The 57671-nt window shown below is 41.9% G+C and carries 45 protein-coding genes, 1 tRNA gene and 1 pseudogene (2 of these 47 only partly in view); 29 read left to right on the top strand and 18 right to left on the bottom strand.

Going from position 1 to position 57671, the window contains the following annotated elements; all coding sequences use genetic code 11:
- A protein-coding gene (locus tag AAA943_RS09510; protein WP_338223994.1) for a Smr/MutS family protein crosses the window boundary here: on the top strand, positions 1–559 show its 3' portion. It extends 392 nt beyond the left edge of the window; only the last 559 of its 951 coding nucleotides appear in the window; its start codon lies off the left edge, out of view; its stop codon occupies positions 557–559.
- 3 nt (positions 560–562) lie between these two features.
- Complete coding sequence (locus AAA943_RS09505; protein WP_338223993.1) at positions 563–1396, top strand: hypothetical protein; 834 nt, start codon at positions 563–565, stop codon at positions 1394–1396.
- Here the strand turns inward: AAA943_RS09505 and AAA943_RS09500 are convergent, their stop codons facing one another.
- Positions 1397–2563 (bottom strand): cystathionine gamma-synthase, encoded by a 1167-nt coding sequence (locus AAA943_RS09500; RefSeq protein ID WP_338224072.1) that lies wholly within the window; start codon positions 2561–2563, stop codon positions 1397–1399. It abuts the gene before it with no gap.
- 110 nt (positions 2564–2673) lie between these two features.
- On the opposite strand from AAA943_RS09500, the gene AAA943_RS09495 reads away from it, so the two are divergent.
- Positions 2674–3369, top strand: coding sequence for a TVP38/TMEM64 family protein (locus AAA943_RS09495; RefSeq protein ID WP_338223992.1), 696 nt, complete (start codon positions 2674–2676; stop codon positions 3367–3369).
- Here the strand turns inward: AAA943_RS09495 and porU2 are convergent.
- Together porU2 and AAA943_RS09485 are read right to left on the bottom strand one after the other, a co-directional pair.
- Entirely contained in the window at positions 3366–8390 is a 5025-nt protein-coding gene (gene porU2, locus AAA943_RS09490) for a putative type IX secretion system sortase PorU2 (RefSeq protein ID WP_338223991.1), read from the bottom strand. The two genes, AAA943_RS09495 and porU2, sit on opposite strands and share 4 nt — an antisense overlap.
- Positions 8387–9478 carry a putative type IX sorting system protein PorV2 gene (locus AAA943_RS09485; protein WP_338223990.1) on the bottom strand — a complete coding sequence of 364 codons (1092 nt, stop codon included), beginning with the start codon at positions 9476–9478 and terminating at the stop codon, positions 8387–8389. The genes porU2 and AAA943_RS09485 overlap by 4 nt, the downstream gene beginning before the upstream one ends.
- A 390-nt stretch (positions 9479–9868) precedes the next feature.
- Here AAA943_RS09485 and AAA943_RS09480 point away from each other — a divergent pair, with 390 nt between their 5' ends.
- The 4 genes from AAA943_RS09480 (at position 9869) to AAA943_RS09465 (ending at position 14163) form a co-directional block, all read left to right on the top strand.
- Positions 9869–10198 carry a PadR family transcriptional regulator gene (locus tag AAA943_RS09480; RefSeq protein ID WP_338223989.1) on the top strand — a complete coding sequence of 110 codons (330 nt, stop codon included), beginning with the start codon at positions 9869–9871 and terminating at the stop codon, positions 10196–10198.
- Positions 10199–10228: 30 nt separating this feature from the next.
- Complete coding sequence (locus AAA943_RS09475; protein WP_338223988.1) at positions 10229–12184, top strand: PspC domain-containing protein; 1956 nt, start codon at positions 10229–10231, stop codon at positions 12182–12184.
- 81 nt (positions 12185–12265) lie between these two features.
- The gene (locus AAA943_RS09470; protein WP_338223987.1) at positions 12266–13663 is read left to right on the top strand and encodes an MBL fold metallo-hydrolase RNA specificity domain-containing protein; all 1398 of its coding nucleotides are present in this window, start codon (positions 12266–12268) and stop codon (positions 13661–13663) included.
- 68 nt (positions 13664–13731) lie between these two features.
- The gene (locus tag AAA943_RS09465; RefSeq protein WP_338223986.1) at positions 13732–14163 is read left to right on the top strand and encodes a carboxypeptidase regulatory-like domain-containing protein; all 432 of its coding nucleotides are present in this window, start codon (positions 13732–13734) and stop codon (positions 14161–14163) included.
- 56 nt (positions 14164–14219) lie between these two features.
- Here the strand turns inward: AAA943_RS09465 and AAA943_RS09460 are convergent, their stop codons facing one another.
- The 4 genes from AAA943_RS09460 to AAA943_RS09445 form a co-directional block, all read right to left on the bottom strand.
- Positions 14220–16754, bottom strand: a complete 2535-nt coding sequence (locus tag AAA943_RS09460) for an ATP-dependent Clp protease ATP-binding subunit (RefSeq protein WP_338223985.1) — start codon at positions 16752–16754, stop codon at positions 14220–14222.
- An 81-nt stretch (positions 16755–16835) separates the two neighbouring features.
- Positions 16836–17459: a WbqC family protein gene (locus AAA943_RS09455; RefSeq protein ID WP_338223984.1), complete on the bottom strand. Its 624-nt coding sequence runs from the start codon at positions 17457–17459 to the stop codon at positions 16836–16838.
- A gap of 196 nt (positions 17460–17655) precedes the next feature.
- The gene (locus AAA943_RS09450; protein WP_338223983.1) at positions 17656–18282 is read right to left on the bottom strand and encodes an L-threonylcarbamoyladenylate synthase; all 627 of its coding nucleotides are present in this window, start codon (positions 18280–18282) and stop codon (positions 17656–17658) included.
- 6 nt (positions 18283–18288) lie between these two features.
- Positions 18289–18747, bottom strand: coding sequence for a (deoxy)nucleoside triphosphate pyrophosphohydrolase (locus AAA943_RS09445; RefSeq protein WP_338223982.1), 459 nt, complete (start codon positions 18745–18747; stop codon positions 18289–18291).
- Positions 18748–18881: 134 nt separating this feature from the next.
- Here AAA943_RS09445 and mltG point away from each other — a divergent pair, with 134 nt between their 5' ends.
- The 5 genes from mltG (at position 18882) to AAA943_RS09420 (ending at position 23489) form a co-directional block, all read left to right on the top strand.
- A complete protein-coding gene (gene mltG / locus AAA943_RS09440) occupies positions 18882–19925 on the top strand; it encodes an endolytic transglycosylase MltG (RefSeq protein ID WP_338223981.1) in 1044 nt (347 codons plus the stop codon).
- A 1-nt stretch (position 19926) separates the two neighbouring features.
- The gene (locus tag AAA943_RS09435; protein WP_338223980.1) at positions 19927–20331 is read left to right on the top strand and encodes an acyl-CoA thioesterase; all 405 of its coding nucleotides are present in this window, start codon (positions 19927–19929) and stop codon (positions 20329–20331) included.
- 5 nt (positions 20332–20336) lie between these two features.
- Positions 20337–21299, top strand: a complete 963-nt coding sequence (locus tag AAA943_RS09430) for a YihY/virulence factor BrkB family protein (protein WP_338223979.1) — start codon at positions 20337–20339, stop codon at positions 21297–21299.
- Between the two features lie 103 nt (positions 21300–21402).
- A complete protein-coding gene (locus AAA943_RS09425) occupies positions 21403–23232 on the top strand; it encodes a DUF885 domain-containing protein (protein WP_338223978.1) in 1830 nt (609 codons plus the stop codon).
- A 172-nt stretch (positions 23233–23404) separates the two neighbouring features.
- Positions 23405–23489: transfer RNA gene (locus tag AAA943_RS09420), tRNA-Ser, on the top strand.
- A gap of 752 nt (positions 23490–24241) precedes the next feature.
- Here the strand turns inward: AAA943_RS09420 and AAA943_RS09415 are convergent.
- The 3 genes from AAA943_RS09415 to AAA943_RS09405 all read right to left on the bottom strand — a co-directional run bounded on the left by AAA943_RS09415 (position 24242) and on the right by AAA943_RS09405 (position 25748).
- Positions 24242–24520: a Txe/YoeB family addiction module toxin gene (locus tag AAA943_RS09415; protein WP_338223977.1), complete on the bottom strand. Its 279-nt coding sequence runs from the start codon at positions 24518–24520 to the stop codon at positions 24242–24244.
- A complete protein-coding gene (locus tag AAA943_RS09410) occupies positions 24517–24768 on the bottom strand; it encodes a type II toxin-antitoxin system Phd/YefM family antitoxin (RefSeq protein ID WP_338223976.1) in 252 nt (83 codons plus the stop codon). The genes AAA943_RS09415 and AAA943_RS09410 overlap by 4 nt, the downstream gene beginning before the upstream one ends.
- A gap of 149 nt (positions 24769–24917) precedes the next feature.
- The gene (locus AAA943_RS09405; RefSeq protein WP_338223975.1) at positions 24918–25748 is read right to left on the bottom strand and encodes an alpha/beta hydrolase; all 831 of its coding nucleotides are present in this window, start codon (positions 25746–25748) and stop codon (positions 24918–24920) included.
- Between the two features lie 1184 nt (positions 25749–26932).
- Between AAA943_RS09405 and AAA943_RS09400 the strand changes: the two genes are divergently transcribed.
- Positions 26933–28228 (top strand): erythromycin esterase family protein, encoded by a 1296-nt coding sequence (locus AAA943_RS09400; RefSeq protein ID WP_338223974.1) that lies wholly within the window; start codon positions 26933–26935, stop codon positions 28226–28228.
- 42 nt (positions 28229–28270) lie between these two features.
- Here AAA943_RS09400 and AAA943_RS09395 read toward each other — a convergent pair.
- Together AAA943_RS09395 and AAA943_RS09390 are read right to left on the bottom strand one after the other, a co-directional pair.
- Positions 28271–28501 (bottom strand): annotated as a pseudogene (locus AAA943_RS09395) (zincin-like metallopeptidase domain-containing protein); the annotation flags it as partial.
- Positions 28502–28553: 52 nt separating this feature from the next.
- A complete protein-coding gene (locus AAA943_RS09390; RefSeq protein ID WP_338223973.1) occupies positions 28554–28949 on the bottom strand; it encodes a zincin-like metallopeptidase domain-containing protein in 396 nt (131 codons plus the stop codon).
- A gap of 178 nt (positions 28950–29127) precedes the next feature.
- On the opposite strand from AAA943_RS09390, the gene AAA943_RS09385 reads away from it, so the two are divergent.
- Entirely contained in the window at positions 29128–30240 is a 1113-nt protein-coding gene (locus AAA943_RS09385; protein ID WP_338223972.1) for a hypothetical protein, read from the top strand.
- A 303-nt stretch (positions 30241–30543) separates the two neighbouring features.
- Here AAA943_RS09385 and AAA943_RS09380 read toward each other — a convergent pair whose 3' ends face one another.
- Positions 30544–31224 carry a zincin-like metallopeptidase domain-containing protein gene (locus AAA943_RS09380; RefSeq protein ID WP_338223971.1) on the bottom strand — a complete coding sequence of 227 codons (681 nt, stop codon included), beginning with the start codon at positions 31222–31224 and terminating at the stop codon, positions 30544–30546.
- A 179-nt stretch (positions 31225–31403) separates the two neighbouring features.
- Here AAA943_RS09380 and AAA943_RS09375 point away from each other — a divergent pair, with 179 nt between their 5' ends.
- Positions 31404–32516 carry a hypothetical protein gene (locus AAA943_RS09375; protein WP_338223970.1) on the top strand — a complete coding sequence of 371 codons (1113 nt, stop codon included), beginning with the start codon at positions 31404–31406 and terminating at the stop codon, positions 32514–32516.
- A gap of 303 nt (positions 32517–32819) precedes the next feature.
- Here AAA943_RS09375 and AAA943_RS09370 read toward each other — a convergent pair whose 3' ends face one another.
- Entirely contained in the window at positions 32820–33725 is a 906-nt protein-coding gene (locus AAA943_RS09370) for an ArdC family protein (RefSeq protein ID WP_338223969.1), read from the bottom strand.
- 370 nt (positions 33726–34095) lie between these two features.
- Between AAA943_RS09370 and AAA943_RS09365 the strand changes: the two genes are divergently transcribed.
- From AAA943_RS09365 to AAA943_RS09300, 14 genes are all read left to right on the top strand, one after another.
- Positions 34096–34218 carry a hypothetical protein gene (locus tag AAA943_RS09365; protein ID WP_338223968.1) on the top strand — a complete coding sequence of 41 codons (123 nt, stop codon included), beginning with the start codon at positions 34096–34098 and terminating at the stop codon, positions 34216–34218.
- A gap of 278 nt (positions 34219–34496) precedes the next feature.
- A complete protein-coding gene (locus AAA943_RS09360; RefSeq protein WP_338223967.1) occupies positions 34497–35078 on the top strand; it encodes a DUF6642 family protein in 582 nt (193 codons plus the stop codon).
- Entirely contained in the window at positions 35079–37463 is a 2385-nt protein-coding gene (locus AAA943_RS09355; RefSeq protein ID WP_338223966.1) for a type I restriction-modification system subunit M, read from the top strand. It begins immediately after the preceding gene.
- A complete protein-coding gene (locus tag AAA943_RS09350) occupies positions 37463–38749 on the top strand; it encodes a restriction endonuclease subunit S (protein ID WP_338223965.1) in 1287 nt (428 codons plus the stop codon). The genes AAA943_RS09355 and AAA943_RS09350 overlap by 1 nt, the downstream gene beginning before the upstream one ends.
- On the top strand, positions 38746–40521 hold the full coding sequence (locus AAA943_RS09345) for a DUF262 domain-containing protein (protein WP_338223964.1): 1776 nt from the start codon (positions 38746–38748) through the stop codon (positions 40519–40521). Before AAA943_RS09350 ends, AAA943_RS09345 begins: the two co-directional genes overlap by 4 nt.
- Positions 40518–42689 (top strand): DUF262 domain-containing protein, encoded by a 2172-nt coding sequence (locus AAA943_RS09340; RefSeq protein WP_338223963.1) that lies wholly within the window; start codon positions 40518–40520, stop codon positions 42687–42689. Before AAA943_RS09345 ends, AAA943_RS09340 begins: the two co-directional genes overlap by 4 nt.
- A gap of 197 nt (positions 42690–42886) precedes the next feature.
- A complete protein-coding gene (locus AAA943_RS09335; protein ID WP_338223962.1) occupies positions 42887–44425 on the top strand; it encodes a Fic family protein in 1539 nt (512 codons plus the stop codon).
- Positions 44406–44612 (top strand): hypothetical protein, encoded by a 207-nt coding sequence (locus AAA943_RS09330; RefSeq protein WP_338223961.1) that lies wholly within the window; start codon positions 44406–44408, stop codon positions 44610–44612. The genes AAA943_RS09335 and AAA943_RS09330 overlap by 20 nt, the downstream gene beginning before the upstream one ends.
- 36 nt (positions 44613–44648) lie before the next feature.
- Complete coding sequence (locus AAA943_RS09325; protein WP_338223960.1) at positions 44649–47069, top strand: UvrD-helicase domain-containing protein; 2421 nt, start codon at positions 44649–44651, stop codon at positions 47067–47069.
- Between the two features lie 18 nt (positions 47070–47087).
- Positions 47088–50186 (top strand): type I restriction endonuclease subunit R, encoded by a 3099-nt coding sequence (locus tag AAA943_RS09320; RefSeq protein WP_338223959.1) that lies wholly within the window; start codon positions 47088–47090, stop codon positions 50184–50186.
- Between the two features lie 541 nt (positions 50187–50727).
- A complete protein-coding gene (locus tag AAA943_RS09315) occupies positions 50728–50940 on the top strand; it encodes a helix-turn-helix domain-containing protein (RefSeq protein WP_338223958.1) in 213 nt (70 codons plus the stop codon).
- Entirely contained in the window at positions 50937–51257 is a 321-nt protein-coding gene (locus AAA943_RS09310; RefSeq protein ID WP_338223957.1) for a HipA N-terminal domain-containing protein, read from the top strand. The genes AAA943_RS09315 and AAA943_RS09310 overlap by 4 nt, the downstream gene beginning before the upstream one ends.
- A gap of 3 nt (positions 51258–51260) precedes the next feature.
- Complete coding sequence (locus tag AAA943_RS09305; protein WP_338223956.1) at positions 51261–52286, top strand: type II toxin-antitoxin system HipA family toxin; 1026 nt, start codon at positions 51261–51263, stop codon at positions 52284–52286.
- A gap of 241 nt (positions 52287–52527) precedes the next feature.
- The gene (locus AAA943_RS09300) at positions 52528–53616 is read left to right on the top strand and encodes a Fic family protein (RefSeq protein WP_338223955.1); all 1089 of its coding nucleotides are present in this window, start codon (positions 52528–52530) and stop codon (positions 53614–53616) included.
- Positions 53617–53994: 378 nt separating this feature from the next.
- Here the strand turns inward: AAA943_RS09300 and AAA943_RS09295 are convergent, their stop codons facing one another.
- The 4 genes from AAA943_RS09295 to AAA943_RS09280 form a co-directional block, all read right to left on the bottom strand.
- Positions 53995–54246, bottom strand: coding sequence for a hypothetical protein (locus AAA943_RS09295; RefSeq protein ID WP_338223954.1), 252 nt, complete (start codon positions 54244–54246; stop codon positions 53995–53997).
- 71 nt (positions 54247–54317) lie between these two features.
- Positions 54318–54491: a hypothetical protein gene (locus AAA943_RS09290; protein ID WP_338223953.1), complete on the bottom strand. Its 174-nt coding sequence runs from the start codon at positions 54489–54491 to the stop codon at positions 54318–54320.
- Positions 54492–54863: 372 nt separating this feature from the next.
- Positions 54864–56660, bottom strand: a complete 1797-nt coding sequence (locus AAA943_RS09285; protein WP_338223952.1) for a Kelch repeat-containing protein — start codon at positions 56658–56660, stop codon at positions 54864–54866.
- A 4-nt stretch (positions 56661–56664) separates the two neighbouring features.
- On the bottom strand, positions 56665–57671 hold the 3' portion of the coding sequence (locus tag AAA943_RS09280) for an outer membrane beta-barrel protein (protein WP_338223951.1). The gene runs 28 nt beyond the window's last position; 1007 of the gene's 1035 nt are visible here — the last part of the coding sequence; its start codon lies beyond the right edge, outside the window — the gene reads right to left on this strand; its stop codon occupies positions 56665–56667.

Here is a 57671-nt window from a genome sequence, read left to right as displayed (position 1 = left end):
CGATGACCGACTGCTAAAGGAAATGGATGAATGGCCTGCGTTTCTTTTGCGATTTATCCCGATCCAAAATAAGCTGGAAAAAGCCATTCCTGCTTTTGAGCGACAGCTCAAAATGAAACCTACCCAGTTTTTTAAGCACCTGAGCAAAGCTCCTCTTCTGGACAAAAATGTCTACCTCTTCGCTCTCGAGCAGACCACCAAAGAATTGGATATCCGAAGTCTAAATTCGGAACTCAGTCAAATTAACCCAAGTCCAGCCCCTGCTCCAGTTCAAAAACCATCCCGCTCCATAGATCTCCACATCGAAGTGCTTCACTCCCAGCCCGAAAAGTTGAGTAATTCAGAGAAGATGCGGATTCAGCTGGAAGTTTTTGAAGAAAAACTCAATCAGGCCATCGCTTCCGGAATGGATGAAATCACCTTCATTCATGGTTTGGGAAATGGGATCTTGAGAAAAGAAATTCACAAGCGACTGAGTCAATTAGGAAATATTAAGTACTTTCAGGACACCCAGAAAGATCAGTGGGGCTATGGCGCCACTCTGGTGAGAATTTCCTAAAACATGTCCGTCAAAACATCGCCGGTATTCCTATACTTTGAGCAACAGCATGCTGAGGCAAAAGCTCTTTTCCTTGCCTTGGGTAAGCAAATCAAGACCAAAAAAGCGGTAGAGCTTCTTTCCAAACTGGAGTTTTTGGAGCTTTATTCGGACTTGATGGCGAAAATCCACTTTGAAAACGAGGACTTGGGAGTCAGTCTTTTTTCTCCCTTCAAGCGGCTGAAAAAATCCCTGCGGAAGATTCATCATCTCAAACTGGTGGAGAGAAACATTCAAAGCCGGGTAGCCCAGCAAAATCAGAGTATGGAAAGTTTTTCCGCTTACCTTTTGACAGAAAAACGAAACGTCCAGAAAGAAGCCTTCGATTTGGCAATAGGAAGCACGCTTAAGGTCTGGGACGATTTCTTAGTCAAAACCCACCAAAGCAGCAGGGGTATCAAACCACTGATGATCTCTACCGCAATCCATCAGCTCGCCAATGAGGAACTTGGCTACCTCCAAGAAGATATAGAAGTCCCTCTGAAGACGCAAACTTTTCCAGAGCTTTTCGAAAGCCTAAGGAAAATCATCATGCTGGAAAATCTTCTGATTCATCTGGGCTTCAATCCCATCTTTGTCTCTCAGATTCATGGGGAGATCCAAGGATTGAAAGAAAGTCTAAAACCTTGGTATGCCAATCACCTGAATCTGCAGGCGCTGTCCCATTTTTTGGCAGAAAAAGAAAACCCTTCCAAAAAATACCTGGAATGGGCCAAGGAACTCAAGGCAGAGAAGAAAAGCCTGTCTTCCCAAATAGAAAAACAGGCTGTTCGCTTGATGGAAAAGTTGGCCGTCTGATTAGATTTTTGCCAAAGCCTGAGCCAAATCGCTCATCAAATCCTCGGCATCCTCAACCCCCACACTGAGCCGGATCAAGGAATCGACTAAGCCCACTTTTTCGCGTTCAGCTTTGGGAATAGAAGCGTGAGTCATACTCGCCGGGTGACCGCAGAGAGATTCTACCCCACCCAAGGATTCTGCCAGAGAGAAAAGGTGCAGGTTTTCCATGACTGTTTTGGCATCTTCAAGTCGGTTGCCTGCCAAGGTGAATGAAATCATCCCTCCAAAGGAACGCATTTGCTTTTTCGCCACCTCGTAGTTGGGGTGATCTTCGAAACCCGGCCAATATACTTTCTCTACTTTAGGATGATTTTTCAGAAAAGCCGCTATGGTTTTCCCGTTTTGGGAATGTCTTTCCATCCGTAAGTGAAGCGTTTTGATCCCTCTGAGTACTAAAAAGCAATCTTGAGGTCCCGGAGTGGCTCCACAGGCATTCTGCAAAAAAACCAATCGGGAAGCCAGTTCATCGTCCTTGACCACCAAGGCGCCCATAACCACATCGGAGTGTCCTCCCAGGTACTTAGTCACTGAGTGCATGACGATATCAGCCCCCAAATCCAGAGGATTTTGAATGAAAGGAGAAGCGAAGGTATTGTCTACGGCCAAAAGCAAACCATGCTTTTTGGAAAAAGCCGCCATAGCCTCCAGGTCAATGATATTCATCATGGGATTGGTAGGAGTCTCCACCCATACCATTTTGGTTTTCTCGTTGACGTAGGCAGAAAGCTGCTCAGGATCTGCCATCGATACGAAGTGAAACTTGATCCCATACTTCTCAAAAACCTTGGTAAACAATCGGTAAGTACCCCCATACAGGTCATTGGTGGAAATGATTTCATCTCCGGGACTGAAAAGTTTGATGACCGAATCGATCGCTCCAAGACCCGAAGAAAAGCAAATCCCATGCTTGCCGTTTTCCAAGGCTGCCAAGCTGTCTTGGAGGGCAGTGCGGGTAGGATTGTGAGTACGGCTATATTCGTAACCCAAATGATCTCCCGGTGACTTCTGCACATAAGTGGATGTTTGGTAGATCGGGGTCATGATCGCCCCGGTAGAAGGGTCCGGACTTACTCCGGCATGTATGGCTTTGGTACCAAATTTCATTGTGGATATTTTTGAGTTTATATTCTTAAGTGGAGGATAGGTGATCGCGAGTGATTTCCGGAGAAAAACAGACTTTAAATGCTAAACTTGCCGATAAATACAACCAATACCCCCTGCATAAGGCCTCAAAGATGACAAAAAAGGCGAGCATTTTCAAAGTTTTGGAAAGGTACTTCAAGACCCATCCACTCGCTGTGATCGGGTGGGTCTGGGTGAGTATAGTACCGGCTATAGGCTCGTTGATTCTCCTTTCCCGGTATTTTCTCCTGGAGGAAATCGAGCTCACCTCCCCCGGGATTCAACTTTTGGTATTTGCAGGTATTTCCCTAGTCCTTGGCCTAGCTTTACTTCCTACCACATTGACTGCCATTGCTGTGGGATTCTTTTGGGGATGGATTGGATTTCCTGCTTTGGTAGGAGGATATATTTTAGCCAACCTGATCGGCTATGGATTAGGTAAGCTCTTGAATGAGGATTTTATGGAAATTCTTTACTCTCAACAGCCAAAATTGGAAAGAGAAATCGAAAATAGACTTAACCATCCTTCCAGTCTTATCTTTTTCATCCGCTTGAGTCCAGTTGTCCCTTTTGCAATTTCCAATTTTGTATTTGCTTCACTGAAAATCCCCTTGAGAAAGGTGATTTTATTTGGGATACCGGGCATGCTTCCCCGGACTTTCATTGCATTTGCTACAGGCTTGATCGCCAACTCCTTTTTGGGTGCTCGAGAGTCCATGAATCATCCCCTGCAAATCGTTATCGTATTGGCTTTGGTGATCATAAGCATATGGGGAATTTATCGTACCTGGACCAAGGCAAAAGCCTAGCGGAGCAGGTATATTTTTCCATACCCCTTGGTGAATCCCCGGTCTCCTGCGGTGGGTCTGTGTTCGACAAACTGGCCGTTTTTCCTTACCAAAACCCGATAGATATATACTCCGTTGGCCAGCTGATCTCCAAACTCATCCCTTCCATCCCAGGCATATTCGGTAATATTATTTCCAATGCGTATTGGACCCAATTCGTCTTGCAGGATTTCCCTGACCACCCTGCCGGTGACGGTCATGATCTGAATCTTGATCTCGTCAGGCACCTCCGCCCCGGTCACGGTGAAGACAAACCTTACAGAAGTACTGAAGGGGTTTGGATAGGGATAGAAATTGGTGATCGTAGATTCATTGACTACCTCAAAAGTAATCTCATAGGGCTGTTCAGAATCTTCATTGGTCACACGAAGGGTATAAACTCCATCTTCCAAAGGTCCTGGCAGTAGGGAAACTCTGAAATCTTCATTCTCTGATGCTGGAGACCAAGTCAGGTTGGGATTGGAGAAATTGATTCGCTGAAACTGACACCCCTCGCAATTCTGCCTTAGGAAAATCTCCAAACCAACCGTATCTGTTTTATAGATCAGGGTTTGGTCATTTTTCAGCAAAGCAGTGATCAGCACATTAGGAGAGACCAAATCTCCATCCATGATATAGATTCCGTCAAAATTCACATCCAGAAGGGAGGTAGAATTGTCTGCTTCTACCATGAAGGTCTTTTTCAAATCGATGAGGTTGTTCCGGAATGTCTGCTCTTGAAGAATCCTAGGATTGGCAAATACCTCAAGGGAGGTTTCCCCTGCTCGACCCAAACTGTTGAATTTTATTGCAAACTCCAATGATTCTCCGGCCTTCAAGGCTGGAAATTTTTTAGAGAAGTTCTCCACACGTTTGGTGGTAGTATTGGTCAAGGTCCAATCTACCCGAATGGAATCCAGGAAATCATACACCGAGGCATTTTTGAAAATAAACTCCACCTGAGCCTGCTGACCTTCACGAAGCAAAATGGGCTCACCGGGGTTTTTCTGTATCAAAACCCCTTCAGGCACCCCATCAAAATTGACTTGCCAGCGATCCAGTTGGGCAGGAGCGGTAGAGTTGGGATCGTCCATCCGATACTTGAGCCGCAGGTATGGGTAAACTTGAGGATTGATAAAAGAAAGGTCAACTTGCGGATCACGAATGGAACCAAGGATCACTTCCTCAGTGCCGTCCTCTTTGACTCCCAATACATCGAAAAAGGTGTTTTCCTCATTGATCCAAGTTCTTGCATTGACATTTTGGAAAAACCGCTCCCAATTGGACGAAGGTCCGATTCTAGGGGTGAATACCACGCCTTGGGTGATATATCCTTCCAGTCCGGTCTCGAAGCTTAGGGTTTGCTGATTGGCAGGGACTTCAAAAGCCGCATTCCCTACTATCTCAATCGCCTCACCTGGTCGCATGCCTTTTTTCCCATAAAGGATATAGGGATCGCCATTTTTTAGGGCCCTTAAGGTAGCCTCACTGGCTCCAAACTGCCGCAGACTTTGGAAAGCCCGATCCGGCCAGTCTCCGAAATTGACATTTCCCACCGAGAAGATGATCACATAATCCTGATCCTTGACCGCTCTTACGTATTCTTGCAGGATGGAATTGCCAGGATCGGTAATCCAGCTGTTTCGAATGCTCTGAATCATCTGAGGTACTCTACCACAGGCACGAGCATCCAGGATGTCAAATCCGGGAATAGGAATCGCCAGATAAGGAAGCAGGGATTTGTTATCAAATGACACCAAGCCCAAAGAGCCATTGGGGCAAAGCCGGCTGTTGGCATTGTTGGCATTGTCGATGATTTGAGGGATTTGATTTAGGTAAAATTGGGTATTTCTAAAGCTGAGCGAATCTACTCCGGCTCCGACTGTAAATACCTCAATCTCTGCTGTCTGCTTGATATATTCCCAAGTTCTTGTGGCTTCCGGCAAGGCCAGATTATCCAGTTGATTGATTCTCAACTGATCTTCATTCCTTTGGGTCCAGCCATTTGGAGCGTTTGGAATAAAGGAGAAGCTGGTCATCGTCCATTCGTCTGTCTCTCCTGGGGTAGGTTCCTGATACCTCGATCTCCAGAAGTAGGTGGTGGAATCGGTGCCGGCATTCAAGCGCACGGGCCATTCTGCCAAGCCTGAAGTCGTCACCCTCAATTCCTGCCTGAAAGGAGAATCGAACCGTGACGTGGTATCCATTTGGAGAATAAGCGTGCGGTTTTGGGTTAGCTTACCGGGGGCCTGTGCTGTCAGAGCGATTTCATTTTCGGATACTATTCCGAAGTCGGTAGGGAAAAGATGAAGTGTACCACTCAGTGGAATAAATGAAGTGAAGGATATGGAGTTGTTTAAAAAGGTCATTTCATCCACCTCCTGATCAGTATTCACCGAGATGGAAAACTCATTTTCTCCAGCGGCTTCCAGGTCAAAATTTGGAATGGAAAAAACCAGGGTATCAATTCGCATCACTGATGAAATCCTGACGGGATCAAATTCAAATACCGTCCCGTCAGGAAGCTTCCTGCTGACTTTGTACTGAATCGAGTCCGGGTGGGTGATCCCGATGTTTCTGAGGACAAAGCTCAGCTTCAGACTATCGGAAATGGCAGACAGAGGACTGTCATCGAAAGTACCCACCTCTACTTCCTGCGCACTAAGAGAATAATCCGGTTTATTGGCTGGAAAAAGCTTGGCTCCGGGATCACCTAGGATGACCATTTGCTCCATGTGGGAATAGCTCAGAGGATTGGTTCCGTATCGTTGAACGTAGCGCGTTTCGGCAGCTTGCTTGACCTCACCGACGGTACGCCAGATTTTGGAGCTATCCGCAAAAGCAAAAGCGTAGAACTCTTCAGAATATCTTCTCAAAAAAACGTCGATACCGATGGACGAATTGGCCATCACATGGGAGGCTCCTTTTTCGGGGGTGATTACCCAATCTTCACCTTGCGTGTATACGGTACTAAATGCAGATCCGTAATCACACCCGTTGAAGAGCATTAGTGGGTATTTCCCCCTATTGGCATAACCCAAAGTAGGATCCGAGACGAAGCCGATTTCAATATCTATCACTGTGGGGGCTCCATGCCCGAAAAAGGTCAGCATGCTTTTCCCTGAATTCAAATCTCCGGAAATGTCTATCACCTCTACTACTGAGTTGGAGCGCTTGCGGTAGGTTTTCACCTGACCTCCTAGAAATGGCCCCTCAGCGATCGTTTTAAACCCGTTGAGAAAACTAAAATATCGCTCCAGTTCAAACTCTGAAAGGCCTCCGCTGAGATGGACCAATTCTTTTTGCCAAGGCTCGGTCGCTCCCAAAAGATCCTTTTCTATGGCCTTATTTAGGTAGTCCTCCAGCTGCTGGGAGCTTTTTGCAGGAATTCTTCCTATCGCCAAAGCCGGGGTGAGGGGGTTTTGGGGATCCAATTCCAACCCATAAACATTGTCGGAAAAAGGAAAACCTCCTACCGGCACCAAATCCTGAAACGGAAAGGCTTGAGGAGCTTTTCTATAAAATACATTCTGCCCGTTGAGCCTGGCTTGAGAAAAAGTCGCCAAAGCTCTTCCTGCCAATAGCAGGTGGGTAGGTCGATGCACCGGGTAGTAGGACCTCAAAAACTCGTAGAGGGCAACCGCAGATTGCTCCCCGTAGGCAAACTGATCGTACAAGTCTTCCATCCTTACTATCAGTGTATCAAACCCTCCTCCCTGTGCCGAAGCCCGGTGCACTGCGTAGGATTTTAGAGGATTGGCGTATTGCGCGCTGGGCTTTTCCAGTTCCCGATGTCCTACTAAGATATAGTTTGCCTTTTGGCCCAAATAATTTCTGAACCTGACCGGCTTGATTTTCATTACCTGAAATACCTTGGACTCCTGCTGCAGGTAGATCTTGCTTGTTTTTGTGGGCACTCCAGCTTGCAATCTTTGGGAGGAAGGTGAGGATACCGACAGGATTTTCTCCGGAGAAAAGAAATCTGAGGCCTCTACGGCCACATAGGGTTCCTGAAGGGCATTGAGGTTCAGTTGGGAATTTCCTTCAGGAAAAAAAAGGACTTCCGAAGGGAAATTTCCTTGGGGGACCGTTCTCGTGTAGGTAATCTTGGCGTAGGCTATGGAGATGTTGTCAGCAGGCTCTGTACCGGAGGCGGTGACTCGGATGACCAAGGATCCATTGGAATTGAAGTCGGATCGGCTCAGACCCAGAGTAAGCTGGGGATAATTGAAGCCCTGAAATCCGGTAGAAGTCAGCGTTCGCTGAGATGCCGAAGTAGGGCCGGCAGAGATCACGGCGATATGGTTATTTTCTGACCTGCCCACCAGACCTATTTCCAGCTGGGCATTGATTACCCCTGGCAGGGCACCCAAGTCCGAAAACACCAGCTCCCGTGTACTCCCCTTGGTGATAATCCCACTCATCCATCCTTCCCCCAAATCAAAACTGGAGAGCCGAAAGCCGAATTGGTAGGCACGTCCCAAGGAGTAATTGTCTGAGAAAACCTGAAGCCTCTCGGTCTGAAAGGCTGAGGCCAGTGGCCCGTTTTGAGTCGGTGCAACCCTGAGGGACATTCTTTTGCCGGGAGTACCGGGAGTGACTGTCAGAAAAAACGCCGTTGAATCGGTGTAAGTATTGTAATATGGGTTAGGCAGCGTCTCAAATCGGGTATATAACCTTTTGTCCAGCTCGGCATCATTTCTTCTGCCTACAAACTCGATGTAGTCCCCATTTCCCATATTCCCGTCTTCCTCCCCACGGATATGGATACCCACTTCTTTTCCCCGATGGTACATCCGGATAAATCTGGGATCGGTAGTAGCGAGGTTAATTCCTGCAGCGGACAGGACTTCCGGATTGATTCTATAGATTCCATCCTCTGCCACAGCTATTTTGAAATAGGTTTGGGAATAGGAATACCAAGGGGATTCTTGGGCTTTGGAACTGAAGAAAAGCCCCAGGCACAGACACAAAAGGAATAGAGGTCTTCGTAGATGATTCATTCCCAAGCTTTAAATTTTTTTGACCCCGGCTGTAGTTTTTCCAGACTGACCCTTACACTGAATATGTGGGAATAGGGGCTCTCGGATACATCTCCCAAGTCGGAGAGGGCATAGTCAATCTGGAACAGCTCACTGATCAACACTCCTACCCCTACACTCGGAAGAAAGTTGAGAGATTCATTTCCCTGAAAGTCTTTGATGTATTGGAAATTACTCATTCCTCCCCGAAGAAATGCAGTCTTTTTAAATCCCAACTCCAAGCCAAATCTAGGATCTATGCTCATCACTTCACTGGAAATCAGGGTGTTTCTAGGTCCGTCATAGGTGGTTTCCAAATCCAAGGCTGTCAAAAGCTGAAAGGATTGACTCAATTTCCAATCGTAGGCTATGCTCGCAATGGCTTTGGGAAGGGTTATCTCCACCGTATTGACAGGAATTTCATTGTTGGTTTGGGAATAAATGTCCCTGACTTGATCTGCGTCGTGTGACCAGGCATTGTATGTGGTGGTAATATCCCGGATCATCAGGCCCAAGGTGAGTCTTTTGTGGATATACAAAGCTCCCAGATCGAGTCCAAAACCCCAAGCTTGGGCAAACTTCCCTACATTTCGATGAATCACTTTGGCATTGGCGCCTACCTTCCACTTATCGGAAAAGTCACGGGCAAAACTCAAAAGCAGGGCATAATCCGCTGCATTGAAAAACTGAATGTTGTCGTAATTTAAGGCGCCGTTGGCATCATAGAGAAATCGGGTATCCGGAATGTCATCCACACCGAACCGGATGAGGGACACCCCAATCTGGTTTTGGTCACCAAGCGGAGTACTGAATCCCAGGTAATCGTATTGAGCGATTCCTGCAAAATATTCGGCATGCATCAGAGAAACCTCGTATTGGTGCCTTAGTCCGGTAAGGGCTGCCGGATTCCAATAGGACGCGGTCACATCCCTGACAGCACCTACCTGAGCTCCCCCCATTCCCAAGGCTCGGGCACCTACACCGATACTCAAAAATTCATTGGAATATTTAGGAGTGAGACTCTGTCCATGAGCCTCCCTACCCAGAAGGATGGGGAAAAAGACAAGCAAAAAGAAGAGGGGCCTAGTCCGGTGTATTTTCACAACTACAAAATAACTCAAATTCTAACCCCACAAGCATCGAAGGAGATTCATTTGTATTAAATGATAAGGATTGTCCATTTACGCACACTTAAATGTAGCAATCTTGAACAACAACCCAAGAAATTTTTCCTGTGAGCCAAGCCGAAGATTTTTTGGAAAATATTTATTCCTATTGACAAAAACGGCCTCATGAAGATCCTTTTCGACTTTTTACGCCATCAAAAAAACAAAAAGATACCCTGGACCGCAAGGAATTAGGCAATACAAGGTAGCTCGGAAAAGATTGGTATCATTTTTCAACAGGAATGAGGAAATGAAAAAAATCATTCGAAAAAAATACCAACTAACCGCTCACTCATGAATGTCGCCAACACACAGATCCAGATGCGCAAAGGACTCCTCGAGTATTGCGTCCTGCATATCATCTCCCGGGGGGAAGTCTATACCACAGACTTGATCGAAGAGCTGACTCAAGCTCAGATGATCGTGGTGGAAGGCACACTCTATCCCCTGCTTAACCGACTCAAAACCGCCGAACTGGTCAACTACCGGTGGGTGGAATCAGAATCAGGACCGCCCAGAAAATACTATTCCATCACAGAGGAAGGAAGAAAATTTCTGGAAACGCTCTCCGAAACCTGGAAATCCTTGGTCAATTCCACTCTGGAAATCACCTCAAAAAATTGATCAGCGACTAATCACCACAACTTGAATCCCATGAAAAAGACGATAAGCATCAACATCAGCGGCATCCTTTTCCACATCGAAGAAGATGGGTATGATACCCTCAGAAAATACTTGGACGCCATCAACAGCCACTTCTCAGGCTATAAAGACAGCAAGGAGATCATTTCGGACATCGAAAACCGAATCGCCGAAATCTTCCTTTCCAACCTGAAAAACAACAAACAAGTCATCACCGCTGAAAATGTGGACAAACTCATTGAGAAAATGGGTACCATCGCCGATTTCTCCTCCATCGAGGAAGAGATGGCAGAAGACTTGGACGGAGAAAAAAACACTCAGGAGGATTTCTACAAATATGTGACTCCTCCCGGAACTACAGGAGGGGGCTACAAAAAACTCAAAAGGCTGGAAACCAAAAAAATCCTGGGTGGGGTCTGCGCCGGGATTGCCAACTATTTTACCGTGGATCCGCTTTGGATTCGGTTGATTGCCATTCTTTTGCTTTTCAGCGGCAATGTCAATTTCAACTTCGGGCTGTTTGACATCCTTCCTTTTGACAACTTCCGATTCAATCTGGGCCTGGGCTTTTTTGCCATAGTTGCCTACATCGTGCTTTGGATCATTCTTCCTGTTTCTTATGAAATAGTGGAAGATAAAAATATCAAAAAGCTATTTAGAAACCCCGACGATAAAGTTTTGGGAGGGGTGTCCAGTGGCTTGGCTGCCTACTTTGGGGTGGATGTCCTGTACATGAGACTGGCTTTCGTTCTCTTGGCATTTGCCGGTGGATCGGGAATCCTGATTTACCTGATTCTATGGATCATTACTCCGGTGGCGAGCTCCATCACTGAGCGAATAAAAATGAAAGGAGGAGAAATCACCCTGGATAGCATCGATTCTACCCTTAAGGAAACGATCAATCCTATACCTCCACAACCTGAATCCACAGGAAGAAAAATCCTGATGGCTCCATTCCGGGTACTGGGTAAGGTGATCGACGCGGTAGGCTCCGCTTTGGGACCTTTGGGGAGATTTATTGCTCAGGTAATCCGGGTTGTATTCGGTCTGATCATTTTCTTCCTCGGGCTTGCCTTGACTATCGCTCCTTTGATCGCCTTGTTTGCCTACTTTGGCGTAAGCGATGCAGACTATCGGGTTTGGCTGGAAAACTTCCCCGTAGAGCTGTTCACCAATTTAGTCCCTGTTTGGCTGGTCGTGGCCACTTTGGGACTGGTATTTATTCCGGGAATCATTATTCTTCTTTTGGGCTTGAGTGTGCTGGCGCAAAAAAATCTGATCGGGGGACGTTTTGGTTTGGTGGCCTTGGGATTGTGGCTCCTTTGTATAGGTATAGCCGCTTTCCAGATTCCTAAGATCGTGGTTCAATTCAAGGAGGAAAATACCCATGAGGTTAATTCTTCCCTTCCTGTAAGCAAAGGAACTTTGATACTTCGGGCTTTGGATGTGGATGATGAGGATATCTTCAATAAGGCCAATCTGAAAATTGTAGGAAGCCCCGACTCGTCGATAGTGCTTGTCCAGAAAAATTTCTCTAGGGGAAAAACCAAGGCAGAAGCTCTGGAAAACGCAAAAAAACTGGTCTACACCTATGCTGTTCAAGACTCTGTGGTCACTTTTGACGAAGGCTATGACTTGAGTCAACTGGAAACCTTCCGAGATCAGCGATTGAATCTGACCCTTAAAATCCCATACGATCGCCCCTTTATCATGGAAAGATCCATTTTGGAAATTCTAAGAAGCACCCTTTATGTAAATGGATACCGATCCTCGGATGTTCGACCTGAAGCCGTTTGGGTCTTCAATGAAGCCGGCCTGATCTGTTTGACTTGTCCCAAAAACGGGAACACCACCTCAGAGTGGGACGATTGGGAGGAGGAAAAAGCTAAGACTGATTCCCTGACCAAGGCCAATTTGGACAGTGTCAGCCGAGCAAAATTCAAGGATGCATATTTCATGATAGACTAACGCGTGGTGAATTCTTTCACTCAAAAAAGGCACTTGGAAGTGCCTTTTTTTGTACCTTCTGGAGTACAAATAGAAATTCTGATGGATGTAAAAGTCAAGTTTTTGGGAGGTTCTGGTTCTGTCACCGGATCTAAATATCTGATTGATTTGGGAGATTTTCAGTTTTTGGTGGATTGCGGGCTTTTTCAGGGGCCCAAAGACCTCAGAGAAAGGAACTGGGATAAATTCCCCATGCCGGTAGAAGACTTGGAAGCCATTGTACTCACTCACGGTCATCTGGATCATGTAGGTTATCTTCCCAAAATTGTCAAACAGGGATTTAAAGGCCCTATCTACTGTACAGAGGCTACAGCCGAGCTTGCAAAAATTCTTCTTCTGGACTCAGGAAAGTTGCAGGAAGAAGAAGCAGAGTATGCCAAAAAGAAAGGGTATTCCCGGCACGAAGATCCACAGCCACTATACACAGTAGAAGATGCAGAAGCAGTTTTCCCCCTACTCGTTCCACAGTCTTTCGAAAAGACATTTTCCATTGCCAAGAATGTGCAAGTCACTTTTTTCCACGCTGGACATATCCTGGGAGCTGCGATTGCCAAGGTGGTCATTCAGGGTGACACCCAAAGTAAAAAACTGGTTTTCTCAGGAGATTTAGGAAGATATCACGACCCGGTGCTCTATCCGCCCACTTCTATTCCCAAAGCAGATGTACTTTGGATCGAATCTACCTACGGAGATCGCAAAGCTCCTCAAGTCAAGCCTGAAGCCGAACTGGCATCAGCCATCAATGATACCTTTGACCGGGGTGGACTGGTCATCATTCCTTCCTTCGCTATAGGCAGAACGCAACTGGTTCTGTATCACCTTTACCAATTAATGGAGAAGAAAAAAATTCCAAAAGCCCCCATTTTTCTGGATAGCCCCATGGCAATAGATGCTACTAAATTATACTTAGATTACCACAACGACCACAGACTCACTGCCATGCTGGAGGAAAACGAGCATCCTTTCAAGCATCCTCAGCTCCATTATTTCCAAAAACAGCAACAATCCGTGACACTCAATGAGTACCGGGGTAATGCAATCATCATTTCGGCCAGTGGCATGGCTACAGGAGGACGGGTACTTCATCACCTTTTTCACCATCTCCCTTCCGAAAAAAACGGAGTAATTCTCGTAGGCTATCAAGCCGAAGGCACAAGGGGAAGGCGCCTGCTAGAGGGAGAACCGACAATAAAAATTTATGGTCAGGAGGTTCGGGTAAATGCCAAAATCTTCCAAATCGAAGGGCTATCTGCTCATGCAGACCAAGATGAACTGATGGAGTGGGCCGAAGGATTCTGTGACGTGCCCAAACTGACCTTTATTGTCCACGGGGAAAAAGATAGCGCAGAAGTACTTTCTCAAAAGCTAACCGAAGAATTAGGCTGGCATACAATCATCCCTCAATACCTTGAGTCCATAGTCCTCTTTGAGGGTATATGATTAAAATCCCGTCCAATCCAATTATGAATAGCTGCAGCCACACTTTCAAACTTCTCTTAATTTTGGTCATGCCCCTATTTTCGACCCTCCACTCCTGCAAGCCATACCAACCCGAAGGACAAGGAATTACCGGTACAATCACTTGGGTAGAAGGCAATCTGATGCCTCGAATTTCGGATACTGGGGAAGAGGCACCACCAAAACCTGAAGGAGTAAAACGTAAACTGGAGATATATCCCCTAGTGAGTATCAATGACATGAAAATGGAAGATGGGCTTTTTGTCTCTTTATCAGCTAAACCCGTAGCGGAAGTTGAGACAGATTCTAAAGGGAAATATAGCCTGCACCTTTCCCCGGGAAGATATTCTGTTTTCACTGTAGAGGAGGGAGGCCTGTTTGCCAATGTTTTTGATGTAGAGGGTCACGCCATGCCGGTCACCGTAAAGGAAGGGGAATGGACTTTAGTGGATATTGAAGTCAATTATAAAGCGGTGTATTAAAATAAAAAAGCCCTGAAAACTGAGTTTTCAGGGCTGACGGTGGGGGTAAAAGCAGGTTAATCTGCTTTTTCTTTCTTTGTAACAGATATGGTCAACTCGGTACCTTCACCGGAATAGTCCGCGGTAATCACGTCCCCTTCAGAAAGGTCTCCTTTGAGGATTTCCTCTGCGATAGCATCTTCAAGATACTTTTGAATGGCTCGGTTGAGCGGGCGAGCACCATATTGCTGATCGTAACCTTTTTCCGCAAGGAAATCCTTGGCTTTGGTTGTCAACTCGATTTGATAACCCAACTCGGTGATTCTGTGGAATAATTTACCCAAGCTGATATCGATAATTTTAAAGATATCTTCTTTGCTGAGCGAATTGAAAACAACCACATCATCGAGTCGATTCAGAAATTCGGGACTGAAGGCTTTTTTCAAAGCCGACTGAATGGTGGATTTCATGATTTCGTCCATATTCTCCTGCTTGGCACGATTGGCAAAACCAATCCCCGCACCAAAGTCTTTCAGATCTCTTACCCCGATATTGGAAGTCATAATGATGATCGTATTTCTGAAATCCACTCTTCTTCCCAATCCGTCGGTCAAGATTCCATCATCCAATACTTGGAGAAGAATGTTGAATACGTCCGGGTGAGCTTTTTCAATCTCATCCAAAAGCACCACAGAATAAGGCTTTCTTCGGACCTTTTCCGTCAATTGTCCCCCTTCCTCGTAACCCACATAGCCCGGAGGCGCTCCAACCAGTCTGGAAACGGAAAATTTCTCCATGTATTCAGACATATCGATTCGGATTAGGGAGTCTTCCTTGTCAAACAAGTAAGTGGCTAAGGTTTTGGCCAATTCCGTCTTCCCTACCCCGGTTGGGCCTAGGAAGATAAAGGAGCCAATTGGCTTTTTGGGATCTTTCAGACCTACCCGAGTTCGTTGAATTGCCTTGGTAAGTTTTTTGATAGCCTCGTCTTGTCCAATCACTTTACCTTTCAACTCCTCGCCCATATTTAGGAGTTTGTTTCCTTCATTTTGGGCGATTCGCTTGGCAGGGATTCCGGTCATCATAGCAATCACTTCTGCTACATTGTCTTCCTCTACAGTAAAGCGCTTGGACTTGCTTTCATCCTCCCACTTGGCTTTGGCGATTTCCAGTTGTTCGAGAAGCTTTTTCTCCTTGTCTCGGAGCTGAGCGGCTTCTTCGTATTTCTGGGATTTGACTACCCGGTTTTTCTCCGTTTTGATGTTCTCTACCTCTGCTTCGAGTTTGAGAATTTCCTCAGGCACATGAATGTTGTTGATATGAACTCGTGCACCTGCCTCGTCAAGGATATCTATGGCCTTGTCAGGGAGGAATCGGTCAGAAATATATCGATCGGATAGCTTGACGCAGGCATCAATGGCTTCAGGGGTGTATATCACATTGTGATGATCCTCGTATTTGTCCTTGATGTTGTTAAGGATCTGTATGGTCTCCTCTGGGGAAGTCGCATCGACCATGACCATTTGGAATCGCCGGGCGAGTGCTCCGTCTTTTTCAATGTACTGTCGATATTCATCTAAAGTGGTAGCGCCGATGCATTGGATTTCCCCCCTTGCCAAGGCCGGCTTGAACATGTTGGAGGCATCCAAAGATCCTGATGCTCCACCTGCACCCACGATGGTATGCAGCTCATCGATGAAGAGGATGACATTTGGAGATTTTTCCAACTCATTCATCACTGCCTTCATTCTCTCTTCAAACTGTCCCCGGTACTTGGTACCAGCCACCAACGAGGCGAGATCCAGCGTGACCACGCGCTTGTTGAAAAGCACGCGGGAAACTTTTTTCTGAACAATCCTTAAGGCAAGACCTTCAGCAATGGCTGTTTTACCTACTCCCGGCTCACCGATCAGGATCGGATTATTTTTCTTTCTTCTTGAAAGAATCTGAGCAACACGCTCTATCTCTTTCTCTCTGCCGATGATCGGATCCAGCTTGTCCTCTTCAGCCATTTTGGTCAGGTCTCTTCCGAAGTTATCCAAAACGGGAGTTCTGGATTTCTCGGAGCCGGGCTTGGATCCGCTTCCTGAACCAGGACCTGAAGAACCAAAAAGTTTGGATCCATCATCGTCACCATCTTCTGCTTCTGCTTTGGATCTAGGAGCTGAGCCAGGGTCGGATTGCATTTCCAGCATATCCTTGATGGTATCATATCCTACCTCAAACTTGTTGAGAATTTGAGTGGCGATATTGTCTTCATCCCTAAGGATAGAGAGCAGTAGATGCTCAGTACCTATCAATTGGCTTTTGAAAATCTTAGCTTCGAGATAGGTAATCTTCAATACCTTCTCAGACTGTCGGGTCAGGGGAATGTTGGCCATATTTTTCACATTATGATTGGCTGTGCCCTTTACCGCTCGTTCAATCGCGTTGCGCAACTCATCCAGAGGAACGCCCAATTTTTTAAGAATGGAAACAGCTACACCTTCTCCTTCACGAATCATCCCTAGCAAGAGGTGCTCTGTGCCAATGTAATCATGGCCCAATCGCAGGGCTTCCTCCCGGCTGAGAGAGATCACCTCTTTGACTCTATTTGAAAATTTTGCTTCCATTTAATTCCTTTCTGATTGTCTAATAAATCTGTACGTATGTTACCGAATTTGTTTTAAAAACACAATCATTTTAACGATTGTTCATTCTTTTTTTGCGGAGCTTTGGAGAACATTTCCGGCCTCAGGCCCCATGCAAAACAGCAAATCCAGAATGCTCAGGTTGGGCTCAAAGTCTAAGCCAAAAAGCTGGGGGTAAGCGGTGGGCTGATAGAAATTTCTTTCCCAAAAAGGCCTTGAAGGCACAATCAGACGCCTTTGTTCTAGAAAATCAGAGGAAACAGGCTTACTCTCAAATACGGATACTTTGACAGGCCATCGCAAAAGCTTAAGACATATTGTCAGCAGCTTATGGTTGAAATCCCATAGGCTTTCGATGTGATTTTCAAAAACAGGAAGATAATAGGGGAAGAAAAATTCAAAAAAAGGAGCTTTTCCATAAGCACTTTGAATTCCCCGAAGATGAACTGACTGCCATTTTTGGGAAAAGTCAATCTTAATTTGATCCAAAGGAAGCCTTGGACGCCTCCCTTGGATGGGGATGCTGAGTGTCTCGACCTTGTTGGCCAGCAAAATCCGGGTTCGGTTGAAATAGGACTGCCTTTGGTAGTCGTCTTTGGGAAAAAGAAGAATCTCTTCGGCCTCCAGAATCGAACTGAACCATTCCAAGTTAGGGAGGTAGTGTAGGTCGACAGCTATTTTCTTCAAGGATAGGGGATTGGTTAATGATTATTTATTTTCCGGTGTCCGTTTTCCGAAGGAGCAAGTAGGTTGACGATTGTATGTTGTAAGGCTGAGTGAGATCGAAGCCTTGTTTCTTTTTGCTTGTAGTCAGGCTAAGCACCTGAAAGACGGGAGTCTCGAAGTCCAAGCCCTGCTACTTGCTTCATGCTTCTTTTCCTTCTTAGAGAATTTCCTCCAAATTCCCCAGCCCTTCCCGAAGAAGTACAACTTCATCTCCGGTACAATCCAGAATAGTAGAGGGTACATTGGATCCGTATCCCCCATCGATGACCACATCCACGAGATTTTGATACTTTTCAAAGATCAATTCCGGGTCGGTACTATACTCGATGATTTCATCCTCATCATGGATGGATGTAGAGAGGATGGGTTGCCCGAGTTCCTCCACGATGGCGCGGGGCACTCCATGATTGGGAACACGGATTCCTACCGTTTTTTTATTGCTGTGGAGGATTTTTGGAACCTGGGAACTGGCTTCCAAAATAAATGTAAAGGGTCCGGGAAGGCCTTTTTTCATCATTTTAAAAACCGGTTTGGTAATTACCCGAGTGTATTGAGAAATATTACTCAGATCTGCACATACGAAAGAGAAATTGTGCTTTCGGGGATTGATACCCTTGATTTTACAAATCTTTTCCACTGCTCGCTGATTGGTGATATCACACCCCATCCCGTAAACCGTATCTGTTGGATAGATGATGATGCCTCCGTTTCTCAAAACATTCACTACGTGTCTGACTCTTTTGGGATCGGGATTTTCTTCGTAAAGCCTGATAAACTCGGCCATGGTTTTTTACCTTTCTTTTGAATCTACAAGCTTAACCCATTTTTCGATTAATTCGTGCACAATGGGCAAATCTGCAGGGGCCCAGTCCAAAGAAAGCAGGTCTTTTTCTTCCAACCAAAGGAATTGTTCATGCTCAGTAAGGTAAATTTCTCCTCCTGTCCAATGAGCTAGGTAGGGTATCAAGCAGATTTTCTTGGAAGGATAACTAAATTCGTTCGGGCTAATTTTTCCGAAAAGTTCTATTTCGATAGATAGCTCTTCCCTGATTTCCCTTTTCAGGCATTCTTCTGGACTTTCCTCCTCTTCGACTTTCCCTCCCGGAAACTCCCACTTACCTGGCAAGTCCATAGACTGGGAACGTTGAGTGGCAAGGACTTTTCCATCCGAGAAAATAAGTGCACAGGCTACCGGGATGATTTTCATTGCATCAAAAATAGGAAATGAGTAAGGTGAATAGCTATTCATTTTTCATCTTTTAAACTCATGTTTAGGAAACGAGTTTTTATTTTGGTTATCCTTTCTTCCTTTTTGACCCAAACTTCAAACCCATCTAATTGTCTGATTCCTCTCCCCGATTTTATTTTCTATTTTTGCCCCCTATGCAGCTCGAAAAGCGTAAAAAAATATTGCTCGTCGCCTTGGTATCCTTCTCGGTATTGGCGATTTCGATGACCTTTTATTTCTATCAGGTCTTTTTCAGTCCCAATACCCTTCCCGAAAAAGACCAACCCTATTATCTGAAAATTCCAACAGGTTCTGTTTTCAAAACAGTAAGTAGGCAGCTCTACGAAGATCAGGTAATCAACGATGCGCTCAGCTTCAGCTTTGTCGCCAAGATCCTTGATTATCAGGAGTCTGTCAAACCCGGACTTTATCAAATTGATCCAAAAATGAACAACCTTCAGCTCGTGCGGATGCTCCGCTCGGGAGATCAAGTACCAGTAAAGGTGACGTTCAATACCATCAGAACCAAAGCTGAGCTTGCGGAAAAAATAACGGCGAATTTGGAAGTGTCTGCGGAGCAATTTCTGGCACTTGTCCAAGATTCGGTCTATATCCGAAAGTTCGATTTCGAAGAAGAGACAATCCTCTCCCTCTTTATTCCAAATACCTACGAGCTTTGGTGGAATACCAGCGCCGAGGGACTTTTTGACAGAATGTACAAGGAGTATCAGGCCTTTTGGACAGAAGAGAGGAAACAAAAAGCTCAGGCTATTGGACTGACTCCTAAAGAAGTAAGCACTCTGGCTTCCATCGTTCAGGCAGAAAGCCAAAAGGCAGACGAGCGGGCAAAAATCGCAGGAGTGTACCTTAACAGGATGAAAATCGGGATGGCCCTGCAGGCCGACCCTACTTTGGTCTATGCCACAGGGGATTTTACGCTAAAGCGGATCCTTAACATTCATAAGGAAATTGACAGTCCCTACAATACATACAGGTACACCGGACTTCCTCCCGGCCCCATCAATTTGCCCGATGTCAATTCCCTCAATGCCGTTCTCAATGCTGAAAAGCATGATTTCATGTATTTCTGTGCCAAGGAGGACTTTTCAGGCTATCATGCCTTTGCCGTGACTTATAACGAACACCTAGCCAATGCGAGAAGATATCAGGCTGCCTTGAATGCCGCAAAAATATTTTAGCATGTTCCAAGCCGAAACCCAAATCCGTGTTCGCTACGCAGAAACTGACCAAATGGGCTACGTCTATTATGGCAATTACGCCATGTATTTTGAAGTGGCCCGCGTTGAAGCGATGCGATCAGCAGGTTTCTCCTACCGGAAAATGGAAGATGGCGGAGTGATGATGCCAGTGCTGGAAAGCCATTTTCGCTATCTCAAGCCAGGAAAATACGACGAGCTTTTGACCATCAAAACCACTATTCCCCAACTTCCGGGAGTACGGATTCGATTTGAATATCAAGTACTTAATGAGAGCCAAGAATTGATCACCGAAGGCTGGACCACACTTGCTTTTCTGAAAAAAGATACCCAACTACCTACCCGCCCACCGGGAATTTTGCTAGATTTATTGAAACGCTATTTTTAAGGAAAGTGGTCAAAGAAAAAATTTTCAAATACCGGGTACGGCTGCAGCTCAAAGCCAGACGATTGAAAAAAATCCACTTTGGCAGCCCGGAAAAGAATCTCTACGATGTCATCCGGATTTTTATTCAGCAACTCAAAAAAGACGATATCAACGAGCGGGCAGGATCCATGGCATTCAGCTATACCATGGCCCTGTTTCCCCTGCTTCTATTTATCTTGAATCTGATCCCCTACATCCAGGATATTTATCCCCTGGTGACCACAGAAAACATCCTTGCCTTCGTGCGAGGAATCATTCCACTGGGGATTTACCAAAACATAGAGTCTACCCTGATGGATATCGTATCCAAACCCCGGCAAAGCTTGTTGTCCTTCGGTTTTTTCTTTGCTCTTTTTGCCTCTACCCAAGGCGTGGTGTCCATGATGGACTCGTTCAATTCTGTCTACAGAACCCGGGAAAATCGGGGTTTTTTTGGCACAAGACTGATTGCAATCAGCATCGTGGTCGCCTTGGTACTCACCATCATTGCAGCCAGCCTGGTAATGATTCTAGGCGAAATTCTGATCAACAGGGTGGATGAGCTACATGTGTTCAACAGCAGCTTCATGTACTTTTTGTTCAACAGCCTCAAGTTTTTCATTCTTCTGGCCGTCTTCTTCATTACCTCTGCCTTCATTTTCCGGTTTGCACCTGCAGTACATGACAAGTGGAATTTTTTTTCCATCGGAGCTCAGTTGTCGGGTTTTTTGATTACCCTGGGCTTTTATGGATTCATCTTTTATCTGGAAAACTTCGCCAGCTACAATAAGCTGTATGGGTCTATAGGAACTTTGATTGCCCTGATGCTTTGGCTTTACCTCACCTCCATCTTTGTGCTGGTGAGCTTTGAGGTCAATGTAAGTTTGGATTTGGCAGAGGAAAAGCAAAAGGAAAGGGAAAGAAGGAGAAAGATTTTATCCGGCAATTGATCCCATTTATCCCAACATAACCACTCAATTCTACTTTCTAAACGGAAATTTTTGATTAGTTTCCCAATAAATGTCCCTCCCTTTTTTACCCTATCTTTAAACCATGAATAAATCCCTTCCTTCAATAGTTCTGTTATTCGGAGCTGTGGCAGTATTCAGTTGCAGCAATCCGGAAGAAAAATCCATCCCTGACGCAGAAATCAATGCCTGGTTTGATGCCCAATACGAGGAGCTCCTCCTTATGAGCCCTCTTCAGCTGACCACCCAAGGCCGGAAGGATAAATATGATCAAATAGATGATATGAGTGAAGCCGGGGAAGATCAACGCTTGGCTTGGATGGAGGCTAGTGTGAAAGAGATGAAAGAAAAATTCCCGTTCGAATCCCTGAGTCCTGAAGCCCGTGTATCTTATCAACTGTGGGAATATCAGTATGAAATGGAAAAATCGGATGTGGCCTTCAGAAGGATGAATTATGTGTTCAATCAAATGTCGGGCCCTCATACCCTTTTGCCCAACATGCTGATTAATTATCACCGCGTGGATGAATCGAGCGATATGGAGGCCCTGATCAATCGCTATCAGGAGACGGGAAGAGCAATCTCTCAACTTTTGGAACGTGCCCAACTACAGACTGCAGGCGGGATAAGGCCGCCTAAATTCGCTTATGACTATGTGATCCAGCAGTCCAAAGCCTTGCTTCAAGGACAACCCTTCACACCGGAAGGCCCTGAAGCTCCGCTTTGGAAAGATGCATTATTGAAAATCGAAAAGTTGGAAAAGGAGGACAAAATCACCTCTGAACAAGCGCAGTCCCTTCAAAACAAGGCAAAAGCGGCATTGGTAGAAAAGCTGAAGCCTGCTTATGAAGAATTGATCGCTTTTCTTGAATCCGAACTACCAAGTTTGGAAGAAAAACCTACGGGGGTCAGTCGGCATGAGCTGGGCAATGCCTATTATGCACAAAAACTCAAAAGTTCAACCACTACCGAGCTCACAGCGGATCAAATTCATCAGATAGGCTTGGATGAAGTCAAGCGAATCCAAGGAGAGATGCTCGCCATCAAAGATCAGGTGGGATTCCAAGGAGATTTGAAGGAGTTTTTCCAATTTATCAACAGTGATCCACAGTTTTTCTATCCGGATACAGACGAAGGTCGTCAAGCATATTTGGACGAGTCCACTTCCTTTTTGGATGAAATCAAGACTAAACTACCTCAGTATTTCGGAATACTACCCAAAGCCGATTTGGTGGTAAGGAGAGTGGAGGCTTTCCGTGAACAGCCCGGAGCTCCACAACACTATAGCCAAGGTACCCCCGATGGAAGCCGACCCGGAACCTATTATGTCCACCTTTCGGATATGAAAGCTATGCCCAAATCCACCATGGAAGGTGTCGCCTACCATGAAGGCAACCCCGGACATCACATGCAGGTAGCCATTGCCCAAGAACTGGAATCAGTGCCGAAGTTTCGCACTCAGATGAATTTCAATGCCTATGCCGAAGGTTGGGCCCTGTATTCCGAAGCTTTGGCCAAAGAGATGGGCCAATATCAAAACCCCTACTACGACTTCGGCCGCTTGGTCAACGAAATCTGGAGGGCCATTCGCTTAGTGGTAGACACAGGCATCCATTCCAAGGGTTGGACGGAAGCTGATGCGATCCAGTATTTCACAGAGAACTCTTCCATTGCTCCCGGTGCTATCCAGGCTGAAGTCCGTCGCTACATGGTCATTCCCGGTCAGGCAACCGGCTACAAGATAGGTATGCTGAAAATTCAGGAACTACGAAAAGAGGCCGAGACTGAATTGGGTGACCAATTTGACATCCGCCGATTCCACGACCGGATTTTGGGGGGAGGAGCTTTACCTTTGGATATTTTGGAAAAAGAGGTGAAGCGATGGATTGAGGAGGAAAAAGTCAGAGCGGAATAATCAGTCACAGCAGGTTGTTTTCTGAATTCAGAAATCTGATGCAATCTCTGACCGATAGCTAAAAAAATTAAGCAATAAGAAATCAGAGAGTTAAAAGAAAAAGCGGATAATGGTTTTGAAAAAAATCAGAATCCGCTTACTTTTGCCCACTCGAAAATAGAGATCACAAAACAGAGGAGTGGCAGAGTGGTCGATTGCGGCGGTCTTGAAAACCGTTGTACCGAGAGGTACCGGGGGTTCGAATCCCTCCTCCTCTGCAAGACAAAACCCTAACTATCTGAAATACTGAGAGTTAGGGTTTATTTTTTGAATTTAGTAGCGAATTTAGTAGCGAATCTGGCTAATTTTTGAATTTATACTTCCTGGCACTGTTCAAAGGCATCCAAAGAACTTATCAGCTATTTTTTTAAAAGTCTACAAGGAGTTAAAAACTCCCCACCTACAACTGACAAGTCCTGAGAAAGGTCAAATCGGAAATTCGATTTAATCTTTGCGAATTTCTATCCTCGAACAATTCGTACGGTACGAAGTGTACGAGGCGTACGAAGTGTACGAATTACAAAAAGTTTTAGAATCCAAAAAGAACCTTCAATGCCACGAAAGACCCCAAAAGAAAAAAGCTAAAGGAACCAAGGCTAACCAGTCTAAACCCTTTCTTCGAAAGAAATGGCTTTTCCAAATGTGAATCTTGGACCAAGGAAAGTATAAATCCAGTTCCTAGAAAAAAGATGACGATCAAAAGTGGCTCCAGCATATTAGTTCAAAAGGTGTAGACTTAAGATTATCCAAGCTACAAAAAACATTAATTTCATCACAAAGGGAGATTGAATCCTCCCCTATGTTTGGGAGCTGAAATTTAATTGGCCAATGGATGTGACCTGCAAGAATCAAATTCCAATTTTTTCTTTTTGCTGTATTAGGAGTTTTTTTTTAGCTATCAGTTTATAAACAAACCCAGCTAGAAAATTTTTAAGTTGACCAAATTAATCTTTCCAAATTAAAGCTGGCGTCATTTATCACCATAATGCCCATAGGCACCTAAAATCGTCACGACGATCTTTGTTCCATCAATCAGATATACAAGCCTGTGTTTTTTATCTATCCTTCTCGACCAGGTGTTTTGCTGGAAGTGTTTGAGTCTTTCCGGTTTCCCAGTGCCCGTTTCAGGGTGTTGCTTTAGTTCTTGGATAAGGGAGAAAAGTTTCTTTAAAATAACTTTGTTTCCGGTCTTCTTCAGCTTCTCAATATCTTCCAGTGCCTCAAATGTATAGTCAATCTCAAATATCATATACCAAGTAGATCCTTCAATTGGTCTTCAGACAATTTTACAGTTTTACCTTCGGAGTAAGACTGAAGACTCCTGGCCAACCGCTCCTGTACGGCTGGATCATCAAAGAATCGGTCATTTTTTACTTCGTTTGAAATTTCATACACTTTGTCCTTTCCCCGCTGAATGATCACACGCTCATTCTTATCAATCAGGTCTAAATATTTTTTTAGATTTTGCCGAAACTCTCTTATGCTTATTACTAACATGGATTCAAATTTTGTGTACACGTAATGGTACACAAATTTAAAAAAAAAGGTTCAAAATTTTAGGTAAAAGATGATTTAAACACCACTTGATCCATCAAGAAATTTCTGGTATCATTTTCCCAATTTGATTTGAAAACACAAGATCAAATTTACTCCTCACTTAAAAACCTATCTATCTGCCCCACAAACCATCCACCAAATCCCAAATTGTCATAATCCACCTGAAACCCGGTTAGGTGATCACCTTCATATTGTATAATTGCACAATGGGTCTCGAGTTTCTGCTGAAGTTTCATAGCGGAAGCGTAGGTGGTAACTTTATCATTTGATGCTGTTAAAATCAAAATAGGGCAATCGATGGATTCAAGGGATTTTTTAAACTCACTGCTATTTTCAGGAAGAAGAATCTCTTTACCCTGTTCTTTATAGTAACCCACAATTCCATCAGGATCAGTGACAAATCCTTCCCCAATGATGAAATCAATCTGACCTTTAATCTGTGGATAGGCTCTTGAGGCTATGGTCGTTCCCATCGACATGGCCCAGATTCCCAGTTTCTTATTTGGGATTTCTTTTGAAATGGTTTCGACCACCGCTTGCAGATCCCAAGCAAATTCCTCATAATAAAGGTATTCCTTCTGGATCTCGAAATCTTGGCTTTTCCCAAATCCTCTATAGTCAAACGTGACTACCGTATAGCCAGCATTTGCCAAGATGGTGGCATGGTAGACGAAATAGGACATATTCCCAGCATCAGGATAAGCAAGAATCAAAACCGTATCCTTGTCATTTTCCGGTTTGGCCTCATAAATCCAAGTATTGAGCCGAAAGCCATCTTGGGTGTGGATATCTAGTTGCAGATAATTCCATTTGACTGAATCTGGAGTTCGGATATATTCTCGATCGGGATTTATTGAATAAACAGAATTGAAGCTAAAGAGCAGTAGGAAGAACAATATTGCTTCTGTAGATTTTTTCATAGCGATTTGAATTTTAAATTTCTTAGCGAGCTCCAGAAAGAATTATACTCTTTTATATAAATACATCTTTATTTATTTACACAAATATGCATAACTACTTTGATTCTAAATCGTAAATTAATAAATTGATTATCAAAGCATTCAATTATGTGGCCGACTATAAAATTTTTAGGAACCATTTTCATCAGCTTCATAGCAATGATTGGAGCATTGGGAGCAGAGAATCCTTTTCCGCTTTTTGCGGTTGCGTGGGGGATTTGGATACTCTATATCGTAAGTCTACGGACAAAAAGAAAAAAGGAATTGGACAGAGAGCGACTAATCCGGGAAATTTTGGATAAGCTCTAAAAACAGCAAAAATTTTAAATTGGCATACCCCCATCTCTTAATTCCCTCAAGCACGCTGCTAGCTTGATTGAGTCTCCATCGTCAAGTACAGAAATAGCTAACAAACACAATTCCTTTAGGCGGCGTCCAGCTGCAAGTCGCTCATAGGGTAACTTCAAATTAGTGACACAAATTCTCCAAATCTTCCTACGGATACGCCCTTCCAACGTCACCAACTGCACCCTGAGATGCTCTTCTTCAAGTGTTAATTTTCTTGACATTTTCATGTCAATATTTTAAACACTTAATATCGCTATTGCAAGGCACCCCCCCTTTACTTTTTAAAAGTGACTTGATGTTAAAGGTTTAAGCAATGGAGATTTCAGATCAAAACTGAAAGCCTGTTAGTTTTCCAGATTCCACATCCACCTGTCGGCTGAAGCTTTCCAATCACCAATATGTTCTCCTGATTCCCAACGCCAACTTTTAATTCGCAAGCAATAATAAAAAACCTCTCCTTCTTCTTTGTCAAAATTATTTGTGATGAAGTACCTTTTTACTTCATTCCTAGTAGGCATCTCAAACCATAAATTTTCCCAATTCCTTGATCTACAAATCATAGTATTTTGATTTGGTGAAGCATTAAACTTCAGGAAAGAATTGGCCCATTTTTCACCAGCAAATCAGTAGTTGGGCTTTTTTTACTGCAAAAAATCAAAGCTTAATTCAAAAAATCTTAAAAAACCTGTATGATAACCATGTGATTCAATTTTCAATGAATCACAAATAATAAAAACTAAATATTTTTATATAATTTCTTATAGTTCAACCGTTTGAGGTCTAAACTACTTTTAAACATGAAGAAAAAAATCTGGCTCCCCGTTTCATTGATATTCATTGCAGGAATCTATTTTTTTTACCAATTCTTCCTCATCGATTTTTTGAATCCTTATGATAAATCTTTTAAGGATTTCGTAATTAAATCCTCAACTCCAATAGAAAACATAGATCCAAAAAATTCTAACTACGAAGGCTATGAAAAGATTGCCGCGGCAATCGGTGATTCAAAAGTTGTTTTTTTGGGTGAACAAGATCATGGCGACGCCCCTACATTTTTAGCTAAAACTAAAATCATCAAATACTTGCACGAAAAAATGGGATTCAATGTATTGGTGTTTGAAAGTAACTTTTTAGGGCTTAATCAATCTCTAGCCAATCAAACAGATTTAAGGTTTTCCACCAGAGAAGACTACCGCGATTTCATTTTCAAAATCTGGACTAACTGCATGGAATGTACCGAACTTTTTAGCTACTTAGATTCAATTCGCTCATCAAGTAATCCTATTCATATATCAGGTATGGATTCAAGGCTTAGTCATTCTGGCGTGGGGCCATTCCCAATTACTCATTTCATTCAGAGTTTAGCAAATGAAAACCTCTTTTCAGATGACTCAGAAAAAGAAAGTATAACCAAGATTCTAGAAGAATTAGTTAAAAATGAATATGATTCCGATCTTTCTTCAGATAGAGTTGATTCACTTTATAGTTTTTTTAATAGGGTTGAAAATAAATTAGTACAAAGCTCCTTCTTATTCCAAGCAGTAAGAAGTTTAAGAGGGTTTACCTCTTCTGCTCTAGATTCCACAGACAGCAATAATCCCAGAGATATTCAGATGAGTGATAATTTTTTATGGCTAAAAAAAGAAGTCTTTCCTGATGAGAAAATTATTGTTTGGGCAAGTAGTTACCACTTGTTTAAAGGATTTAGAGATTTGACTTATCCGGTCTTTAAAACTGACACAATTAATGCTGGAACTTTGATTGCAGATGAAATTGAGGACGAATTGTATATTTTAGGTTTTACATCCAATAAAGGCAAAGCAGGCAGACTTTACCTTCCGAAATATGACCTGAAAGAGCCAAGACCGAATTATTTTGAGGCTTTTGTTGAAGAAACTGAGGCAAAATATGCGTTTCTCAATTTTTCAAATAACGATAGCTCTGGATATAAAAATCTAAACTTCTGGATGAAAGGTCTATTGCATACACCTAATTATTTTTATTGGACTAGGATGCTCGATGGGGTATTTTACATAGAAGAAATGTACCCTTGTTCAGATGTGCTGAACGTTGACAAATATGCCGTTGATTAGTTGAAACAAACGTCTTGTCAATTTCTTATATAAAAAGGGGGATTACTCCTCCCCCTCTTGGTCAATTCCAAGGATATAATTGGCTGCTTGATGCGCCTTTTGAGCAGCATAGATTAACATTTTTGGATCGTCCTCAAGCAACTTAAGCCATCTCTTTAGATAAGCTAAAGAGTTTTTGAAATTGGTGTCCTTGATCCCGGCAAAAGCATTCAAAAAGCTGGCTCCCATTTCGGCGATCAATTCCTCTTTTGAATATTCCACCGAACCAAAGCCAACTAAAGCCGGTCTTTCTGCAAATCTTCCTAATCTACTGTAATGGCCTGTGCTATGAACCTTTCATGAAAAAGAACAGAATAATATTGCTCGTCACCTTTGAAGGATTCCTTTTCGGCATATTGATAAAATCTCTGGAAGGGCTGTAAAATGCCTCGTCTCCTTCATGAACAATATTTGGACAAGTGGTGTAGCCTGCAATAATGGATTCGCAAGTTTCGATTGGGGAAAAAACCCTTTCCTCGGCAGCTTCAATGGAAAAATCAATTCCTTCTATTTGATCGATGTTGAAAACCTTCCAGATAAAGGGGGTAAACTTCCTTCCAAAAAGGCCTTCGTTTTCACCTTCTGCATTGGTAGCCTTTCTTTTAACAAATTTGGAAATCTTCCAGAATACGACTTTAGAACCTTTCTCTGGATTATGCTTCAAGGGGAGCATATTCTTCATTATCTGAAAATCTCTTGTAGTACTACGCTAAGCCACGCTACAATAATTCATTATCTAAATTGTTAGATTGATTATAAAAAAACTTCTTAATAAAGATTTTACCTAAATCGATAATTAACTATCAAGTTGTTTTTTGTTTTGTTGAAAATTAAATTTATTTTTAACTAAATACGAACCCATGAAAAGCTTTTCAAAATTCTTAATCCCAAGTGCAATTGCACTTATTTTCCTTCAAAATTGTAATCCCAAAGAAGAAATCCCATCGGTTTCTACTGTTTGGGAAAGGGCAGAAGGATTTGGTTTAGATCCACTTTTGGGAAGTAATCTATTGAATCAAAAATTATTCGTCACTTCCGAATCAGGGAGATATCCAAATGCAACTCTTGATGGGCCGAATGATTTTCAAGGCTTTGGAATTGAACAAAATGCTCCCGGCAGGTACAGATTTCCATCTTCTGATAAAGTTGTTGCGTCAAGGAATGATAATTTCATTGTCCTCGAAGCCCCAAAGAATGTTGGTTTAACCGGCAAAGGATTAAGGTACAATATGAAAGAAATAGATCCTGACTTTCAGTATTTCTTTGATCTTCCTTACTTTTTCAGTGATGCAATAGGCATTGACAAAAATGGAACTGTGTTAATCCCTTATCATAGTGCGAGTAATGGATTTGCAAAAAGCTCCCCTGACTTTCTCCTGTTCAAAACAAAACTTGTGGATGGCGAACTTGAAGTTCTAGAATTGAAATTGATAAAAGAAAACTTCATCCAGGGAATGAATTCGGTTACTCGGGTGAATTCCTTTGATAACTTTTTTCAAATTAGAATCGGACCAGATACCTATAATATAGGAGAAGATGAAAAGCCGAAATTAAAACATGAGCACCTCACAAAATCATTTCAATTCGGGAATGAAATTATATCTTTTGGAGCCTTGTTTGGACAAAGCAGTCCCCTTTATGCCTATCGCTCTGATCTCAATGGACAGAATACCCAATTGATAAATACCTTCGATGACCCATCGATCTTGCAATTGGAATTTACGATAGTTGATGGAAGGATCATTGGATATGGAAATAGCCAGCTATTTTTGATCGATCTTCAAGAGAATAACATTAAAATCACTGAACTTGACAATACGGGACTTAAAGGAAGCTTTATAACATCTGTTACAATGGCAGATGCCAATAGGGTATTAGTAACATCTGCTCCTATTCCTGGCTTTGATCTTGCAGGTGGATTTTATAAACCTATTGAAGAATTATTTAAACCAAGGGTTACTGCAACCCAATAAAAAAAAACCGGATTTGCGTCCGGTTTTTTTGGTTAAAACATTTTTTTCCCTTTTAAATTTCTTTTATTCCAGTGATGGCAAAAAGCCCTAAAGTTGGAAAGTTGAACGAGGTATGTCTGACACGGGGAAAAGGCTTAGGGATAGCAGTGGAAATCCTTTTCTTGGAAGGACCAAAGGGAAGGATAAAAAAGATTGGAACGGTAAAACGACCCCGTGGGAGAAGTCTAAAATCATCCATTCCGAACATGGAAAATGCAAATAATTTCATAATTCTTTGCTTAATGGTGGTCTAAAGAGGGGGGATTACTCCTCCCCCTCCTGGTCAATTCCAAGGATGTAATTGGCTGCTTGATGTGCCTTTTGAGCAGCATAGATCAGCATTTTTGGATCTTCCTTAAGTGGCTTAAACCATCCTTTCAGATAAGCCAAGGAGTTTTTGAAATTGGCATCCTTGATTCCGGCAAGAGCATTCAGAAAACTGGCTCCCATTTCGGCGATCAATTCCTCTTTTGAATATTCCACCGAACCAAATCCAACCAAAGCCGTTCTTTTTGCAAATCTTCCTAGTCTGCTGGTATGGCCTGTGCTATGGATCATTTCATGAAATAGGACTGAATAATATTGCTCGTCTCCTTTGAAGGATTCCTTTTCCGGCATATTGATAAAATCTCTGGATGGGCTGTAAAATGCCTCGTCTCCTTCATGAACAATATTCGGACAGGTGATGTATCCTGAAATGATTGATTCGCAAGTTTCGATTGGTGAGAAAACCCTTTCATCGGCATCTTCAATGGAAAAATCGATACCGTCTATTTGAGCGATGTTGAAAACCGTCCAAATAAAGGGGGTAAACTTTCTTCCAAAAAGGTCCTCGTTTTCTCCTTCTTCGTTGGTAGCCTTTCCTTTTACAAACTTGGAAATCTTCCAGAATACGACTTTAGAACCTTTCTCTGGATTATGCTTCAAGGGGAGCATATTCTTCATTATCTGAAAATCTCTTGTAGTACCACGCTAAGCCACGCTACAATAATTCATTATCTAAATTGTTAGATTGATTATAAAAAAAACTTCTTAATAAAGATTTTACCTAAATCGATAATTAACTATCAAGTTGTTTTTTGTTTTGTTGAAAATTAAATTTATTTTTAACTAAATACGAACCCATGAAAAGCTTTTCAAAATTCTTAATCCCAAGTGCAATTGCACTTATTTTCCTTCAAAATTGTAATCCCAAAGAAGAAATCCCATCGGTTTCTACTGTTTGGGAAAGGGCAGAAGGATTTGGTTTAGATCCACTTTTGGGAAGTAATCTATTGAATCAAAAATTATTCGTCACTTCCGAATCAGGGAGATATCCAAATGCAACTCTTGATGGGCCGAATGATTTTCAAGGGTTTGGAATTGAACAAAATGCTCCCGGCAGGTACAGATTTCCATCTTCTGATAAAGTTGTTGCGTCAAGGAATGATAATTTCATTGTCCTCGAAGCCCCAAAGAATGTTGGTTTAACCGGCAAAGGATTAAGGTACAATATGAAAGAAATAGATCCTGACTTTCAGTATTTCTTTGATCTTCCTTACTTTTTCAGTGATGCAATAGGCATTGACAAAAATGGAACTGTGTTAATCCCTTATCATAGTGCGAGTAATGGATTTGCAAAAAGCTCCCCTGACTTTCTCCTGTTCAAAACAAAACTTGTGGATGGCGAACTTGAAGTTCTAGAATTGAAATTGATAAAAGAAAACTTCATCCAGGGAATGAATTCGGTTACTCGGGTGAATTCCTTTGATAACTTTTTTCAAATTAGAATCGGACCAGATACCTATAATATAGGAGAAGATGAAAAACCGAAATTAAAACATGAGCATCTCACAAAATCATTTCAATTCGGGAGTGAAATTATATCTTTTGGAGCCTTGTTTGGACAAAGCAGTCCCCTTTATGCCTATCGCTCTGATCTCAATGGACAGAATACCCAATTGATAAATACCTTCGATGACCCATCGATCTTGCAATTGGAATTTACGATAGTTGACGGAAGGATCATTGGATATGGAAATAGCCAGCTATTTTTGATCGATCTTCAAGAGAATAACATTAAAATCACTGAACTTGACAATACGGGACTTGAAGGAAGCTTTATAACATCTGTTACAATGGCAGATGCCAATAGGGTATTAGTAACATCTGCTCCTATTCCTGGCTTTGATCTAGCAGGTGGATTTTATAAACCTCTTGAAGAATTATTTAAACCAAGGGTTACTGCAACCCAATAAAAAAAAACCGGATTTGCGTCCGGTTTTTTTGGTTAAAACATTTTTTTCCCTTTTAAATTTCTTTTATTCCAGTGATGGCAAAAAGCCCTAAAGTTGGAAAGTTGAACGAGGTATGTCTGACACGGGGAAAAGGCTTAGGGATAGCAGTGGAAATCCTTTTCTTGGAAGGACCAAAGGGAAGGATAAAAAAGATTGGAACGGTAAAACGACCCCGTGGGAGAAGTCTAAAATCATCCATTCCGAACGTGGAAAATGCAAATAATTTCATAATTCTTTGCTTAATGGTGGTCTAAAGAGGGGGGATTACTCCTCCCCCTCTTGGTCAATTCCTAGGATATAATTGGCTGCCTGATGTGCCTTTTGGGCTGCATAAATCAGCATTTTAGGATCTTCCTGTAGTGGCTTAAACCATCCCCTCAGGTAGGCTAAAGAGTTCTTGAAATTAGCATCTTTAATTCCGGCTAGCGCATTCAGAAAACTAGCTCCCATTTCGGCAATCAATTCCTCTTTTGAATATTCCACAGAACCAAAGCCAACCAAAGCCGGTCTTTCTGCAAATCTTCCTAGTCTGCTGGTATGACCTGTACTATGGATCATTTCATGAAAAAGGACTGAATAATATTGCTCGTCTCCTTTGAAGGATTCCTTTTCTGGCATATTGATAAAATCTCTGGATGGGCTGTAAAATGCCTCGTCTCCCTCATGAATGATATTCGGACAGGTGTTGTAGCCTGCAATAATGGACTCGCAAGCCTCAATCGGAGAAAAGATTTTCAGCTCCTCTTCATTGAAAGAGAAATCAATTCCTTCAATCTGATCGACATTGAAAACGGTCCAAATAAACGGAGTGAATTTTCTACCAAAAATATCTTGGTCCTGTCCATCTTCGGTGGTGGTTTGCCCTTTGACAAACTTGGAGATTTTCCAAAATACAACCTTTGAACCTCTTTCGTCTTTCTTGACATTTCCGCCAAGGTGCTTTGCCTGATTATAGGTCAGGAAATAAGGACTTTTGAATTTCTTGGAGATGGTCACCCAGGCTAGCCAAAGTGCATTGAATCCCAGATAGGGACGGTTCGAAGCATAATTCTTTGGAGAGTTTTTAGGACTCCAAACTTGTTCCCAAGTAAGGTTCTCATTTTGGATACCTTCGATGATTTCGTTGGTAACGGTCTCCGCTAATTGGTTGAAATTTTCCCAAGCTTTCATGGTCGTAGTGTTTTAAAGTGTGACAGAAAAGGATAGATAAAGAGATTGTTTAGTTGTTTGCCAGCCCAATAAAGCCCAGTTATATCCAAGGATATTAGGAAGATCGACCCGACACTTAACCCGAGATTTTTCTCGAGTACAAGGGGTATTTTTTTGGAAGTGAAGGGCGATATGTGGGTATGAAGTGACATTTTTTTTATCCACTGGTATTGAGGTTCTGACCGACATGCAACCCAAGGAGTGTGGTTCTGCATAGGGCAAAAGCCTGGGATAAAAAACTGGGAGGCAGTCCGTAGGAGACCCTGTTTTTTAGATCAGGGCGGAGCGCACTTTTGACTGTTGCAGGTTCGCACTCAACCTTTGCATCGTCGTGTCAGACATCGAAAACCAAGGGATGGAGAAGAAAAAAATTGGAATGGAGCGCTCACCGACCGAAACGGACAAAAATCCCGATGTACTCAGAAGAAAAATCAGAAAGAGGCTTGCCCCCTAAAGGAGGCTCGGGCTACGGCTTCACGAAACGGCCTTCCTGAGTCCCAGGCTTGCCGGGACTTAGGTGAAGGGTAAGTGGAGTGAAGCGGTAGCCGTGGGGAGTGAAAGCCCTTTCCTGAAGTGGAGAGCAAAGAGCTGTCATTTGAAAAATGACGCAAAGGAATCTAAACGAAAGGAGTGGGCGAAACGGGGGAATAATCTGCAAGGATTCAGCCTATTGAAAAATTTCCTTTTAAAATAATACTTAAGCCCTTATTTTAGGCTTGAACTAGTTGACCTATGAATTCAAAAATTTTTTGCCTTGAAGGCGAATGGCATACAAATGATTTACGTGACCAATCCACGGTTGAAACTTACCTGCGCTTTTTGAAGGAAACATTTGGGATCGATTATCTCTACCGTAAAGTCAATACCAGAGAGGCCTTCTTCAAATATTTGGAACAATTAGGGAGGTATTCCAAAGGTCGATATAAAGATTATTCCATTATCTACCTAGCCTTTCACGGAGATAAAAAAAAACTTTGGCTCGATGAAATCGATGCCGTCGAAATTGACGAGTTATCTGAAATAAAATCCACTCCATTATTGAATCGTATAGTTCATTTCGGAAGTTGCCGAACCTTAAAAATGAACGTTGAGGATTTGGAGGAATTTTGGATTAGCTCGCAAGCCAAAGCAGTCAGTGGCTTTTCGAGAAACATAGATTTCATGGAAGCTTCCTTGTTTGATATTGCCTATTTACACAAGCTTTGCTCTTTAAAACACACAGGAAAAATTTTCAATTTCATGAATAACAAATTCAAAAGACTTTCCAATGATCTGGGATTTGTCTACATCGATAAGAATAACCCAAAAGATTAAATGACCCAAGCAGTACACAATAAACTCGTTTCCTTTATCTGGTCCATAGCGGACGATTGCCTCCGGGATGTCTATGTCCGGGGAAAATACCGAGACGTCATCCTTCCCATGGTCGTGCTGAGACGGCTCGATGCACTTTTGGAAAAAACCAAAGCGGAAGTATTGGAAGAAGTAGCCTTTCAGCGAAACGAAGCAAAGTTTACCGAATGGGATGAAAATGGCCTCAGGGATGCCTCTGGATATGTATTTTACAACACTAGCGAATGGACGCTCCAACGAATCCACGCTACAGCCACCAATAATCAGCAAATCCTCCTCGCCAACTTTGAGGACTACTTGGAGGGATTCAGTCCCAATGTTAAGGAGATCATCAGCAAGTTTAAGCTCAAAAGTCAGGTTCGGCACATGGCCTCCAAGGACGTGCTGCTCAATGTGCTAGAAAAATTCACCTCCCCTTACATCAATCTAACTCCGGAGGAAAAGGCCGATCCGGAAGGAAGAAAACTCCCGGGCTTGAGCAACCTCGGAATGGGCTATGTTTTCGAAGAACTGATCCGAAAATTCAACGAGGAAAACAACGAAGAAGCTGGGGAGCACTTTACCCCTCGGGAGGTAATCGACCTCATGACGCACATCATCTTCGAACCGGTCAAAGACCAGCTACCCCAAGTCATGACGATCTACGACCCGGCTTGCGGTTCGGGTGGTATGCTGACCGAATCCCAAAATTTCATCAAAGACGAGGATGGGGAGATTTGTGCCACCGGGGATGTGTATCTCTATGGTAAGGAGATCAACGACGAGACTTATGCCATCTGCAAATCGGATATGATGATCAAGGGAAACAATCCTGAAAATATCCGCGTCGGCTCAACGCTTTCCACGGATGAATTTGTAGGACAGCCCTTTGACTTTATGCTATCAAATCCTCCTTATGGAAAGTCTTGGGCATCGGAACAGAAATTCATCAAAGATGGGAAAGACGTGATAGACCCAAGATTTCGGGTTCGACTCAAAGACTATTGGGGTGAGGAATCCGAAGTAGATGCTACCCCAAGATCATCTGATGGGCAGTTGCTTTTCCTCATGGAAATGGTCTCAAAGATGAAACCCGTCCATCAAAATGGCTTGGGTTCCCGCATCGCTTCCGTGCACAACGGTTCCAGTCTTTTCACAGGCGATGCAGGAGGAGGTGAAAGCAATATCCGTCGCTACCTGATCGAAAACGACTGGCTGGAAGCCATCATTCAGCTACCCAACAACCTCTTCTACAACACGGGTATCACGACCTATATCTGGATCCTAAGCAACAACAAATCAGAAAAGCGCAGGGGCAAAGTCCAGCTGATCGATGCCAACCTGCTTTTCCAGAAGCTTCGCAAAAACTTGGGAGCTAAAAACTGTGAGTTTTCCCCTGCCCATATCCGGGAGATCGTGGATGTCTATGAAGAGATGAAGGAAGTAGAAAAAACCATCCATCCGGAAACCCAAGAAGAATCCGGCTTAGCTTCTAAACTCTTTGACAATTCAGACTTTGGCTATTACAAAGTCACCATAGAGCGACCCAAGCGACTCAAAGCCCAATTTACCGAGGAGCGAATTGCCGAGCTTCGCTTTGACAAAAGCCTTCGCGAACCCATGGAGTGGGCCTATCAGGAATTCGGGAATGAGGTCTATACTGCACTGGACACGCATGTCAAGGCGATTAAAGAGTATTGCGAAAAGCAGGAACTTAATCTGAAAACCAAGCAAATCCATGCGCTGACCCATCCTGATCTCTGGCAAAAACAATTGGAGCTGCTCAATACCGCCCGAAGGTTGATGGCAGTCCTCGGAACCGAGGAGCACAGCGACTTCAATCTATTCCAAGAAGCGGTCGAAAAAAACTTGAAATCCCTAAACATCAAGCTCGGGGCCTCTGAAAAAAACGCAATCTATAATGCCATCTCTTGGTATGATGAAAATGCCGAAAAGGTGAAAAAAGCCTTGATCAAACTATCAGGCGATAAGCTGGAGCAAACCTTAACTCATCTTGGCTGCACCGAGACTGATCTTCCTGACTATGGCTTTTATCCAACCGGAAAGAAAGGGGAACCTGCCAGCCGTGGCTGGTTTCAAACCTACGAAACTGAATCCGATCTTCGAGACACGGAGAATGTCCCGTTGAAAGATTCCATCCATAACTACTTTCTGAAAGAGGTAAAACCCCATGTAAACGAAGCCTGGATCAATCTGGACTCAACCAAAATCGGCTACGAGATTAGCTTCAACAAATACTTCTATCGACACAAACCCCTGCGCTCACTGGAAGAAGTGACCGCCGATATTCTTTCTCTGGAAAGCGAAAGCGATGGACTGATCCGTGAAATCCTAAATCTAGTCTAATGGAAGCGACAATTGAAAATGTAGGATTTCAAACCTATTCAGACTATAAGGAATCGGGAGTGGAATGGCTTGGGGAAATTCCGCTGCATTGGAACATGAAGAGGTTTAAATATCTTGCTGATTATCATAAAGGTAAACTTCCCAAAAAAATTACCTCAGAATGGAAAGAGGGATTGTACCCTTACATGAGTATGGAATACTTGAGGGGAGGGGCTGCAAATCAATGGGTTCTTGATATGAAAATCAAAAATGTAGAAAAAGGTGAAATACTTTTACTTTGGGATGGTTCTAATTCAGGCGAGTTTATAAAAAGTAGACAAGGAGTTATTTCATCCACGGTAGCTCACATAAAATTTTTCAATATCGACAAAAGATATGCTTGGTATTACTCATTTAAAATTGAGCAAAAATTAAGGAACGAAACTATTGGTATGGGAATACCTCATGTTGACGGAGGAGAACTTAATAATACATATGTTCTTATCCCTTCACCAAATGAACAAACCGCCATTGCCGATTTCCTCGACAAAAAGACAGCCTTAATCGACAAGGCTATCCAGATCAAGCAAAAGCAGATTGCTTTGCTGCAAGAGCGTCGTCAGATTCTGATCCAGCAGGCCGTCACCCGAGGCCTCAATCCGAATGTCCCACTCAAAGACAGCGCAGTGGACTGGATCGGAATGATCCCAGAGCATTGGGAGGTTTGTCGAAATAGTAATATTTACAGCGAGAGTAAAAAACCTGGAAATGACTCACTAAAAATCCTTTCCGTTTCCATTCATACAGGTGTTTCTTCAGAAGAATTGAGCGATGAGGAGAACATTCGAGGAGCAATAAGAATTGAGGATAAATCTAGTTACAAACTTGTAGAACCAAACGACATCACTTTCAATATGATGCGAGCGTGGCAAGGCGGAATAGGCGCTGTGAAGGTGCGGGGAATGGTAAGTCCTGCGTACGTTGTGGCCTCACCTAAGTGTGAAATCAATTCTGAATTTTTCGAGTTCCAATACCGAACCCCAGAGTTTATCCAACAGATGGATAGGTTTTCTAAAGGCATAACTGATTTCAGAAAAAGGCTTTATTGGGCTGAATTCAAGCAATTGATAACAGTACTTCCCCCCTATAAGGAACAGTTGCAGATTGTTGGTTATATCAACGATATCACCCTAATGACCAAAAAAATCACAACTCTTAAAGAACAAGAAATCGAAAAGTTAAAGGAATTCAAGTCCACGCTGATCAACAGTGCAGTGACAGGGAAGATAAAAGTGGCTGGTGTATGAGGGAGTTAGTCTTTAATACAGAAAATGTCTTCAATTCCAGCTCAGAGGACGGTGCCTTGTTTCAATATGATTGTCAAACCTACCATATCCCGGCTTACCAGAGAGGCTATAAATGGGGTTCAGATCCGAATGGAGCGGTTACCATCCTTCTGAAAGATCTTAAGGAAGCTTTCTCAAAATATCAAAAAGGATCCAGCCGAGAATATTACCTTCAATACATTACGGTGAAAAGGAGCAAGTCAGGCGATGGTAATTTTCACCTTGAGGTAATTGATGGACAGCAGCGGCTCACTACCCTCTCTATCATTTTTTCAATCCTATCCAATTTAAATGGAACAGAGAATATCGCAGTAAACAGGCTGGATTATGCCATTAGAGCAAATTTTTTTCAAACTCATATCTATTCAAAAGAAAAACTCGCTGAATTATTAAAATACGAATGGGAGAATTTTAAAAAGACTAATCCTAACCAACTCGACAAGCAGGACATCTTCTATTTTTTCCAAGCTGCAAAACGAATTGAGAAATTCTTCCGGGACGAATTGAAAAAAAATGACTGGCACTCATTCCATGAATTTGTTTCAAAATGTGTCATGGTGATAGTTAATTCGGTTGAGTCCCACGTAAGCAGTGAAACAGTCTTCCGAAATTTAAACAGTAACAAAGTTCCATTGACTGAAACGGAGTTGGTAAAAGGCTATTTCATAACGAAAATTGGAAGGCAGGGGAAATCAAAAACCCATTTCCGAGAGATCTTAGAATTGCGCTCAAATCTTGGGCGAAAATGGGATGAAATCTCAGCTTGGTGTAATCGACCCGACGTCAGATCATTTTACTTCTCAGGAGGTGATGGCATGGAAGGATTGCTTACTATAACCGCAAAAATGCTTGAGGGTAAAAGCCAAAAGCAGTTAATAATAGGCAGAAAAGAAGACCATCATCTTTTTAACTTTTTCCATAGTTTGGATGACCTTGAAAATGCCTATCAACTTCTACGAGAAAATTACAATAAGCTATTAGACTGGTACAATAGAGATGATATTTATAACCTGATTGGCTTCTGTAGATTTACAAAAGGGAGAAAAAATAACTCATTAGATTTTCTAATTTCCCTCTTGAGAGTTCCTGAATACAAGGAACTTTTCAAAGTTCTCGAGAAAGCCAGACTAGATCTTTTACCCAAGGAGGAAATTCAGGAGTTGAGATATGGAGGAGATGATGACCAAGTTATCCATGCGGCGCTTTTGTACTTAAATGTATTTCCAGACGGAATTAGAAAAAGATTCGATTTCCATCTTTTCGAAACTGAAAAATGGACTTTGGAACATATTTTTCCGCAAAGCCCCGAAGGCAAGAAAAATCAATTAACACCAGACCAAAGAGAATTGGTTATCCAAATGCTGGGTGCAGATCTATCTGATGAATTGAATGACATTCTAAATAAAGATTCAAGAAACGACCACGAAAAAAGCATCTACTACGAGGCACTTAAAAGTCTTGGCCCTTTAAATTCTATTGGAAACATGTGCCTATTGTCTGATAGAGACAACAGCTCGAATGGAAATAAATTCTTTAAGGAAAAAAGGCAGAATATTCTTGAACTCATCCAAAAAGGCAGATTTGTGCCAAAGCATACTTTTGATGTTTTCAGCAAAATGATACCATCATTACCAGATGATAATTTGTCCATGTGGACAAGAGAAGATATCCAAGTTCATCAAGTTTACATTTTTGATTCTATTCAAAAAGCGAAGGAGGAAGTTAATCAATGAGGACAGGGAAATATTGCTTTAGGGATCTTTTTGTAAATCGATATATCGACCAAATTGTTATTCCCGAAATCCAACGAGATTATGTATGGCAAAAAGAACAAGTTAATGGATTGATCCTTTCATTGCTTGATGATTTCCAAAAGTATCAAAACTCAGCAATTGACTTGGGCGATATTCAAGATCAACAACTCAAAGCAGATTTCGAAGAGTTTTATAAAAAGAGAAATTATTCTTCCAACATAGGATTTATTTATGCCTATTGTGATGAGGAACTCCCAGGTAGATATTTTTTAATCGACGGCCAACAAAGGATAACGACTATTTTCTTATTGCTTTTAGTCATAGCCAATAGAAATGAATCTTTAAGAGAAAAATTTAGAGGCTCCTACTTGATTGAACGTAGTCAAAAGCTGGACTTCAGAGTACGAGATAATGCCCAAGAATTTTTCAGGAATTTTTGTCTCCATCTTCTTAACGAAAATGGCCCTGTAAATGAAAGAGCTTGGTTTTTTGAATTTTACAAGAATGATAAAACCATAAAAAACATCGATTCCAACCGATTGATTATCGATGAAGCCATAAACAACCTAGAAATTGATGAAACTGGATTTTTCAAATTCATTGAGGAGTATACCGAATTCTGGTACTTCGACACTAATGTGAGTGAACAAGGTGAAGAATTATACATCTATATGAATGCTCGAGGGGAGCAAATGCAAGGAAATGAGAATATAAAAGCTGAACTATTGAGCAAATTACCCAATCAAGAATCCAAGAATGAATACGGTAAGATATGGGAAGAATGGCAAGATTTCTTTTGGATTCATAGAGGGAAAAATGAAAATGCAGATCCTGGTTTCAACGAATTTTTGGCTTGCATTTCAGGCCTGGAAAACTACCTGGACGGAGATACCTCCAATTTTTATTCAAAGGAGGACTTCGATAGGCTTAGAGAAATTAGATCCAGTCAAGTAGTCAATCCTCTTTCCATAGAGAAAATTGAAGAATATTTTGCAGTTCTAAAATTCTTAGACGACAATAAAACTAAGTTTTGTACTCTTTACAACTATTCTCCATGGGTTGATAAATGTCTTACCGAATTTTGGGAAATTCTTAATTCCAAAGGAGGAACAAATTGGTATGCTAACTATGAAGATGATAATAGAGCGACCGAGAGAAACAGGATGGTCTTCCTTTGGAGTGTGTTCTACTTCTTTAAAGAGAGAATAAGAGAATACCCAGTTGAATCACAAGGCATTGATTTTATAATTGAGAATTTTAGATTTTTGAGGATGATCTATTTAAGATTTAAAAATTATAATAGATCTGTTAAATCAATTAAAGACACCGTCACTTTTATCCTTGAAGATTCGATAGGAGTTCTTGATCCCACAGACATTTCTCTACCTTTTGATATTGATGATCTGGACCAAAATGAATCTTTTGATTCAAAGATTAGAACCTTTGAAGAAATTGGAAAGAATAAAATACTAAATCAACTTCGAGGAAACCTTCAGAACCAAAGAGATTTTGAAGAGATAATCTGGGAAATCGAAGATCATCCTTACAATCTCGAAGGAAAAGACGTTGGAGGAACAAATATTTCCCATCTAATAGATTTTGATAATTCCCCTGAACTGATCGAATTACGGAAGATAAAAGACAAATTCTATGAACTATTCTCTCAAGAACCCAAAGACCATTTAGTTATTCAAAATGCTTTGCTTTTTTATGGTGAATATTGGCATCAAGAAAGTCCAACTTACTATAGGAACTTAAAATTTGACAATTGGAGAAGAATAATCAGAGGTTACGGATATTCAGATCTGTCTTCCGGAAAAACTACATTCAAGAGATTTTTTTATGATTTCTTACATTCGAATAAATCGATTGAAGATTTCGTGAAACAAAAAACAGATGAAGCCGATCTTACAGAAACATCTTCTTTGAGGCAAAAACTATTATGGTATTCCACACAATTGAAAACTAAAATGTGGGGAGAAGGGAATTTTATTGCAATATCATCGGGTTCTTCATTTGCATTAAACTGGTGGGAAAAAGATAGCAGATTTCAAGATGAATTTATACTATATAATACCAAAGGAAACCTTAAGGGAGGCTCCCCTAAACGACTAAGTGAAATGTTAAATTATGTCCAGCCAGACTAACGAACAAGCACTCGAATAGACCTTTGACAAATGGCTTACGTGAAAGTCTTTTGTCAATAAAATTTCTTGTTCTCTTGGTTTAACCGACTTAACCTTTATTTGATTTCAACTTAGATAAAACCCGCAATCAATTGATTTTCAATATGTTTTTATTTGATTCAAATTCAGAAATTCAACTTATCTCCAAATAAACCCATATGCCCAAAGAAATCATCTTTATATCGAGTGTACAGAAAGAGTTTGCCGCTGAGCGGAAGGCCCTTGCTGCCTACATCCGTGAAGATGAATTGCTGAAGCTTTTCTTCGAACCCTATCTATTTGAAGAGGTAGCTGCTACCGGAGAAAATCCGGGGGCGGTCTATCTGAAAGAGGTCAAGTCCTGTGATATTTATATAGGCCTATTGGGTACGGATTACGGTTTTGAGGATCGGGGAGGTATTTCTCCGACGGAACGGGAGTTTGATGCGGCGCAGGAATCCCACAAACCTTGCTGGGTTTTTATCAAAGGAAGCAGTGCTCTTCAACGCCACCCAAAAGAAGCCGCTTTCATAGAAAAAGTAGGGGAACGGGTTTCCAGAAAGCGATATGAAACCCTGGATGAACTGAAAAAGGAAATCTACCGCTCAGCCATTCTTTACCTCAAGCAAAGCGGAAAAATAGATGCAGATGATTTTGACAGTAGCATTTCTAGCAAGGCCGGATTGGAAGATATCTCTGAGGAGGCCTTGTCAGAATTTGTCCGGGAGGCAAAAGCCAAACGAAATTTCCCCCTGAAAGAATCCGATTCAAAAGAAAAAATCTTAACCCATCTACGGCTACTGCGGCAGGGACAATTGAGCAACAGCGCTATTCTTGCCTTTGGAAAAAATCCCCAAGTTTACTTTCCTTCAGCTACCGTTAAGTGTGCACATTTTCATGGATTGACCGTGAGTAAGCCTATCCCTGATTACAAGGAGTATGGAGGAACTGTTTTTCAAATGGCCGAGAATGCCTTGGATTTTGTCCTTTCTAAAATCAGTCTTGCGACGGGGGATAGAAGTAAATCGCTGTTGGTAGAGACTTCCTATGAGATTCCCCGAGCGGTAATTGCCGAAGCCATCATCAATGCCATTGCCCACCGGGACTACTACAGCAAGGGGAGCATTCAGGTCTCGGTATTCAAAGACCGAATCGAAATTTCCAATCCAGGCTCTTTGCCTAAGGAACTGGATATTGCCCAATTGAAAGATCCTCATAGCTCCTATCCTCACAACCCTACCTTGGCGAATTGCATGTTTCTGACCGGCGCCATTGAGCGCTTTGGCACAGGTATTCCTGAGATGTATGCGCTTACCGCCGAGAGAGGATTGAAAGCCCCTGATTTTGAGGACAACAAAACCTTTATGGTTACACTTTGGCGGCCTTCTGCCAGAACCGACCATGATACCGTACATGACACCGCACATGATGCCGCACATGATACCGCACATGATTTTTTGTTCCTGAATTTAGAATACCTACCGCATCGACTAATTTGGATATTGGAGGGGGAGATGAGTAGAAGTGAAATGATGGAAAAGCTTGGGCTGACTCACAGAACCAATTTCAATGATAACTACCTGGATCAAGCCTTTGAAAACGGTTGGATCGAAATGACCATTCCGGATAAACCACAAAGTAAAAAACAACGCTACCGATTGACTCAAGCAGGTATGGCAGAAAAAGAAAAAATCTCCAATGACTCCAAGCCAAACTAACGAACAAGCCCTCGAATCCACTATCGAAAAGAAACTCACCGGAAGCTACCTGGAAGAGTTGAAAGAACTGGGCACCACCGTGGATAGTTGGGCAGATACAAGAGGACATTATCAGGCCGGATGCGGCTACTGTATTGGCTCCCCAACCTATTTTGATGCCCTATTGGCAATCGATGAAGTTAATTAGTTTAATTCCAAGAAATAATGTAAAACCCTTCAATTTATGGCAATAAGTCTGATCAAAATAAATGGTGAACATAACAAGCTAAACTATGAAAAACTTGAATCTAGTTTTAAAAATCAGTTTGGAAACACATGTAATAGCGCTACTATTTATGTTCTTAACCGATTTCCAGTATTAGTTACAGCAGACTGTGACATCGATTTTGTATTAATAATTGCAATTGAAGATATTCAAGGGAATTATATCTATTTCACGAAGAATGACAGGAAGGTTTATTTGCACAATCTCATTATTCCAGTCAAATATATTTCAGATTATAAAAATGATGTTATAGAAATAGAAGGAGATAGTTTATTGGCGGCTGAATCTGAAATAAATTACGAGAAGGAAATCATCTCTTTAACTTATGGTTTTAAAAACTATCTAAAAAACAGGTGTGGTATCAAAGAGGAAGTGTACATTCATCCACTAGTCTTTATTGAATCAACATCTACGCATTGCGTTGAAAATCATTTAGTAAGTGGCACGTTTGATTTTAAGGCAATTTCTCTTTGGTTAAGAGAAAACAGACAAGAGATTTTCATTTCTTATTCGAAATGGAAAACACAATATGGATATGAAAATTTAGCATCTGAAATCAATCAAATTATAGAACAGGCAAGTTTTGATTCTGAATTTGGCTATTTAACAAAAAAGAAGATTGATAGAATAGGGAAAGAAATAAATAAAGAACAAGATTTACTAACCCATCTATCTAAGCAAATGATTATAATTAAAGGAAAGGCTGGTAGCGGAAAAACTTCCAATTTACTTTCTCTAAACATCTCTTCTTTAAAAAATAGGTTTAACACCTTAATGCTAACTTATAACAGGGTATTAGTTTACGATTTAGCTCAAATAATTAAACCACTTTTTAACACTCAAGAATTTAATCAGGAAGCCACGGTAGACACCTTACACGGATTCAATTACCGCTTATCCAAATCTCTTGGAGTTCTTCATGTAATGTCCCATGAGAGGATAGGTGAGATATTAAATAATTTAAAAATAAGATTAAGAGTTTCTTATGACTTAATTTCCCCACAAATACTGGTTAATGGAAAAACTGATTTCAATAATATTAAAACATTAATTCAAAATAGCAAACAAATTGACTCTCCTACAAAAGAGGTGGCCATTGATTTTATTAATTATTTATCTAAAAGGACGATAAATAGTAAAAGAGCAATGGCTCAATATTCCAAAGATTTCTATAGTTGGAAAGAGGAAAAGTTAACATCAATTGCTGCGGAAAAGGTGTTTTTATCTGATTACTATGGTGTATTGAAGAATGTACTCTTGCAGATAGATGACCCAGATAAGTTTTACGATGATTTTGATATAAAAAATAAAGGGAATTTAATTGATCTAGCTACAGGAGCTGGAGTCACTTATTTTAATGAGGATGGCATTATCGAAAAGAAAGATTTTGCAAAATTCAAAAATAGGCGTGTAGGCGGTAGAAAACGAAATAGAATCGTCTTCGTAGATGAAGCACAAGATTGCCATGTTTATGAAAAAGATATTTTGGCAAAAATCTTTGGAACAGATCGTTTGGTAATCGCCAATGGAGGGAAAGAACAGTTAATCCGTCATCAAGAACTTTGTAATTGGGAAGTAATCCGAGGTAAAAAGATTTCATCAATTATTAAAAACAAAAGAAACAAGAGCTATAGAGTAAAACCTCAGATTGCACATTTCTGTAACTTTTTTGCATCTGAATTTGGGATTGATTTAAATCTTGAAAGTACAGAAACCCAAGATTCAGGCGAGATTATATTTGACTTTCGACCTACACAGTCTGAAACTGAAACAAATGAGATATTCAACTTTCTTAATAAAAAGGGCGAAACCAATGGTTGTAAAGAATATGAAAGTATTCTAATCTTACTTGAATCCCTACAAAATGAAAACAAAAATTCTATTCCCTCCGAAGAGAACATTGCCATAAATGAATATGGAAATATCGTTGTCACAAAAGAATATATCAGGGGAGATTGGTCAAAGAAAAAAATCCTAGAAGAACGTGGGTACCAGTTTTTTGATGGAACGGTTGCAGACAAAACTAAACTAGGGCTGCCTTATCCAAATCAATTTAGACTGATTTATTATGAATCATGCCGTGGTTTGGAGGCCTGGTCTGTTTGCTGCTTTGACTTAGATAAATTCTTTATCAATAAAACTGAAGAAGAAGAGGCCGAGAAATTCCTAATTGACACAGAGAAAGATCATTTCAGTCAAAGTATGTTTGTTACTAATGAACAGAGAAAGAAAATGTTTGCGGCAACTTGGGTTTTAATGGCACTTACCCGAGCTATAGATACCTTGTATATAACCATTGATGAGGAGAACTCCGAATTGGGCCGAATAGTAAAAAAGTATACAAATCAGAATAGTAGAAATATAAAGGTTTATAGTTAATCAAAGTCATTCCAATCCATGAGTCCAAGTAACACAAACGAACAAGCCCTCGAATCCACCATCGAAAAGAGACTCACCGGAAGCTGCCTGGAAGAGTTGAAAGAACAGGGCACTTCAGTGGATAGTTGGGCGGATACAAGAGGACATTATCAGGCCGGATGCGGCTACTGGATTGGTGATCCCTGCCATTTTAATGCTCGCTTTGCCATAGATGAGGTTCGCCTTTTTGACTTTTTAAAAAAGACCCAAGAGGAGGAATTGGCAAAACTCCAAAAGCACTCCGATTGGAAATTGAAGATCCTGGAGCGAATTGATCGTACAATCAAAAGACACGGCGTACTCAAATTGTACAGAAAAGGATTAAGTGTGGATGATGCACATTTCACCTTGATGTATCCCCTACCCTTAGCTAGCAGCAGCGACAAAGTCAAAAGAAACTTTGAAGCCAATCAGTTCAGCGTCACTCGTCAATTGAGGTATTCGGTAGATAATCCCTTGCAAGAGATCGATATGGTCTTTTTTGCGAATGGGTTGCCGTTTGCTACGATGGAGTTGAAAAACCCTTGGACTGGACAAAACGCAAAAGTCCACGGGCAAAATCAGTACAAATACGAGCGGGACATTACTCAACCGCTCTTAAATTTTGGAAGGTGTATTGTACACTTCACTGTCGATACGGATGAAGTCTATATGACTACCAAACTGAACGGAAAAGACACCTTCTTTCTGCCCTTCAACTTAGGGGACAACTTTGGCAAAGGAAATCCCATCAATCCCTTAGGACATCGCACGTCTTTCCTCTGGGAGAATGTTTTTACCAGAGAAAGCATCGCCAATATTATTCAGCATTTTGTCCGTTTTGACGGAAAAGACACCACCCCTTTAGCCAACAAAAACCTATATTTCCCCCGGTTTCACCAATTGGATGTGGTCCGAAAGCTCGTGGATCATGCAAGCAAGCATGGAACCGGACAAACCTATCTGATCCAGCATTCTGCAGGTTCTGGAAAGTCCAACTCCATCACTTGGGCGGCATATCAATTGATCGAAACCTACCCCATTTCCGATACCATTCCCGGAAGTAAAGGAACTTCAAATCCTTTGTTTGACTCGGTAATCGTCGTGACCGATCGCAGGCTATTGGATAAACAGCTCAAAGAAAACATCAAGGAGTTTTCGGAAGTGAAGAACATCATAGCTCCGGCACAATCCTCTGCTGACCTGAAGCATGCGCTGGAATCGGGAAAGAAAATCATCATCACGACCATTCAGAAGTTTCCATTTATTGTCGATGGGATTGCAGACATGAGTGATCGTCGATTTGCAGTGATCATCGATGAGGCCCACAGCAGTCAAAGTGGCACGGCAGCCGGAAAAATGAACCAAGCAATGGGTTCTACAAAAAGTGAAGTAGATGAGGATAGCGAAGATCCCCAAGACCTGATTTTGGAGGTGATGAAATCCAGAAAAATGAGGGATAATGCCTCATACATGGCATTCACAGCCACCCCAAAACCAAATACCTTGGAACGATTTGGAATCAAGCAAGAAGATGGGACTTTCAAACCTTTCCATCTCTATTCCATGAAGCAAGCGATTGAGGAAGGTTTTATCCTGGATGTGCTGGCTAATTACACGACCTACAAGAGCTATTACGAAATCAAAAAGTCAATAGCCGACAATCCGAAATTTGATACCGTCAAGGCTCAGAAAAAGCTAAAAGCCTTTGTAGAGCGAGATGAGGAAACCATCGCTACCAAGGCAGAAATCATGATCGACCACTTCCTTACTAAAGTGGTCAATCCAAAAAGGCTAAAAGGAAAAGCTAAGGCCATGGTGGCAACTCAAAGCATTGAATCAGCCATTCGATATTACTTTGCCATCAAGGAAATATTAGCCAAAAAGGGAAATCCTTTCCGAATAGCAATCGCCTTCTCAGGTACCAAAAAAGTAAATGGTATTGAATATTCTGAGGAAAGTATTAATGATTTTCCAGCCAATTTGGACACTGGAAAACCAACTGATCCAGGCTATATCACCGACAAAATCGCGAGATACTTCGATTTGGATGAGTACAGGATTTTGGTTGTAGCTAACAAATACCTAACAGGCTTTGATCAACCTAAACTTACAGCTATGTATGTGGACAAGAAGCTTCAGGGAGTCTTGGCAGTGCAGGCGCTATCCCGTTTGAACCGATCTGCAAACAAGCTGGGTAAGAAAACAGAGGATCTATTTATTCTGGATTTTTACAATTCGACTACTGAAATCCAAAAATCCTTTGACCCCTTCTACACGGCTACCTCACTAAGCAGCGCTACGGATGTCAACGTCTTACATGAGTTGAAGGAAAGTTTGGACAGTTCTGGAATCTATGAATGGCTTGAAGTGGAAGATTTTGTCCAAAAGTATTTCAAAGGATTGGATGCCGATAGACACTTGAGCCCAATTATCCAAGTTGCAGAAAGCCGATTCAACTTCGAACTTGAACTAGATGAAAAGCTAAAAGCGGATTATAAAATCAAGGCCAAGCAGTTTGTGAAAATCTATGGACAGATGGCGTCCATCATTGATTTTGAAGTAGTGAATTGGGAGAAACTCTTTTGGTTCCTGAAATTTTTGATCCCAAAAATGATCATCAAAGACCCTGAACAAGACTTATTGGACGAACTCTTGGATTCTGTGGATCTTTCTACTTATGGATTGGAGCGTGTAAAATTGAATGAGGCTATCGCCTTGGACTCAAAGGAAACAGAGGTTAACCCTCAAAACCCTAACCCACGAGGGGTTCATGGCGAAGGCCCTTCGAAAGATCCATTGGACGAAATCATTCAAAATTTCAATGAACGCTGGTTTTCAGGGGTTGAAGGCTCAGCAGAGGAAAAAAAGATCAAACTGATCTATATTCAAAAAAAGTTTCAAGCCCATCCTGATTTTGAGAAGAAAGTGCTTGAAAATAAGGATAGTCACACTAAGGACTTGGCCATCAAAAAGATCATGGACGAGGTAATGGCAAAGCAACGAAAAATGGATATGGACATGTACAAACTTTATGTCCAAGACGCTTCCTTTCTCCAAGGATTGGTGGATGCAATGAAAAGGATGTCGGGGGTGTGAACAATTTTGGTCTAGGACTTCCGAACCATAGTTGATTTTAGAAATTTTTAAAATAAAGTCTCTTAGCTTAGTATAGTGGGACATTTTCATGGCTCAAAGAATCATTCTATCCGAACCTTAGTTTACGCTCTCCGAATTTTAGTTGATTTTTTTTACGAACTGAAATGACATTTCTTACGAACTCAGAAAAATTTCAAACGATAACAATGAACCTCGATCCACCCTCATTTGGCCTTTGTAAATAGAACCTCTCCTATTGGAATTAAGCCAGGCCGCCATAAAAATGAAGGCATTGTATAGGGTATTATTTTTTCAGGGCATTTTTATGGACAACTTTAAACCTAAACCGTCATTGTCTCAGCAAAATCTGAAAAGGATACCCGCACTAATCTCTGCATAGCGCATATAACCACATTATATTATGAAAATGAAGGTATTTTCATCAATCCGAGCTCTGATTGCTCTATATTTCGCACTATAATATGATTTTTAATTGATTTTAAATATATCATCAGTAGATTAGCATCAAAATCACACTATAATGACAATTGAGGAAATTGGAGCTGTCATTCGAGAACGGAGAAAGCTGCTGGGAATTAACCAGCCGAACTTAGCCGAAATGGCACAAGTCAGCATCAACACGCTCTACAAACTTGAGCGCGGAGAGTTTAATCCCTCGGTGAAAATCCTTAACCAACTGGCAGAAGTCTTGGGTTTGGAGCTAAGTCTTGGTCTCAAAAAAACTGACCGATGAGTAGAGCAGCAGTCTTACGAAATGGAGAACAGGTTGGACTTTTGATCAAAGAAAGCCCAAAACGGTATCGATTCGTCTATGACGAGGCTTGGCTAAATGATCCTACCAAACCCTCGATCAGCCTTACCCTTCCCAAGGTTCAAAAGGAATTTGTCTCAGTACATTTATTCCCGTTCTTCTTCAATCTGCTTTCAGAAGGTGTAAACCTGAAACTCCAAGCCAGAAGGCTACAGATTGATGAAAACGACTTTTTCTCCCTCTTACTTCAAACTTCGACTACGGATACCATCGGGGCTGTCACCATACAAGAACTCTAATCCATGGAATTAAAACTGAACTCGTGCCCGATTACCCTTGCCAAAGGATTTGACCAATATAGCCCTTTAGGACTACGGCAACTTTTCGGTAGACGCAAGACTTCCCATTTTCTTTCCTACGAAAGTCACCAGCCCACCAACGAATCCGAAATGGAAGAGATGCTGGAAAACAGAAAACGAATCTCTATTTCCGGAGCCCAGGAAAAGCTTTCTGCAATTTGGGAAAAAGGAAGAGTCCGGCTAACCAAGGAAGGAGAAAAAGGAACCTATATCCTTAAACCGATTCCGCGAGATATGGATCGGATCGAAATGGTTCCTGCCAATGAACATCTGACGATGCAGATTGCAAAGCAAGTTTATGGTTTGAAAACAGCAGAAAATGGCCTTATCTTTTTCAGGAATGGGGAACCAGCATATCTGACCAAGCGATTTGACATTGATTCACAAACCGGCAAAAAGCTGGGCGTAGAAGACTTCGCTACACTTGCAGGTAAAACCAAGGAAACAGATGGAGAAGAATTCAAGTACAATTCCAGCTACGAAGCGATTGCCGATTTGATCAAAAAGTACGTAGGAGCTTATCCAGTAGCTTTGGAAGAATTCTGCAAACAGGTCGTTTTCAATTTCCTGTTTTCAAACGGAGACGCACACTTGAAAAATTTCAGTTTGCTGGAAACTTCTCAGGGCGATTATGTCTTAAGCCCCGCTTATGATTTGATCAATACGCGGCTACATGTCAAGGATCCTGAGTTAGCACTGAAAGATGGCTTGTTCAAAAATGAGTACTACACCCCAAGTTTCGAAGCCAATGGCTTTTTAGCCTATGACGATTTTTGGGAATTTGGTTTGAAAATTGGCCTGATCCAATCCAGGCTCACCAAAATTTTGAATGAATTCCGAACACAAAAATTGGGAGTGGAAGATATGACCAACAGAAGCTATCTGGACGAAACCTGTAAAAAACTTTACTTGGACACGCATCAGACCAGGCTAAAGGCATTGAATAGTTCATTTTTAAAGTTGATTTAAGAAACCTCTCAGTATTTAAAGGTTAAAAACAACTTTTCTCTTGAAGAATTGAGAGTTATCCACCGAGATCCTTCTCTTTTTAACTGAAATTTCACGTTCGATACAGTGTGAATTTCAGTTCTGAATATCCATCTTACCTACAAGAGTAAATTTCACTCCTGTTTTTTTAAACGAGGGTAAAAAATGATTAAATTTACCCTCGTTGCTTCTACGAGTGTAAATTTCACCCCTATCACCTACCATGTTCAATAAAACTATCCCCTACAACGATCTCCCCTTGCTGCCGCCTAAGGCAGAACTGGAAACAAAACCGATTTTACTGAAAACCATTTCGGCAAGTAGGGCTTTGGCCCAATTGAACGGAGCTATCCGAAACCTGCCCAATCCAACATTTTTTTTAGACACCATCCATCTTCAGGAGGCCAAGGCAAGTTCTGCCATCGAAAATATCATCACCACCAACGATGACTTGTACCAAGCCCTGATTGCAGATAAAAAATTTGAAAGCCCGGAAACGAAAGAGGTTATTAGATACAAGGAAGCACTATGGATGGGCTTAGAACGAATGAAATCAAGACCTTTCATCACGACCAACCTTTGTATCGAACTCGTCCAGACAATCAAAGGAAATACTGCTGGAATACGTACAACTCTTGGGACAACTTTGTCAAATACTGCTGGAGAAGTAATCTATACTCCCCCAACCGGTGAGGAAGTAATTCGGGAAAAACTGGCCAACTGGGAGAAATTCATCAACGAAGACAATTCCTTTGACCCTCTGATTAAAATGGGGTTGATGCATTACCAATTTGAGGCGATTCACCCATTTGCCGATGGGAACGGACGAACCGGAAGAATTCTCCTGTTGCTTTTCCTCAAACAGACTGGACTACTTGAAATTCCGGCAATCTATCTCAGCGAATACATCATCCAGCACAAAAATGATTACTACCGTCACCTACGAGAAGTCACAGAGCAGGAGGATTGGGAGGGATTCATTATATACATGCTGGAAATGGTCGAAAAAACCGCCAATCATGGGCTAAAGAGATTGGATCAGGTCACTAAATTGATGGAACACACTGCTGAACAAATTCGAATTACTTTGCCTAAGGTGTATTCCAAGGACTTGGTGGAAATTATTTTCCGTCTTCCCTATACCAAGCGACAGTTCTTAATCGATGCTGGACTTGGCACTCCAAAGACGGTAGGCAACTACCTAAGCGAGTTGGAAGCTGCAGGATTTTTGACTTCCAAAAAAGTAGGGAAAGAGAAACTCTATCTAAACACTCCCTTAATGAACATTCTTGAAAACAGCTCACTCGAGTAATCCAAGTACCTGTCATCGATCAAATTTAATTGCGTGTACTCCGGGTTCGAATCCCCTCTCTTACCGTTCATCACAATTTTTACTAAAACAAGCGGGTTGGAAAAATCGAGACCTACAGCTGTTTCACCAACACAAATCCCTGTTTATCAGGTCAATAAAGTCAATTATTCGAATCCCTCCTCCTCTACAAAAAAGCCAAGCGAGATGCTTGGCTTTTTTCATTTGAAACTACCAAGATTCAAATTGAAGTTTTTGACTTTTGATTACCTCAAAGAAAGCTTCCTAAGTCATTCCCCGGATTTACTGATCAAAAAAGTAAAATCCAAAAATCCCTAAAAATACCTCTTAACTAGGGACTGCTGGCTTTTAAGGAAACAATTAGGCCACCCTTGTCTGAGAATAAAGATCATAAGCTGCTACCAGAACCTGATTATCCACTGAAATGCCGTATTTACCATATTCCTCAATCGCATTTCGCTCCTCAGCGAAAACAGGGAAATACTCTTGGTCCAATTCGTTCCATATAATCAATAAATAGGCATAGGAAAGCGGACTGCTTCTCCCCTGCTCCATCCAAAGCTCAAACTGATCTTCTGAAAGGGATTTAGGATAGTCGGGACTGTCAAACATACTTGGAAATTTGCCCGAAAGGTAAAAAAAGGAAACTTTGAATAGTCAATTCCAGCTCAAATTGGCTGGTATTAATCCAGGTTTTCCTTTTTCTTGTTTTTCTCCTGAAAAAAATCGCTCATTGCCTGAAGATCCTCATCCATGCACAAGGGCATGAAATCAATCCGAAACTCCTCATTTTTTCCCCTGCGCTTTCTGAGAATATCCTCTCTTTTAGCTTGCACTTTTTCGGAATGTTTTTTCAAAATAAACCTGTTTTTAAAATAGATCATAAAATAGCTTTTCACACATTGGAAAGGCTGGTAGTCAATAATCACCCAATTGGATGCCAAACTTTATTCCCATCTGAATTTTTCCTCACGCCGATAAAAATTAACAGGAAAAAGTACCCACTTGAAGGCTTAATCTTTGCCTTGTAATTACTCAAAGTTAAGGATTGAGGAGGGTAGAAAAATACCCAGTACTGGGTATTTTTTTTATTTTCGAAGGAATTTGTCCGACATTTTTCTTGCTGACATCCACAAAAAACAGAGGATATCATCCGAAAACGGCCTTCCCCCTGCGGAGCTAATTTCTTTGATCAGCGAAACAGTTTTTCCTTAAAAATTTTTGAAAGATCAAAATTCCTGGATCAAACGATAAATTTTGTTTTCCTGAATGCTTGAATTTCTATCTCTTGGAAAAGCCTGAAGGAAGCCTTGAGAAGTGGGCCAAGGCATAAAATGACTAAAACGGCTCTCAAAAATTTCCTGTACAAAGCTGAATTTCCGTGTATTCAAATCCAGTCGATAAGAATGAATCAAATCATAAATCATCAAATGTCCATTCCAGTGGCTCAGCCGTACATTGAAATCCAAAAACTCCGAAAAGCCCGCAACAAACTCCACTTCCCCACCTACCCGATATCGGCTCACCTGCAAAGGAGACAGGCTGGAAAGAAAATAAAAATAATCTCCCACCATGGTCCAGTGAATCGCATTTCTCACTTCTGTAGGCACACCAATAGGACTTAGTGTCCATTGGTCAGTTTGCGGATCATATTCCCGAAAATTCAAGTAATTCAGCATCACGGCATAGATCTTCCCCTGAGCAGAAAAGGTTTTTACGACGTAGGAAAAATCAAAGGGAAAGTCAGCCAGTCGCTCCCACCTGCCTGTCTGTAAATCATAGCGATGAAAATCCCGGTGGTTGATCACATCATTGCTCGTATACTCGATACCCAGTCCGTAGTAAATGTACCGGTCATTCAGCCCTTGAAGCATTTCCGAGCTACGGATAAATGGCTGATTGGATTCATCTCCAAATGCCTCCAAAGAGCTGTTTCCTACTTTCAACTGATAAAATTCATTCTGATCATTACCGTTTGATCGCCAAAAAATAAGCCGATCACCAAAGGGGTAATTTCTGTACTCATTAAATGAAGGGACATTGAGTCCGTCTTGGAATACTTCCCAAGAAGGAAGGATCTCGATGGGTTCGGAAAAGGTATTGGAATAAAAAGAAGCTGACATGGTGGCCTGGGCAGGTCCCGTTGACAAGCTTCTCACCTCTCCTTCGTATATGCCTCCCTCCAGCATCGTCAAGGGGAAAATTTCCTGCTGAAGGACATCACTGGCACTAAGTCTGAAAGAATAGGGAGTGGTCAAATCCGGATTGTTTGTAAAAATCCTAAGCTTGTCCCCTACATAGACTTGATTAGGCTCGATGGACTGAATAGAAGGTACTAAAATCGAGAAGACATCCACCAAGGTAACGGACTTGCCTCCGCTGTTGATCAACAAATCAAATTTCTCCTCAGTCGGCTGAAAATTGAACGAAATGCTTTCTACACTCATTACCAATTCCTGATTGGAGGCACTGATTAGGGTGACCCGATAATCGTTTTCAAGTCCTGGAATTCTTATCTCATTATTTTCAACCCGGGAATTAAAAAAATCTCCTTGGATCGTGATTAACGCATTTCTGTAAAACGCTGTAGGACTTACCTCAGTGACTACAGGCGGTGAAGTACCTAAGCTGTTAAATGGCAATAATTCTCCAAAGACTGTCACCCCTCCAGACTTTGCATAGGGACGAACCAAGTAATTCCTTTGATTGACCAAGTCATAATTAATCCTCAAAGAAACAAGCTTGTCCGATGGAGAACCCGTTCTGGAAACTCTGAATATATCAGCAAACTCAGTAGGATTTGAATTGGGTGTGCTTAAAAAATATTCAATCCCATACTCCTGAATCGGGGCTCTTCCTTCCTTTTTCACTTCAAAATCTACAGTCACTCCTGTTTGATTTAAATCTGAGATACCCAAACTTTCTATAAATGGATAATCCCGAAGGGAAATCTCTTCTTCTTGCCTGCAGGAAGTCACTATGAACAGAATAAAAACAATCCAAAAACCCAGGGAAAAACGCTTCATCAATTTAAAATTTATAACCTAAATAGAAGTTTAGCCCGGAAAGAGACTCTCCCTGATTGGCCCCGGAAGCCTGTAAATACCTGATGCCAAGAACAAGAGCTTTGCGATTAGGCAGATACTTGTCTCCTCCCAAACCAAATACACTCCCGGTAAAAGTCTCACCCAATTCTAAAGGCAAAGAAGAAGAAGTCACTTGATTTCCTTCTATCTCAGCCTGAAAAATTCCTGAAGTCGAATAGAAAGCTTGAATATAGACTAGGCCCGCTTCAGCAAAAAGACGAATCCGATTGGGATTCAGATCCAAATAATATCGAACCGTCAGCGGCGCCTGTATCCAAGACATATCTACAAATGCATCAGTCTGGTAATCTGCCCCCTGCCAGTTATATTCAAGATATTGTTGGGCATCCAACTGAGACCAGGCCAAACCCAGATTAAGAGACAGGGTTCGTTTAAACGTCAAATATACTTCCCCATTGATTCCCAAAACGGTCCCCATAGCCTGAATCTTGGCTTCTTCCAAACTTCCCGGTAATGAAAACCCTAAGGAGTTTGACCCTAGCCCTATATAGGGGGTCAGCGTGGCAAATCGGGAGTAAGTCCTCTCACTAGTAGCGGTGGCAGCCGTTTGTGACAAATAGACTAAGGAAGACTCATTTAAAGCGGTGATTTCAATTAGCTTATCCAAATCAGGGTTGGAGAATGCTTGTCGCAGGGTTTCCTTAAAATCTTTCCCAAGTGGGCGAAGTTCTTCTTTCACTTCCACGAAAAACAGAGAATTTTCCCCATTTAATTTCCAAAAAACAGCCATCTCGTAAGGCTTTGGCAATCTTTCTAAAAAGACAAGCTGATCACGTCCCTGCAAGTTCAGCTGTTTTCGGAAAAACTTCCGTTCAGATAGTTGAAATTCTGATATTTCTTCCACAGAAAAGCGACGAGGAGCATCCCGCCTGCTTCTAGAAAAAAGAATGATCCGATTATCTTCCAGCGGAAGCCCCGATATTTTCCCTT

It is taken from the genome of Algoriphagus confluentis (genome assembly GCF_036245625.1).
Lineage (GTDB): Bacteria > Bacteroidota > Bacteroidia > Cytophagales > Cyclobacteriaceae > Algoriphagus > Algoriphagus confluentis.
This window is presented reverse-complemented; position numbering and strand designations above follow the sequence as displayed.

Coding starts and splice junctions, on each gene's coding strand:
- AAA943_RS09385 (WP_338223972.1), top strand. CDS start 29,128: ATGAAAAGCTTTTCAAAATTCTTAATCCCAAGTGCAATTGCACTTATT.
- AAA943_RS09315 (WP_338223958.1), top strand. CDS start 50,728: ATGACAATTGAGGAAATTGGAGCTGTCATTCGAGAACGGAGAAAGCTG.
- AAA943_RS09370 (WP_338223969.1), bottom strand. CDS start 33,725: ATGAAAGCTTGGGAAAATTTCAACCAATTAGCGGAGACCGTTACCAAC.
- AAA943_RS09355 (WP_338223966.1), top strand. CDS start 35,079: ATGACCCAAGCAGTACACAATAAACTCGTTTCCTTTATCTGGTCCATA.
- AAA943_RS09480 (WP_338223989.1), top strand. CDS start 9,869: ATGAATGTCGCCAACACACAGATCCAGATGCGCAAAGGACTCCTCGAG.
- AAA943_RS09310 (WP_338223957.1), top strand. CDS start 50,937: ATGAGTAGAGCAGCAGTCTTACGAAATGGAGAACAGGTTGGACTTTTG.
- AAA943_RS09375 (WP_338223970.1), top strand. CDS start 31,404: ATGAAAAGCTTTTCAAAATTCTTAATCCCAAGTGCAATTGCACTTATT.
- AAA943_RS09360 (WP_338223967.1), top strand. CDS start 34,497: ATGAATTCAAAAATTTTTTGCCTTGAAGGCGAATGGCATACAAATGAT.
- AAA943_RS09325 (WP_338223960.1), top strand. CDS start 44,649: ATGGCAATAAGTCTGATCAAAATAAATGGTGAACATAACAAGCTAAAC.
- mltG (WP_338223981.1), top strand. CDS start 18,882: ATGCAGCTCGAAAAGCGTAAAAAAATATTGCTCGTCGCCTTGGTATCC.
- AAA943_RS09295 (WP_338223954.1), bottom strand. CDS start 54,246: ATGTTTGACAGTCCCGACTATCCTAAATCCCTTTCAGAAGATCAGTTT.
- AAA943_RS09465 (WP_338223986.1), top strand. CDS start 13,732: ATGCCCCTATTTTCGACCCTCCACTCCTGCAAGCCATACCAACCCGAA.
- AAA943_RS09400 (WP_338223974.1), top strand. CDS start 26,933: ATGAAGAAAAAAATCTGGCTCCCCGTTTCATTGATATTCATTGCAGGA.
- AAA943_RS09405 (WP_338223975.1), bottom strand. CDS start 25,748: ATGAAAAAATCTACAGAAGCAATATTGTTCTTCCTACTGCTCTTTAGC.
- AAA943_RS09435 (WP_338223980.1), top strand. CDS start 19,927: ATGTTCCAAGCCGAAACCCAAATCCGTGTTCGCTACGCAGAAACTGAC.
- AAA943_RS09425 (WP_338223978.1), top strand. CDS start 21,403: ATGAATAAATCCCTTCCTTCAATAGTTCTGTTATTCGGAGCTGTGGCA.
- AAA943_RS09505 (WP_338223993.1), top strand. CDS start 563: ATGTCCGTCAAAACATCGCCGGTATTCCTATACTTTGAGCAACAGCAT.
- AAA943_RS09470 (WP_338223987.1), top strand. CDS start 12,266: ATGGATGTAAAAGTCAAGTTTTTGGGAGGTTCTGGTTCTGTCACCGGA.
- AAA943_RS09350 (WP_338223965.1), top strand. CDS start 37,463: ATGGAAGCGACAATTGAAAATGTAGGATTTCAAACCTATTCAGACTAT.
- AAA943_RS09305 (WP_338223956.1), top strand. CDS start 51,261: ATGGAATTAAAACTGAACTCGTGCCCGATTACCCTTGCCAAAGGATTT.
- AAA943_RS09320 (WP_338223959.1), top strand. CDS start 47,088: ATGAGTCCAAGTAACACAAACGAACAAGCCCTCGAATCCACCATCGAA.
- AAA943_RS09335 (WP_338223962.1), top strand. CDS start 42,887: ATGCCCAAAGAAATCATCTTTATATCGAGTGTACAGAAAGAGTTTGCC.
- AAA943_RS09340 (WP_338223963.1), top strand. CDS start 40,518: ATGAGGACAGGGAAATATTGCTTTAGGGATCTTTTTGTAAATCGATAT.
- AAA943_RS09445 (WP_338223982.1), bottom strand. CDS start 18,747: ATGAATAGCTATTCACCTTACTCATTTCCTATTTTTGATGCAATGAAA.
- AAA943_RS09285 (WP_338223952.1), bottom strand. CDS start 56,660: ATGAAGCGTTTTTCCCTGGGTTTTTGGATTGTTTTTATTCTGTTCATA.
- AAA943_RS09475 (WP_338223988.1), top strand. CDS start 10,229: ATGAAAAAGACGATAAGCATCAACATCAGCGGCATCCTTTTCCACATC.
- AAA943_RS09330 (WP_338223961.1), top strand. CDS start 44,406: ATGACTCCAAGCCAAACTAACGAACAAGCCCTCGAATCCACTATCGAA.
- porU2 (WP_338223991.1), bottom strand. CDS start 8,390: ATGAATCATCTACGAAGACCTCTATTCCTTTTGTGTCTGTGCCTGGGG.
- AAA943_RS09345 (WP_338223964.1), top strand. CDS start 38,746: ATGAGGGAGTTAGTCTTTAATACAGAAAATGTCTTCAATTCCAGCTCA.
- AAA943_RS09495 (WP_338223992.1), top strand. CDS start 2,674: ATGACAAAAAAGGCGAGCATTTTCAAAGTTTTGGAAAGGTACTTCAAG.
- AAA943_RS09300 (WP_338223955.1), top strand. CDS start 52,528: ATGTTCAATAAAACTATCCCCTACAACGATCTCCCCTTGCTGCCGCCT.
- AAA943_RS09450 (WP_338223983.1), bottom strand. CDS start 18,282: ATGGCCGAGTTTATCAGGCTTTACGAAGAAAATCCCGATCCCAAAAGA.
- AAA943_RS09390 (WP_338223973.1), bottom strand. CDS start 28,949: ATGAAGAATATGCTCCCCTTGAAGCATAATCCAGAGAAAGGTTCTAAA.
- AAA943_RS09415 (WP_338223977.1), bottom strand. CDS start 24,520: ATGATATTTGAGATTGACTATACATTTGAGGCACTGGAAGATATTGAG.
- AAA943_RS09410 (WP_338223976.1), bottom strand. CDS start 24,768: ATGTTAGTAATAAGCATAAGAGAGTTTCGGCAAAATCTAAAAAAATAT.
- AAA943_RS09460 (WP_338223985.1), bottom strand. CDS start 16,754: ATGGAAGCAAAATTTTCAAATAGAGTCAAAGAGGTGATCTCTCTCAGC.
- AAA943_RS09380 (WP_338223971.1), bottom strand. CDS start 31,224: ATGAAGAATATGCTCCCCTTGAAGCATAATCCAGAGAAAGGTTCTAAA.